The sequence below is a fragment of the Clostridium sp. Marseille-QA1073 genome (genome assembly GCF_054863625.1).
On the sequence record NZ_JBSVQM010000014.1, the window covers coordinates 1 to 54592 of the forward strand.

At 30.2% G+C, this 54592-nt stretch carries 76 protein-coding genes, 2 pseudogenes and 1 CRISPR repeat array; of the genes and pseudogenes, 69 read left to right on the forward strand and 9 right to left on the reverse strand.

Going from position 1 to position 54592, the window contains the following annotated elements; genetic code table 11:
- On the forward strand, window positions 1-1034 hold a 1034-nt coding region (locus ACY1IQ_RS12945), incomplete at its 5' end, for a hypothetical protein (RefSeq protein ID WP_461614327.1).
- 219 nt (window positions 1035-1253) lie between these two features.
- On the opposite strand, the gene ACY1IQ_RS12950 is transcribed toward ACY1IQ_RS12945, so the two are convergent.
- From ACY1IQ_RS12950 to ACY1IQ_RS12960, 3 genes are all read right to left on the reverse strand, one after another.
- A complete protein-coding gene (locus ACY1IQ_RS12950) occupies window positions 1254-1715 on the reverse strand; it encodes an NUDIX hydrolase (protein WP_461614328.1) in 462 nt (153 codons plus the stop codon).
- 569 nt (window positions 1716-2284) lie between these two features.
- Entirely contained in the window at window positions 2285-3391 is a 1107-nt protein-coding gene (locus ACY1IQ_RS12955) for a tyrosine-type recombinase/integrase (RefSeq protein WP_461614329.1), read from the reverse strand.
- Window positions 3392-3412: 21 nt separating this feature from the next.
- Window positions 3413-3904: a helix-turn-helix domain-containing protein gene (locus ACY1IQ_RS12960; RefSeq protein WP_461614330.1), complete on the reverse strand. Its 492-nt coding sequence runs from the start codon at window positions 3902-3904 to the stop codon at window positions 3413-3415.
- A gap of 215 nt (window positions 3905-4119) precedes the next feature.
- On the opposite strand from ACY1IQ_RS12960, the gene ACY1IQ_RS12965 reads away from it, so the two are divergent.
- The 5 genes from ACY1IQ_RS12965 (at window position 4120) to ACY1IQ_RS12985 (ending at window position 5718) form a co-directional block, all read left to right on the forward strand.
- Window positions 4120-4329 (forward strand): helix-turn-helix transcriptional regulator, encoded by a 210-nt coding sequence (locus ACY1IQ_RS12965; RefSeq protein ID WP_461614331.1) that lies wholly within the window; start codon window positions 4120-4122, stop codon window positions 4327-4329.
- 2 nt (window positions 4330-4331) lie between these two features.
- On the forward strand, window positions 4332-4628 hold the full coding sequence (locus tag ACY1IQ_RS12970) for a histidine kinase (RefSeq protein WP_461614332.1): 297 nt from the start codon (window positions 4332-4334) through the stop codon (window positions 4626-4628).
- Between the two features lie 258 nt (window positions 4629-4886).
- Entirely contained in the window at window positions 4887-5030 is a 144-nt protein-coding gene (locus tag ACY1IQ_RS12975) for a hypothetical protein (protein WP_461614333.1), read from the forward strand.
- A 25-nt stretch (window positions 5031-5055) separates the two neighbouring features.
- Complete coding sequence (locus tag ACY1IQ_RS12980; protein ID WP_461614334.1) at window positions 5056-5202, forward strand: hypothetical protein; 147 nt, start codon at window positions 5056-5058, stop codon at window positions 5200-5202.
- Window positions 5203-5223: 21 nt separating this feature from the next.
- Window positions 5224-5718: a hypothetical protein gene (locus tag ACY1IQ_RS12985; RefSeq protein WP_461614335.1), complete on the forward strand. Its 495-nt coding sequence runs from the start codon at window positions 5224-5226 to the stop codon at window positions 5716-5718.
- Here the strand turns inward: ACY1IQ_RS12985 and ACY1IQ_RS12990 are convergent.
- Window positions 5715-6095 (reverse strand): hypothetical protein, encoded by a 381-nt coding sequence (locus tag ACY1IQ_RS12990; protein ID WP_461614336.1) that lies wholly within the window; start codon window positions 6093-6095, stop codon window positions 5715-5717. The two genes, ACY1IQ_RS12985 and ACY1IQ_RS12990, sit on opposite strands and share 4 nt — an antisense overlap.
- Window positions 6096-6160: 65 nt before the next feature.
- Here ACY1IQ_RS12990 and ACY1IQ_RS12995 point away from each other — a divergent pair, with 65 nt between their 5' ends.
- The 21 genes from ACY1IQ_RS12995 (at window position 6161) to ACY1IQ_RS13095 (ending at window position 16959) form a co-directional block, all read left to right on the forward strand.
- The gene (locus ACY1IQ_RS12995) at window positions 6161-6943 is read left to right on the forward strand and encodes an ORF6N domain-containing protein (protein ID WP_461614337.1); all 783 of its coding nucleotides are present in this window, start codon (window positions 6161-6163) and stop codon (window positions 6941-6943) included.
- A 15-nt stretch (window positions 6944-6958) separates the two neighbouring features.
- Window positions 6959-7369 carry a hypothetical protein gene (locus tag ACY1IQ_RS13000; protein WP_461614338.1) on the forward strand — a complete coding sequence of 137 codons (411 nt, stop codon included), beginning with the start codon at window positions 6959-6961 and terminating at the stop codon, window positions 7367-7369.
- 1 nt (window position 7370) lies between these two features.
- Window positions 7371-7547 carry a hypothetical protein gene (locus ACY1IQ_RS13005; protein ID WP_461614339.1) on the forward strand — a complete coding sequence of 59 codons (177 nt, stop codon included), beginning with the start codon at window positions 7371-7373 and terminating at the stop codon, window positions 7545-7547.
- A gap of 103 nt (window positions 7548-7650) precedes the next feature.
- Entirely contained in the window at window positions 7651-7896 is a 246-nt protein-coding gene (locus tag ACY1IQ_RS13010) for a hypothetical protein (RefSeq protein WP_461614340.1), read from the forward strand.
- The gene (locus tag ACY1IQ_RS13015) at window positions 7890-8405 is read left to right on the forward strand and encodes a host-nuclease inhibitor Gam family protein (protein WP_461614341.1); all 516 of its coding nucleotides are present in this window, start codon (window positions 7890-7892) and stop codon (window positions 8403-8405) included. Before ACY1IQ_RS13010 ends, ACY1IQ_RS13015 begins: the two co-directional genes overlap by 7 nt.
- 13 nt (window positions 8406-8418) lie before the next feature.
- The gene (locus ACY1IQ_RS13020) at window positions 8419-8997 is read left to right on the forward strand and encodes an ERF family protein (RefSeq protein WP_461614342.1); all 579 of its coding nucleotides are present in this window, start codon (window positions 8419-8421) and stop codon (window positions 8995-8997) included.
- 133 nt (window positions 8998-9130) lie between these two features.
- On the forward strand, window positions 9131-9910 hold the full coding sequence (locus tag ACY1IQ_RS13025) for a DnaD domain-containing protein (RefSeq protein ID WP_461614343.1): 780 nt from the start codon (window positions 9131-9133) through the stop codon (window positions 9908-9910).
- Window positions 9849-10613, forward strand: a complete 765-nt coding sequence (locus ACY1IQ_RS13030) for an ATP-binding protein (protein ID WP_461614344.1) — start codon at window positions 9849-9851, stop codon at window positions 10611-10613. The genes ACY1IQ_RS13025 and ACY1IQ_RS13030 overlap by 62 nt, the downstream gene beginning before the upstream one ends.
- A gap of 16 nt (window positions 10614-10629) precedes the next feature.
- Window positions 10630-10830 (forward strand): hypothetical protein, encoded by a 201-nt coding sequence (locus tag ACY1IQ_RS13035; protein WP_461614345.1) that lies wholly within the window; start codon window positions 10630-10632, stop codon window positions 10828-10830.
- A 3-nt stretch (window positions 10831-10833) separates the two neighbouring features.
- The gene (locus ACY1IQ_RS13040; protein WP_461614346.1) at window positions 10834-11163 is read left to right on the forward strand and encodes a hypothetical protein; all 330 of its coding nucleotides are present in this window, start codon (window positions 10834-10836) and stop codon (window positions 11161-11163) included.
- Window positions 11138-11305, forward strand: a complete 168-nt coding sequence (locus tag ACY1IQ_RS13045) for a hypothetical protein (protein ID WP_461614347.1) — start codon at window positions 11138-11140, stop codon at window positions 11303-11305. Before ACY1IQ_RS13040 ends, ACY1IQ_RS13045 begins: the two co-directional genes overlap by 26 nt.
- Window positions 11306-11339: 34 nt before the next feature.
- Window positions 11340-11633 (forward strand): hypothetical protein, encoded by a 294-nt coding sequence (locus ACY1IQ_RS13050; RefSeq protein WP_461614348.1) that lies wholly within the window; start codon window positions 11340-11342, stop codon window positions 11631-11633.
- 2 nt (window positions 11634-11635) lie between these two features.
- Window positions 11636-11848 carry a hypothetical protein gene (locus ACY1IQ_RS13055; RefSeq protein WP_461614349.1) on the forward strand — a complete coding sequence of 71 codons (213 nt, stop codon included), beginning with the start codon at window positions 11636-11638 and terminating at the stop codon, window positions 11846-11848.
- A 38-nt stretch (window positions 11849-11886) separates the two neighbouring features.
- Window positions 11887-13122 carry a DNA cytosine methyltransferase gene (locus ACY1IQ_RS13060; protein ID WP_461614350.1) on the forward strand — a complete coding sequence of 412 codons (1236 nt, stop codon included), beginning with the start codon at window positions 11887-11889 and terminating at the stop codon, window positions 13120-13122.
- A 69-nt stretch (window positions 13123-13191) separates the two neighbouring features.
- Complete coding sequence (locus ACY1IQ_RS13065) at window positions 13192-13899, forward strand: DUF2786 domain-containing protein (protein ID WP_461614351.1); 708 nt, start codon at window positions 13192-13194, stop codon at window positions 13897-13899.
- Between the two features lie 43 nt (window positions 13900-13942).
- Window positions 13943-14965 carry a phosphoadenosine phosphosulfate reductase domain-containing protein gene (locus ACY1IQ_RS13070; RefSeq protein WP_461614352.1) on the forward strand — a complete coding sequence of 341 codons (1023 nt, stop codon included), beginning with the start codon at window positions 13943-13945 and terminating at the stop codon, window positions 14963-14965.
- An 11-nt stretch (window positions 14966-14976) separates the two neighbouring features.
- Window positions 14977-15438 (forward strand): hypothetical protein, encoded by a 462-nt coding sequence (locus ACY1IQ_RS13075; protein WP_461614353.1) that lies wholly within the window; start codon window positions 14977-14979, stop codon window positions 15436-15438.
- 40 nt (window positions 15439-15478) lie between these two features.
- The gene (locus ACY1IQ_RS13080) at window positions 15479-15673 is read left to right on the forward strand and encodes a hypothetical protein (RefSeq protein WP_461614354.1); all 195 of its coding nucleotides are present in this window, start codon (window positions 15479-15481) and stop codon (window positions 15671-15673) included.
- Entirely contained in the window at window positions 15670-16284 is a 615-nt protein-coding gene (locus ACY1IQ_RS13085) for a hypothetical protein (RefSeq protein WP_461614355.1), read from the forward strand. The genes ACY1IQ_RS13080 and ACY1IQ_RS13085 overlap by 4 nt, the downstream gene beginning before the upstream one ends.
- Window positions 16285-16295: 11 nt before the next feature.
- Window positions 16296-16463, forward strand: a complete 168-nt coding sequence (locus tag ACY1IQ_RS13090) for a hypothetical protein (protein WP_461614356.1) — start codon at window positions 16296-16298, stop codon at window positions 16461-16463.
- Window positions 16444-16959 (forward strand): hypothetical protein, encoded by a 516-nt coding sequence (locus ACY1IQ_RS13095; RefSeq protein WP_461614357.1) that lies wholly within the window; start codon window positions 16444-16446, stop codon window positions 16957-16959. The genes ACY1IQ_RS13090 and ACY1IQ_RS13095 overlap by 20 nt, the downstream gene beginning before the upstream one ends.
- A 223-nt stretch (window positions 16960-17182) precedes the next feature.
- Here ACY1IQ_RS13095 and ACY1IQ_RS13100 read toward each other — a convergent pair whose 3' ends face one another.
- Window positions 17183-17434 (reverse strand): hypothetical protein, encoded by a 252-nt coding sequence (locus ACY1IQ_RS13100; RefSeq protein WP_461614358.1) that lies wholly within the window; start codon window positions 17432-17434, stop codon window positions 17183-17185.
- 466 nt (window positions 17435-17900) lie between these two features.
- On the opposite strand from ACY1IQ_RS13100, the gene ACY1IQ_RS13105 reads away from it, so the two are divergent.
- The 32 genes from ACY1IQ_RS13105 (at window position 17901) to ACY1IQ_RS13260 (ending at window position 39579) form a co-directional block, all read left to right on the forward strand.
- Window positions 17901-18548 carry a hypothetical protein gene (locus ACY1IQ_RS13105; RefSeq protein WP_461614359.1) on the forward strand — a complete coding sequence of 216 codons (648 nt, stop codon included), beginning with the start codon at window positions 17901-17903 and terminating at the stop codon, window positions 18546-18548.
- Window positions 18549-18837: 289 nt separating this feature from the next.
- Window positions 18838-19014 (forward strand): hypothetical protein, encoded by a 177-nt coding sequence (locus tag ACY1IQ_RS13110; RefSeq protein WP_461614360.1) that lies wholly within the window; start codon window positions 18838-18840, stop codon window positions 19012-19014.
- Window positions 19007-19366 (forward strand): non-transporter ABC protein, encoded by a 360-nt coding sequence (locus tag ACY1IQ_RS13115; protein WP_461614361.1) that lies wholly within the window; start codon window positions 19007-19009, stop codon window positions 19364-19366. The genes ACY1IQ_RS13110 and ACY1IQ_RS13115 overlap by 8 nt, the downstream gene beginning before the upstream one ends.
- A gap of 28 nt (window positions 19367-19394) precedes the next feature.
- Complete coding sequence (locus tag ACY1IQ_RS13120) at window positions 19395-19712, forward strand: HNH endonuclease (RefSeq protein ID WP_461614362.1); 318 nt, start codon at window positions 19395-19397, stop codon at window positions 19710-19712.
- Between the two features lie 110 nt (window positions 19713-19822).
- Complete coding sequence (locus tag ACY1IQ_RS13125; RefSeq protein ID WP_461614363.1) at window positions 19823-20161, forward strand: P27 family phage terminase small subunit; 339 nt, start codon at window positions 19823-19825, stop codon at window positions 20159-20161.
- Window positions 20148-21779 carry a terminase TerL endonuclease subunit gene (locus ACY1IQ_RS13130; protein WP_461614364.1) on the forward strand — a complete coding sequence of 544 codons (1632 nt, stop codon included), beginning with the start codon at window positions 20148-20150 and terminating at the stop codon, window positions 21777-21779. The genes ACY1IQ_RS13125 and ACY1IQ_RS13130 overlap by 14 nt, the downstream gene beginning before the upstream one ends.
- A 17-nt stretch (window positions 21780-21796) precedes the next feature.
- Window positions 21797-22954: a phage portal protein gene (locus tag ACY1IQ_RS13135; protein WP_461614365.1), complete on the forward strand. Its 1158-nt coding sequence runs from the start codon at window positions 21797-21799 to the stop codon at window positions 22952-22954.
- 45 nt (window positions 22955-22999) lie between these two features.
- Entirely contained in the window at window positions 23000-23737 is a 738-nt protein-coding gene (locus ACY1IQ_RS13140; RefSeq protein WP_461614366.1) for a head maturation protease, ClpP-related, read from the forward strand.
- Window positions 23738-23766: 29 nt separating this feature from the next.
- Window positions 23767-24978 carry a phage major capsid protein gene (locus tag ACY1IQ_RS13145; RefSeq protein WP_461614367.1) on the forward strand — a complete coding sequence of 404 codons (1212 nt, stop codon included), beginning with the start codon at window positions 23767-23769 and terminating at the stop codon, window positions 24976-24978.
- A 52-nt stretch (window positions 24979-25030) separates the two neighbouring features.
- Window positions 25031-25306 carry a head-tail connector protein gene (locus ACY1IQ_RS13150; protein WP_461614368.1) on the forward strand — a complete coding sequence of 92 codons (276 nt, stop codon included), beginning with the start codon at window positions 25031-25033 and terminating at the stop codon, window positions 25304-25306.
- Entirely contained in the window at window positions 25296-25652 is a 357-nt protein-coding gene (locus ACY1IQ_RS13155) for a phage head closure protein (RefSeq protein ID WP_461614369.1), read from the forward strand. The genes ACY1IQ_RS13150 and ACY1IQ_RS13155 overlap by 11 nt, the downstream gene beginning before the upstream one ends.
- Complete coding sequence (locus ACY1IQ_RS13160; RefSeq protein ID WP_461614370.1) at window positions 25639-26025, forward strand: HK97-gp10 family putative phage morphogenesis protein; 387 nt, start codon at window positions 25639-25641, stop codon at window positions 26023-26025. The genes ACY1IQ_RS13155 and ACY1IQ_RS13160 overlap by 14 nt, the downstream gene beginning before the upstream one ends.
- The gene (locus ACY1IQ_RS13165; protein WP_461614371.1) at window positions 26022-26366 is read left to right on the forward strand and encodes a hypothetical protein; all 345 of its coding nucleotides are present in this window, start codon (window positions 26022-26024) and stop codon (window positions 26364-26366) included. The genes ACY1IQ_RS13160 and ACY1IQ_RS13165 overlap by 4 nt, the downstream gene beginning before the upstream one ends.
- Window positions 26366-26965 (forward strand): major tail protein, encoded by a 600-nt coding sequence (locus ACY1IQ_RS13170; RefSeq protein ID WP_461614372.1) that lies wholly within the window; start codon window positions 26366-26368, stop codon window positions 26963-26965. Before ACY1IQ_RS13165 ends, ACY1IQ_RS13170 begins: the two co-directional genes overlap by 1 nt.
- 63 nt (window positions 26966-27028) lie before the next feature.
- A complete protein-coding gene (locus ACY1IQ_RS13175; RefSeq protein ID WP_461614373.1) occupies window positions 27029-27463 on the forward strand; it encodes a hypothetical protein in 435 nt (144 codons plus the stop codon).
- Window positions 27464-27535: 72 nt separating this feature from the next.
- A complete protein-coding gene (locus tag ACY1IQ_RS13180; RefSeq protein WP_461614374.1) occupies window positions 27536-27904 on the forward strand; it encodes a hypothetical protein in 369 nt (122 codons plus the stop codon).
- Window positions 27905-27963: 59 nt separating this feature from the next.
- A complete protein-coding gene (locus ACY1IQ_RS13185) occupies window positions 27964-28089 on the forward strand; it encodes a hypothetical protein (RefSeq protein WP_461614375.1) in 126 nt (41 codons plus the stop codon).
- A gap of 12 nt (window positions 28090-28101) precedes the next feature.
- Window positions 28102-30099 carry a phage tail tape measure protein gene (locus ACY1IQ_RS13190; protein WP_461614376.1) on the forward strand — a complete coding sequence of 666 codons (1998 nt, stop codon included), beginning with the start codon at window positions 28102-28104 and terminating at the stop codon, window positions 30097-30099.
- A gap of 4 nt (window positions 30100-30103) precedes the next feature.
- Window positions 30104-31879, forward strand: a complete 1776-nt coding sequence (locus ACY1IQ_RS13195) for a hypothetical protein (RefSeq protein ID WP_461614377.1) — start codon at window positions 30104-30106, stop codon at window positions 31877-31879.
- Window positions 31880-32995, forward strand: a complete 1116-nt coding sequence (locus ACY1IQ_RS13200) for a hypothetical protein (protein ID WP_461614378.1) — start codon at window positions 31880-31882, stop codon at window positions 32993-32995.
- Entirely contained in the window at window positions 32992-33231 is a 240-nt protein-coding gene (locus ACY1IQ_RS13205; RefSeq protein ID WP_461614379.1) for a hypothetical protein, read from the forward strand. Before ACY1IQ_RS13200 ends, ACY1IQ_RS13205 begins: the two co-directional genes overlap by 4 nt.
- Before the next feature lie 147 nt (window positions 33232-33378).
- Window positions 33379-33765 (forward strand): hypothetical protein, encoded by a 387-nt coding sequence (locus ACY1IQ_RS13210; RefSeq protein ID WP_461614380.1) that lies wholly within the window; start codon window positions 33379-33381, stop codon window positions 33763-33765.
- A gap of 164 nt (window positions 33766-33929) precedes the next feature.
- A complete protein-coding gene (locus tag ACY1IQ_RS13215; protein ID WP_461614381.1) occupies window positions 33930-34349 on the forward strand; it encodes a phage holin family protein in 420 nt (139 codons plus the stop codon).
- A 2-nt stretch (window positions 34350-34351) separates the two neighbouring features.
- Complete coding sequence (locus tag ACY1IQ_RS13220) at window positions 34352-35098, forward strand: N-acetylmuramoyl-L-alanine amidase (RefSeq protein ID WP_461614382.1); 747 nt, start codon at window positions 34352-34354, stop codon at window positions 35096-35098.
- Window positions 35099-35237: 139 nt separating this feature from the next.
- Window positions 35238-35399 carry a hypothetical protein gene (locus tag ACY1IQ_RS13225; RefSeq protein ID WP_461614383.1) on the forward strand — a complete coding sequence of 54 codons (162 nt, stop codon included), beginning with the start codon at window positions 35238-35240 and terminating at the stop codon, window positions 35397-35399.
- A 20-nt stretch (window positions 35400-35419) separates the two neighbouring features.
- Window positions 35420-35920 carry a hypothetical protein gene (locus tag ACY1IQ_RS13230; protein ID WP_461614384.1) on the forward strand — a complete coding sequence of 167 codons (501 nt, stop codon included), beginning with the start codon at window positions 35420-35422 and terminating at the stop codon, window positions 35918-35920.
- Between the two features lie 425 nt (window positions 35921-36345).
- A complete protein-coding gene (locus ACY1IQ_RS13235; protein ID WP_461614385.1) occupies window positions 36346-36543 on the forward strand; it encodes a helix-turn-helix transcriptional regulator in 198 nt (65 codons plus the stop codon).
- A gap of 136 nt (window positions 36544-36679) precedes the next feature.
- On the forward strand, window positions 36680-36838 hold the full coding sequence (locus ACY1IQ_RS13240; RefSeq protein WP_461614386.1) for a hypothetical protein: 159 nt from the start codon (window positions 36680-36682) through the stop codon (window positions 36836-36838).
- Entirely contained in the window at window positions 36822-36986 is a 165-nt protein-coding gene (locus ACY1IQ_RS13245; RefSeq protein ID WP_461614387.1) for a hypothetical protein, read from the forward strand. Before ACY1IQ_RS13240 ends, ACY1IQ_RS13245 begins: the two co-directional genes overlap by 17 nt.
- The gene (locus ACY1IQ_RS13250; RefSeq protein WP_461614388.1) at window positions 36986-38287 is read left to right on the forward strand and encodes an FtsK/SpoIIIE domain-containing protein; all 1302 of its coding nucleotides are present in this window, start codon (window positions 36986-36988) and stop codon (window positions 38285-38287) included. Before ACY1IQ_RS13245 ends, ACY1IQ_RS13250 begins: the two co-directional genes overlap by 1 nt.
- Window positions 38280-38861, forward strand: coding sequence for a hypothetical protein (locus ACY1IQ_RS13255; RefSeq protein WP_461614389.1), 582 nt, complete (start codon window positions 38280-38282; stop codon window positions 38859-38861). Before ACY1IQ_RS13250 ends, ACY1IQ_RS13255 begins: the two co-directional genes overlap by 8 nt.
- Before the next feature lie 286 nt (window positions 38862-39147).
- Window positions 39148-39579, forward strand: coding sequence for a hypothetical protein (locus tag ACY1IQ_RS13260; RefSeq protein ID WP_461614390.1), 432 nt, complete (start codon window positions 39148-39150; stop codon window positions 39577-39579).
- 27 nt (window positions 39580-39606) lie between these two features.
- Here the strand turns inward: ACY1IQ_RS13260 and ACY1IQ_RS13265 are convergent, their stop codons facing one another.
- Together ACY1IQ_RS13265 and ACY1IQ_RS13270 are read right to left on the reverse strand one after the other, a co-directional pair.
- Window positions 39607-39786, reverse strand: coding sequence for a hypothetical protein (locus ACY1IQ_RS13265; protein ID WP_461614391.1), 180 nt, complete (start codon window positions 39784-39786; stop codon window positions 39607-39609).
- A 33-nt stretch (window positions 39787-39819) separates the two neighbouring features.
- Window positions 39820-40203, reverse strand: coding sequence for a helix-turn-helix domain-containing protein (locus tag ACY1IQ_RS13270; protein ID WP_461614392.1), 384 nt, complete (start codon window positions 40201-40203; stop codon window positions 39820-39822).
- Between the two features lie 190 nt (window positions 40204-40393).
- Here ACY1IQ_RS13270 and ACY1IQ_RS13275 point away from each other — a divergent pair, with 190 nt between their 5' ends.
- From ACY1IQ_RS13275 to ACY1IQ_RS13290, 4 genes are all read left to right on the forward strand, one after another.
- The gene (locus ACY1IQ_RS13275; RefSeq protein WP_461614393.1) at window positions 40394-40561 is read left to right on the forward strand and encodes a hypothetical protein; all 168 of its coding nucleotides are present in this window, start codon (window positions 40394-40396) and stop codon (window positions 40559-40561) included.
- A 190-nt stretch (window positions 40562-40751) separates the two neighbouring features.
- Window positions 40752-41432, forward strand: coding sequence for a DUF6033 family protein (locus ACY1IQ_RS13280; protein ID WP_461614394.1), 681 nt, complete (start codon window positions 40752-40754; stop codon window positions 41430-41432).
- 146 nt (window positions 41433-41578) lie between these two features.
- Window positions 41579-42010: a hypothetical protein gene (locus tag ACY1IQ_RS13285; RefSeq protein WP_461614395.1), complete on the forward strand. Its 432-nt coding sequence runs from the start codon at window positions 41579-41581 to the stop codon at window positions 42008-42010.
- 144 nt (window positions 42011-42154) lie between these two features.
- Complete coding sequence (locus ACY1IQ_RS13290; protein WP_461614396.1) at window positions 42155-42877, forward strand: hypothetical protein; 723 nt, start codon at window positions 42155-42157, stop codon at window positions 42875-42877.
- Between the two features lie 139 nt (window positions 42878-43016).
- Here ACY1IQ_RS13290 and ACY1IQ_RS13295 read toward each other — a convergent pair whose 3' ends face one another.
- Window positions 43017-43838 (reverse strand): YwqG family protein, encoded by an 822-nt coding sequence (locus tag ACY1IQ_RS13295; protein ID WP_461614397.1) that lies wholly within the window; start codon window positions 43836-43838, stop codon window positions 43017-43019.
- A gap of 362 nt (window positions 43839-44200) precedes the next feature.
- A CRISPR array of direct repeats spans window positions 44201-44948; the repeat unit is 30 nt; unit sequence GTTGAACCTTAACATAGGATGTATTTAAAT.
- 72 nt (window positions 44949-45020) lie between these two features.
- On the opposite strand from ACY1IQ_RS13295, the gene ACY1IQ_RS13300 reads away from it, so the two are divergent.
- The 6 genes and pseudogenes from ACY1IQ_RS13300 to ACY1IQ_RS13325 all read left to right on the forward strand — a co-directional run bounded on the left by ACY1IQ_RS13300 (window position 45021) and on the right by ACY1IQ_RS13325 (window position 53330).
- Window positions 45021-45659: a Type 1 glutamine amidotransferase-like domain-containing protein gene (locus ACY1IQ_RS13300; RefSeq protein WP_461614398.1), complete on the forward strand. Its 639-nt coding sequence runs from the start codon at window positions 45021-45023 to the stop codon at window positions 45657-45659.
- Window positions 45660-46002: 343 nt separating this feature from the next.
- A pseudogene (locus ACY1IQ_RS13305) lies at window positions 46003-46173 on the forward strand (Hsp20 family protein); the annotation flags it as partial.
- A 100-nt stretch (window positions 46174-46273) separates the two neighbouring features.
- Window positions 46274-47561: pseudogene (locus ACY1IQ_RS13310) on the forward strand (MerR family transcriptional regulator).
- A gap of 53 nt (window positions 47562-47614) precedes the next feature.
- On the forward strand, window positions 47615-48790 hold the full coding sequence (locus ACY1IQ_RS13315) for a DegT/DnrJ/EryC1/StrS family aminotransferase (protein WP_461614399.1): 1176 nt from the start codon (window positions 47615-47617) through the stop codon (window positions 48788-48790).
- Window positions 48791-48852: 62 nt separating this feature from the next.
- Window positions 48853-49974, forward strand: coding sequence for a DegT/DnrJ/EryC1/StrS family aminotransferase (locus ACY1IQ_RS13320; protein ID WP_461614400.1), 1122 nt, complete (start codon window positions 48853-48855; stop codon window positions 49972-49974).
- Between the two features lie 1403 nt (window positions 49975-51377).
- Window positions 51378-53330: an endonuclease MutS2 gene (locus tag ACY1IQ_RS13325; RefSeq protein ID WP_461614401.1), complete on the forward strand. Its 1953-nt coding sequence runs from the start codon at window positions 51378-51380 to the stop codon at window positions 53328-53330.
- 164 nt (window positions 53331-53494) lie between these two features.
- Here ACY1IQ_RS13325 and ACY1IQ_RS13330 read toward each other — a convergent pair whose 3' ends face one another.
- Window positions 53495-54262, reverse strand: a complete 768-nt coding sequence (locus tag ACY1IQ_RS13330; protein WP_461614402.1) for an SDR family NAD(P)-dependent oxidoreductase — start codon at window positions 54260-54262, stop codon at window positions 53495-53497.
- Window positions 54263-54592 lie beyond the last annotated feature (330 nt).

Consider the following 54592-nt stretch of genomic DNA (forward strand, 5'->3'; position numbering starts at 1 on the left):
TAATAGCAGCTACTATTACTGCTTTAGGAACAGCTATAACTATGAACTATACTTATAAAAGTCGTATAGAGAATAAGTATATATATACTTTTTCTTATGCTTCATTAAAAGATATAAATGAAAAATCTATAAAAAATATAATAGAAAAAAGCAATCACAAAATTACAAAAGAAGTGAATCTAAGTCTACTATATTCAGATAATATAGATGGTTATAACAAATATGGATTGATTTCCTTTGTTAAGTATTCAGACTTTATAAGAGTTTTAAAAGAGCTTGGAAATTATGAGCTAGTTAATAATATGAATTTGAATCTAACAGAAGAAAACCGCTGCATTTATGTACAAAAGGCAGGAACATTAATAACTTTAAGTTTAGGAGAAAAAACAGATGAATTTATAGTAAATGATAAAAGGTTTTCAGTAAGTGAAAAAATTAAGATTCCTTTTCTTGGTGGAATATACCCATCAGATTTATTGATAATAAATGATAGAACTTATAGTGAATTAGAAAGGGAATTAAAGAAAATAAATTTTTATGGAATAAAGGTAGATAATCAAGAAAATACGAAAGTATTAACAAAAGAATTAGAAAGTATGGCAGATAAAGATAGAAATAATTCAATACATTATTTTTATTTAGACCAAAAGGATAGTGATAATTGGGTTAAATTTGTATATGTTATAGGATGCTTTTTAGCTCTAGTATTTGCTGTAGCTACTGGTAGTATAGTGTACTTTAAAATCTTTGATGATGCAAACAATGATAAGGAAAAATACAAAATACTAATTAAGTTAGGAATAGATGATAGTGATATAGCTACTTCAGTAAATAAGCAGATTTCAATATTCTTTATATTAACTTTAACCTTAGGAATACTTCACAGTATATTTGCTATAAGAATTTTAAGTAAAATGCTTTTTGTAAATTTAATAAAACCTTTTATAATAACTGTTTTAATCTTTATAGTTATATACTTAATTTTCTTTGTCATAGCTAAAAGAAATTTTATTAGAGTTATAAGAGAAAAATAAATGTTTTGATTAGGCCTTCTTTAAATTTTCATAAAAATGATAAATAGGCTTACCTTTGGGTGAGCCTATTTATCTCCTATTATGTTGAAATAGAGGAGCCACTTCATATAAATAATAGTAATATATTGCTAGTAAAAAGTAGTTTAAAAAATTAATTCGTAAAGAATTAATTTTAAATATAATTATGAATTTTGTATTGTCAACTGTGAATTTAAATATTTAAGTATTGTATATTTGAAGAAATCTATCAATCATTTTTTTATGACTTTTTACAATGTTTTCCGGTAAATTATCAAGGCTTATAAAACTAAATCCAAGAGATTCACTTTTATCTATTTTAAGGTCACCACTCATTTCTTCAGTATAGTATGCAATGGTAACAGCATAAAACTCATCACCATTAGGAACCTTTACTAAACTGTCCGGACCTGAAAATACATCTATTAATTTTAACTTTCCAACAGTTAAACCTGTTTCTTCTAATACTTCTCTCCTCGCTGTATCTTCCGTAGATTCTCCAAGTTCCATTAATCCACCAGGTATTCCCCACATTCCATAGGAGGTTGTTTTTCGTTTTTGTAACAATATTTTATTTTTATCATCTACAATTATTACAACTGCACCTACTAAAATAAGAGGCCTATGACCAACTATACTTCTCAATTCTTCTACGTAATTCATTTTTTTCACCTCGTGTTTTTATATAATTAAATATATAGCAGTATCCTATTAGTTAGTATTATATTATAAATTAATTATATACAGTATATAATTATATGTCTTTAAAATAAGAAGTTTATTTAGTGTAGGGGCGAACATTGTTAGCACAAAAATCTAAAATCATTTCCATTGTTAAATGTTAGATAGATAGTTAATATTTTAGTAAGTGGTATTTAAAAAATATCCTAAAATTGATAAACATATTATTTATAGAAATCATATCCATGATAATTATAATGGCACTAGATATTAGTATAAGAACTGGCGAACAATGTTTGCTACTATGATACTGCGAATAATAAAGTACATGAGAAAATATTTTACAGAACAAATTGGTTTTTTAGTTCGATAAAAATGATATTTTTTATATAATGTGGCAGATTTTTTATAAAAGAGGTAAATTTTAAATTTAAAAGATATTAAGTGTATAGAGCTTTTTAACGATATATAAGATATATATTTCAGAAACCTCGATTTTCCCTATATAAATCAAGGTTTTATTTTAATTCGTCAAAAGAAACGTCAAAAATTTAAAAAATATTTTCTATTATGTTAGTTGCACGTTTTATCATATCATCATTCACGTGAGAATATGTTTTCATTGTTTCTTTCACATCATGTCCAAGAAGTTTAGCAGCAGTTTTAAAATCAACACCACTGCTTATCAACATAGTAGCGTATGTATGTCTTAATTCATGAATTGTGATATTAAATTTTTTTAGCATTTCATTTAAAGTGTCGCTACATGAAGATAGGTTTTTTAAATCAAAAAGTCTATTGTCCATATTGATTATTTTTTTGCTATCCTTCAACTGTTTTAAATATTCACATAGAATAGTTGGGATAGGAACTGTTCTATATGAATGTCTGCTTTTTAAAGAACCGAATCCATAGCTATATTTGCCGTCTTCTGTTTCTATCTTTTTCCATTGTTTTGTTACATTTATTAAGCGATTATTTAAATCTATTTCATCCCAAGTTAACCCTGCAATTTCCCCTAATCTCAAACCACAGTGAGACGCTAATAGCACTATTAGGTAATAATCATATTTTCTTTTGCGGTTGCGGTTACTAAAATAATTTAATATCATATTTAACTCTTGCCTAGTTAAGGCTCTTTTAGTTTCTTCCTTTTTTTTAGAGTTTAATTTTATTTTTTTAGCAGGGTTTGTAGCTAATATTTCAAATTCATTTATAGCACTATTAAAGATAGTGTTGATTTTTGCTACATAATCACTTATGGTAGAGAGTTTTAGTTCATTTTTAATCAACTTATCAATGCACCTTTGAATATCCATCTTAGATATTGCGTTAAGTTCTAGATCTTTTAAATCTAAAAAGTTGTTATATGCATTTTTAAAAGCTAATATTGTATTAGCTTCGCGATAGAGAGATATATGTTCTATGTACATATCGAAAAATTCGCCAAATGTAATTTTCTTTAATTCATTTGGTGTATTGTTTCTTATGTTTACATCTGCTTTTATCTCTTCTAGTAGTTTATCTGCATATTTTTTAGCGTCTCTTTTAAGTTTAAACCCTTGTTTGCTCCTTTGTTTCCACTCTTTTCCAACCTTATAGGAGATTATTACTTGTATCCCTTTATCTTTTTCTCTATAGGTAATGTTATAATCCATAATAAACCTCCAATAATCTACTTATCTTTTATATTTATAACTTAATATTTTTAATTGATTTAGTAATTCATTCGCAAACTCTATAATTTCTTCTTCAGTTAGTTTATCTGCATTAAACCCACCGAATCCCATTACAGATGGCTGCTTTAGCATAAATTGCATAGCTTCTTCTGCGGTATTAAATTCATTAGTATCATCTAATTCCTTATCAGCGGAATCATACTTACTTATACATTTTTCTTTAGGCTCAAGAGCTTCTCTAGCCATAGCATTTATTTTATTTAAAGAATCCATAGCCATATTTAATTTTTCCTCTGTACTCAATAAGTAATCAACTGAAACATTAAAGTAATCAGCAATTTTCTTAAGAGTAGTCGTCTTAGGATTTTTAGCCTTGCCCGTTTCTATATCAGATATGGTGCTTTGACCTACACCAGTAGCATCTGATAATTGCTTTAAAGTCATTTTTGCTTCTTCCCTAAGTTGTTTTATTTTATTACCTGTAATATTCATTCTTTTCTCTCCTTTATCCGGTTTACAGGACAATGATAACATATAAATCCGGTAAAGTAAATAGCAAAATTAAGGAAAAAAAAGAAAAATGAAGTAATAGGGAGCTATTTTGAACAAATGTTCGTTAAACCGGATTTAAAATATTTGCTTAACCGGATAAATGTAATATAATAGACTTAACGGTTAACCGGATACGGTGTACAGGAGGTGGAGAAATGAAGAACAATATTAGAGACATAATTGAGTCTAAAGGATTAAAAGTAACTTTTGTAATAGAAAAGACTGGACTTGCGAGATCGAGCTTTTACGAAATAATGAATGGCAATGCCGTTCCAACATTGATAAATGCTAGGAAGATAGCTGAAGTTTTAGAAACAGGCTTAGATGAAATATTTCCAGGTGAAAATTTTAATACAGAGGTGTAATTATGTGTAATGAAAAACTTTTATCTGTAAAAGCATTAGCAGAAAGATGGGATAAAGACGAAAGCTCTATAAGAAGATATGTTAAAGAAGGTGTTATAACCCCATGTAAAGGCGTACCTGGGATGATGTTTCATCCGCAGTACGTTGCAAAACTTGAAGGCGTAGAATTGGAAAGATTTTCACCTTTAGAGAAAAGAAGATTAGAAAAAGAAAAAGAAATACTTAAAAAAGAAAATGCACAATTAAAAGAAATTTTAAGCAAAGTTTTAGTAGAAAGCTCTAAAATTATTAATTTGTAGGACAAGCACTTATAAGTATAAAAATAAATTTGTAGGACAAGCCACCACTAAAACCTAACTCGGTGGAAACATGGCATAAAGAGAGGTATTGGAACGGTAATAAATTTAACTAACCCAAATAGTAAAACTAAATAAGCCAATAAATAGCGAGAGTGAGCGACGATATGAGCCACGCCAAAATACATTTAAAGGTCATTGCGAGGAAGTGTTGGTTTACTTAGTTTTACTATAAAGGGGAATACAAAAGGAGTTGATAAGTTGGACAAGCAGTCTATACAAGAGATTTTAAAAAAGATGGGAGAAGATATACCGAAAGAAATTCCTAAATCTTCTCCAAAAGAAATCACAATAACTATTGATTATGAATATATGGCGATTTCAATAAAAAGACAGTTGTCTTAAAAAACATAAACATAAGGAGGTAAGAATGGATAACAAACATGAAGACTTAGAAAGACTAGAAGAATTAAAAGAGCGACACAAGAGGAATAAAAAGAACTTTAAGCTATTAATAATTACATCAATTATTTCTCTTATATCGTTAGCGGTAAGCGTTATAACATTTTTTAGATAGTAAATTTAAGGAGGTAATAAAATGAATAAGAAATTAAAAGAAGCACAAGGAATATCAAAAGAAAAATTAGAGTGGATGAAAGAAGTGGGAATAAAAGAATTCGATAAACCTATGAAATATTACAGAGGGATGTCTTGGCTTTATTCAGAAGATCACATAAAAAATACTCCCCTTGAAGAACTTAAAAGAAAATATGATAAAAGACTAATAAAATCAGGGGAGCCAATTTTAAATGATAATGATATTAAATTAAAAACTATAAATCAAATGAGGAGTAATTATAATCTTGAACCAATAGAGGGAGGAGATGCAACTCTTGCTCATTCAGTTAAAAATAGATTGCTGGAAGAACATTTAGAAGAGATGGCAACATGGTTAGAAGAAGAAAATATAGATAAAAACTCAAATTTAGGGAAAGAATTATTGAAACAAACAAGAGAATTGATAATGCAACATTATGAAATAAGAAAATTAAAAGAAAAGACGACCCAAATATTAGGTCGCCTACAAGATTAGTCAATATGCACAAAGCCATCAACAGCAGTTTTAAAGTTATTAAATTCTGTGACAGTCCATTGATGTGCATGATTAGTTACAACACATTGAATAAATTCGCTTTTAAAGGTATCGAATGTAGAGAAAATGTCATCAAGTTCAGGCCTGTCTACTAGTTGGGAGCTAGATAGATATAAAGCCTGTGCAGAAGCCATATAAGTCATTGCTTCATTTAAATATAAAGTTGATAATTTTTCATTTTCTCGATTTTGAGTATCTTCAAAAAGTAAATCATATGCAGATTTACTAGAAAAATATCCTAATCTAATTAATTTGAAAAGTCTTTCTTTCTGATATTCAAAAAGCGTAGGATTAAATTCGCCGAATATATCTTTCATAGTATCACCTTCCTTTCAAGAAGATTTTACCACGGAAGGAAACATAAAACAAAGGAGAGGATAAATTGAACAAATTAATACCATTAGAATTTAAAAACCAAAGAATAATGACAACTAGAACCCTAGCTGAACAATATGGAACTAATGAGCAAAATATAAGCAAAAACTTTACTAGAAATTCAGAAAGATTTATTGAAGGCAAACATTATTTTAGGTTAGAAGGTGAAGAACTAAAGCAATTTAAAGGGTATGTACTAAATGACGAAAGCCTAAAATTTGTATCAGTTCTATATCTTTGGACAGAAAAAGGAGCAGCTAGACACGCAAAGATATTAGATACAGACGAAGCATGGGAAGTATACGAAGCATTGGAAGAAACTTATTTCAGAGTTAAGGATAACAACATTGCTATTAACCAACTAAGTCCAGAATTACAAATGTTTAAACAAATATTTGACAGTGTGGCACAGCAACAGTTGGAGCAACAACAAATTAAAAAGGAAATTACACAAACCAAAGAAGAGGTACAAGCCATAAGAGATGTTGTAGAGATAAGCCCAAAAAACAATTGGAGAGAAGAAACAAATAAAATTGTATCTAAGATATGTAGAAAATTTAATGATTATAAGAAACCTAAAGATGAAATATATGCAGCATTAGAACAAAGAGCACGTTGTAATCTTAAAACTAGGCTTAACAACCTAAGAGGAAGGGCATTTGACAATTGTTGGTCACAAAGCAAAATCAATGCTTTAAATAACCTTGATGTAATAGCAGATGATATTAAACTTATAGAAATTTATACAGCCATAGTAAAAGAAATGGCTATTAAATATAAAGTGGCGTAGGAGGGTTAAATTAATATGAAAACTTATAAAACATGGGAAGTTATAAAAATGATAACAGAGGACAAAAATAAGAAATTCGAGGCAACTTACGGAACAGATAAATTACTTATATATGCAAATAATGATGGATTTTTCAAAATCCAAACGAACAATGTTGCTTGCACGCACCAATTAGATGGCAACCTGCAAATAAGAGGAGAGTGGACTCTAATTAAACAACCAGTAAGCTTTATGGAAGCTATAAAAGCTTTTTCACAAGGTAAGACAATAAAAGCTCTTCGTAAGAACAGGGAGTATACAGTATATAAACCTGTTAAACATTCAGCTTTTACAATCTACGATTATGAAGGACTTATAGACACAAGGCGTATGCCAATTGTACCCTATGAGATCTTATATTGTGAATGGTATATAGAGGAGGATTAATATGTTAAAAGGCTTATTAGCAGATTTAAACCTAGACAGTGCAGAATTCGAGGTAGTAATGCAAATGACAACCGAAGATATAAAGTTCAATCGAACTAGTTTTGGAAAGAGGACAAGCATAAAAGATGTGCTTAGTATAGCCGAAAAGTCGGCTACAACTCTTAGGAGGTGCGTTTGACATAGATGATGGAGAAATATATAACACTATAACTGGACAAGCTGTTGGAGATTTAGGGGCTTTAAACTTAGAAGAAATTAATAAATTATTGGAGGATTTATAAATGAATAAAACGCTAAAAATTAACTCAAGCAATTGCTTTTTAAGTGTAAATTGTGGGAACAACATAAGAATAAACGGGGCCGATTTAAATAAGATAATCCATAATAACTTACCAGAGTTAGAGGATTATACTGACTACCCAATAAAGTTAAGTGTACAAATAGAACTCTTAGGCACTGATGAATTAAAAGTTAATGCAGAAGGTTATGAAATTATAGAAAAGAAAGAGGATGAAGAATTATGGTAAATGCATTATTACAAGGAGAATTATTAGAAATAGAAGGGAAAAGAGGTTTTGAAGTTAACGGCATAGACGGAGTTAACTGGTGTTTTAGGAAGATTAGAGCACTTAAGGAAAAGAAAGAAGAGATAGACAGAATAGCTAATGAAGAACTAAGCAGAATAACAACGTGGCGAGATAAAGAAAACGAAGGCATAGACAATAGTATCGAATACTTCGAAGGGCTTATAACAGAATATTATTTAAAAATAAAAAGAGAAGATCCAAAAGCTAAATTAAGTACACCATATGGAAAGGTAACAAGTAGAAAGAACTCAAAGTGGAACTATAACGAAGATGAAGTAAAACAATGGTGTAAGAGTAGTGGCCATACAGAGTTAATTAGACTCAAAGAAGAGTTGGACAAGTCTACATTAAAGAAAACTTTTAAAGATGGTGTAGATACAGAAACAGGAGAAGTTATTCCAGGTATAAGCATTGTAGAGGAAGAAAGCATTTCAATAAAAGTAGAATAGGGAGGTAATGGGGATGAAAAAATCAGAAAGCATAAAAGAATTAGCTTCAGCTTTAAAAAAATTTCAAGCAGAAGTTAAAAACCCAAAGAACGTAGCTAATAATCCATTCTTTAATAGTAAATATGCTCCATTAGATGAAGTTATAAATACAATTAAAGATCCACTAAGTAAACATGGATTATCTTATATACAAATGCCTAATAGTGAAGATGGGACTTTAGTATCAATAGTAACTATCTTGCTACATGAGAGTGGAGAATGGATAGAAAGTGATCCATTAAAATTAAAAAATGATAAGCCAACAGCACAAGGTTCTGGAAGTTCAATAACATATGCTAGAAGGTATCAACTATCAGCTATGTTAGGCATAGCAAGCGAAGATGACGACGACGGAAATGCTGCAACGCATGGTTCACCAGAGTCTAAAGAGTCTAAAAAAATTACAAAAGAGCAAGCAGAAGAAATAAGGAACTTATCAAAAGAGAAAAAGATGTCTGAAGAATATATTTGTAAATTTAGAAAGGTTAATAAATTTGAAGATTTACAAGAGAATGACTGGAAGGCAGCTATGGAATGGCTGAGAAAAAAATAGAAAACCCTTAACAATGGGTTCTCTAGACAGTAATTTAATATTATCGGTAAGAGTTACGGCAATAACTCTTACCCACATTATAGCAGATAAAAACTAATTTAGAAATAGGATTATAAGTTTATAGGAGGAATAGATGGCGGGAGAAGGATTTCAAAAAGGCTGGGTAGGCATTTATAGAAGTATTCAAGACCACTGGTTATGGCAAGAGAAACCTTTTAGCAAAGGACAAGCGTGGATGGACCTTCTTTTGTCAGCCAACCACAAAGATAATAAATTCTTACTAGGCAATGAAATTTTGCAAGTTAAGAGAGGTAGTTTTGTCACTTCTGAACTCAAATTGATGGAGAAATGGGGGTGGAGCAAGAGTAAAGTAAGGAGTTTTTTAGATTTGCTCCAACAAGACCACATGATAGTAAAAATTAGTGACAAAAAAAAGACCACGATAAACATAGTAAATTACGAGGATTACCAAGAATTAAGAACCACAAAAGAACCACAAAAAGACCATGCAAGAACCACAAAAGAACCATGCAGAGACACAAACAATAATGATAATAATGATAATAAGTATATTAATAATAATAAAGAAGAAATAAACCCAATAAAGGTATATCAAAATAATATATTTCCTATGCCAGGAGTAATAGAAATAGAAGGCATTAGAGAATGGTCAAATACACTAGGAAATGAATTAGTTGTACAAGCAATAGAAATAGCAACAGAGAACAACGTAAGGAATTGGAAGTATATAGAACGTATACTCATGGATTGGGATAGTAACGGTATTAAAACTTTAGACCAAGCAAAAGCATATTCGGAGAATAGAAAGCAGAAGGGAGGGCAGAAAGGACATGACAGAAATAGAAAAGATAATTCAGAGAATAAACAAGAATACGACTTCTCCTGTTTCTAAGCATAGTTACAGATGTGAAAAGTGCAAAGACACGCAGTGGACTTTAAAAGATGATAAATACTCTAGGTGTGAGTGCTACGAAATAGACTATGTAAAAAGACTATGGGAAAGTTTTGGAGTAAAAACAGAAGACGTAAAGAAGCTAAAAGAATACAAGCCTTACAATGAAGCTACTGTAAAAGCTCGTGACAAGGCTGTAGAATACATTAAAATCTTTGACTCAATTAAAGATACTAGAGAGAATGGTTTTGCTCTTATGGGACAACCTGGAGCGGGTAAAACACATATTGTAGTTGCTATAGGTAGTGCATTACTTGAAAGAAAAATTCCAGTGGTGTATACGCCTTACCTAGAAGCCATGCGAGAGCTTAAAGCTAACAGTATGGATGATGAATGCTATAACAAATTAGTTATAAGATACCAAAAGGCTAGAGTGCTTATAATAGATGATCTATTTAAGGATAAAGTTAAGAAAGGCAGATTGACAGGAGAACTAACAGAGGCGGACATGAAGCATATATATCCTATTCTTAACTACAGATACCTTAACTATTTACCAACTCTTATAAGTACAGAGTGTACACCTAATATGTTGCTAGATTTAGACGAAGCTTTGGGCGGAAGGATATTAGAGTGTTGTAGTAAATACGGGGTTGTATTCACTAAAGAGTGCAACTACAGAATGAGAAAATTTATTAAATGATTGGAGAGATAGAAAGATGAAAAAAGTAAAAATATTCTATAGAAGCGGACAAGTTGTAACTAAAAATTTTAAGGAGTTTAGCTTTGAGCAAAACAAATATTTCGACTATGAGGGAAATACAAAAATTAGACTGGATATTAACTATACACCTTTAGATGGAGAAGAAATCCACATAAATGCTTCTGGTATAGATTTTATAGAGGCTAAGGAGGTATAGAACATGATTATGGAAGTTAGCTTAATAGTTTTATCATTAACCGTAATAGTTGGGCTGTTAACCGCAGATGTGAGGTTTAAAAAGCTAGAGAATAGGATTAATTGCCTAGAAGATAATATGTTAGATAATTTCGGAGAGATTAAGAAAGGGTTAGAAACTTTAGAATTACAAGAGATTAATAATGGGGACATAATTATGGAGAAACTGAGCAGCAACAAAGAGAATGTAACTAAAGAGATTAATAATTTATATAGTAAATTGGTGTTCACACCTTTGGTATTTAAGTATGGAGAGAAAGGTGAAAGTAATGGAAGAATCAATAGTAATAAATGATGGAATCGGAGTTAAAGAACAGAGACATCTTATGGAGCTATCAACCTTGAATAAAGCATTAAACAATGAAGAATTTTTACAGATAGTTAGTGTTTATAATAAGGCACTAAATAGACTGTTGGAGCAGCAGGAAGAGTCGTAAATTGATTAAAATGTGAAGCAATGGGAGGAATTAAATGAATAAGAAATGTGGAAGCTGCGGTTGGAGAAGCGATAAGTGTAAAAATCCTAATAGTATTCATTATAACGAATTTAGAGATAAGGAAGATAAATGTAGTTTTAAAGTAAAAAATGAAGTAATACATTTATTTGATATAGAACATTGCTCTAAATTTCCCAAGGATAATAAAGATAGATTTAATGCTACTAAATGTGGTTATGTAAGAAAAAATGTTACTAATGATGTAAACAAAGTTACTTGTAAATTATGTTTAAGAGCATTAAATAAGAGTGAAATAAAAGGAGAATAAATATGATTTTTAAATATTTAATAGTATATCAATTACAAAAGGGTTCATGCAAAGAACTTAAGAATGTAGATATAAATTTAAGTAAAAAAATAGATTCAATACAAGATATTTGGAATATAGAGAGATTTTTGCGTAAAAGTGAAGAAGGATTAATAACTATATTAAATTATAAACTTTTAAGCAAGAGTAAAAAATATATTCTAACTAAAATGTGATCTACAATTCAAATAATACAAAGCTAGAAGGTGAAAATATGGGATTAATAGTGGATAATTTTGCAGGCGGTGGCGGGGCTAGTACAGGAATAGAAATGGCACTAAAAAGACCGATAGATATAGCAATTAACCATGATCCGGCAGCTATACTGATGCACAAGACTAACCACCCACAAACTAAACACTATCAAGAGAGTGTTTGGGATGTTGATATTAGAGAAATAACAAAGGGTAAAGAAGTAGATTTGGTTTGGTGTAGCCCGGACTGCAAAAATTTTTCAAAAGCCAAAGGAGGAAAGCCCGTAAATAAAAATATAAGAGGGTTAGCCTGGGTAGCTATTAAATGGGCAGGGACAGTAAGACCTAAAGTTATAATTTTAGAAAATGTAGAAGAATTTCAAACATGGGGGCCTATTAAAGATGGTAAGCCTATAGAAAAAGAAAAGGGAAGGACATTCAGGAGTTTCCTAAATGCTTTCAAGTATCTAGGATATGAAGTTGAATATAAGGAATTAGTAGCCGCAGATTACGGAGCACCAACTATTAGAAATAGATTCTTTCTTATAGCTAGGTGTGATGGGGAGCCTATAGTATGGCCAGAGCCTACACATGGCCCAGGTAAAAAACCTTATGTACCAGCAAGTTCAATAATAAACTGGAACTTAGAAGTACCCAGCATATTTGATAGGAAAAAGCCATTAGCAGAAAACACATTAATTAGAATAGCTAGAGGTATTAGAAGATATGTAGTTGAGGATGAACCTTTTATACTTGATAATACAGCATATTTTTTAAGTCATTACTATACACACCAGGGAAAAGAAACAAGATGCAGCAGCTTAAGAGAACCAATAGCAACTATACCAACTCAAAATAGATTTGGATTAGTAGCAGTTAAGTTACAAGATATTAGATTACCAATAAAAGATGGTGTAGCTGCTTTTCTAACTAAATATTATGGTTCAGATACAGGGCAAAGCTTAAATGGGCCAATACACACTATAACTATTAAAGATAGATTTGGATTAATTACTGTAAGGAGTAAAAACTATAGAATAGCAGATATAGGATTAAGGATGCTTACAGCTAGGGAGTTATTTAATGGGATGGGATTTCCTAAAAATTATATTATCGAAAGAGATTATATTGGTAAGAAATACCCAACAACTAAGCAAAAAGAAAAATGTGGAAATGCAGTTGTTCCCATATTGCCTAAAGCTTTAGTAGAAGCTAATCTTCCAGAGCTATGTAGAGGTTTAAAAGAAGTAATTTAAGCATTTATTTATCTATATATAACAATAAATAGATAAATACACAATTCAAATATATTATGCCATAAAGGAGTGAGAATTTTGGATGCAAAATTAATAGAGAAAATTAAAAAATTATTAGCTTTAAGTGAAAGTAGTAACGAAAATGAAGCAAAAGTAGCTATGCTAAAAGCTCAAGAGCTACTTGCTAAACATAAATTATCAATGAAAGAAGTTAAAGAATATAAGATAAATAATACTTCCATTAAAGAGAAGGTAAGTAATGTTTCTTTTAGGCAAGGTAAATGGAAAGCAGAATTAGGAGATATAATAGCTGAAAACTTTGGATGTTATCAATATTTTAAAAGAGGTACTTCTAGGACTATAGCCTTCTTTGGCAAGGAAGAAGATATACTGGTATGCAATATTGTATTAGAATATGCTGTTGATTGTATTCTTAGTGCTGTAAAAAAAATAAGGTATCAATATTATAAAGATGGATATAGTGCAAAAGGTTTAGAAAATGATTATGCACTAGGCTTTATAAGTGGTTTAGAAAAAATGTTTGAAGAACAAAAAAAGAAAAACCAGGAATGGGGGTTAGTACTTGTTAAAGATGTTGAAGTTGTAGAAGCTTATAACAACATCAAATTTAAAGGAAGTATTAATACAAGTACATCATTTCAAGGTCACAGTGAAGCTTATTATCAAGGAAAAGAAGACGGGGAAAAATTTAGTATTTCAAATAAAATTGCTGAAGGAGACACCGAGGAGCAATTAACTTTATCAGCAAGTAATTAAGGTATAATTCAAATAAAGTGTGAAGTAAAAAGAAGGTGAGTAAATGTATATCCAGGACATAGATCTAAAGCTAAAAGATTGGGCATTTAGTCAAAGAAAGAATTTGCCTTATGAGTTAAAATTGCAACTTACCAGAAAAAGAATAGTAGATTGGTATGAACACTGGCAAGGTGCTGTTTATATAAGCTTTAGTGGTGGACTTGATAGCACAGTACTTTTATATTTAGTAAGGCAAGAATTAGGAGACAATATACCTGCAGTATTTGCAGATACAGGGCTTGAATATCCAGAGTTAGTTGAATTTGTTAAAGGTACTCCAAATGTAGAGGTAATAAAACCTAAAATGAATTTTAGAAAAGTACTAAAAGAATATGGATATCCAATAGTAAGTAAAGAGACTGCTGCTAAAATTAGAAAGTTAAGGCATGGCAATTTATCTAATAAATATAGAAATTATCTTTTAAACGGTGATGAAAGAGGCAAAATGGGTAAATTAGCTGAGAAGTGGAAGTTTTTAATAGATGCACCATTTGATACATCTGAAAAGTGTTGCGATGTGATGAAAAAAGCACCTTTTAGAGAGTATCACAAGAGAACTGGTAGAGTACCATATATAGGTGTTACACAAGATGAAAGCTTTATGAGAGAGAGGCAGTACAGTAAAACAGGTTGTAATGTATATGATGCAGGAAAACCTAAAAGCCAACCGTTAGGCTTTTGGAAAAAACAAGATATATTAAGATTTGCATATGAAAAAAACATTGAAATAGCCAGTGTATATGGGGATATAGTTTATGAAAATGGAGTATATAGGACTACTAAAGAACAAAGGACTGGATGTGTATACTGTGCCTTTGGATGCCATCTTGAGGAAGAACCTAATAGATTCCAAAGATTAGAAAAAACACATCCTAAATTATGGAGCTATTGTATGAAAGATATAAACGAAGGTGGGTTGGGATTAGCTGAAGTATTAGATTATATCAATGTGCCATATATGTCTAATGTCACAGCGATGAAGGATGGAGCAGGCACAAATTATCAACAGTATAAATTGGATATTTAAGGAGGCAATTTATGCAGGTTATATATATAAAAGAACATAACAATTATGATTTAACTTTAGGCAAGAGCTATAAAGCAAGGTTTTACAAAGAAGGTTGGTTGCTAATAGAAAATGATGACGAAGGAAATAAAGTATTATACCGTGAAGAATGCTTTGAGAGAGAAGAATATTCTACTGATGAAGCAGCTATACACGCTTCAAGATTTTGCAAAAAACATCCAGGATGGGCAAGAATTTGTGATATAGAAGATACTAAATCTTTATATAAAACTTGGGAAGAATTAAGTGAAAAAGAAAAGAGACTTTGGATAAAAGATTATGGAACATTAGGAGCAAAGGATGCATGGAATGAATTTGGATCTGCACCTTGTAAAGTTCAATATGGATTTATTTCTGGGAAAGGGAAGTTTTATAAAAAGGCTTTAGATGTGCCACATTTACACAACTTAATGATGGTATTTAAGGTAAGCTAAGTCATAAATCAAATAAATTATGAAGTAAAGGAGAATAGTTATGATTAAACCTAAAAAGCTAGTAATCCCTTACAAAATAGGGGACAAGCTAAAAGTGGAATTAAGTGATAATAGAGGGACTAAACGAGGAACGGTAATAGAAAGAACAGAGCATTTTATAATGGTTCAATTTAGGAATTATAAGGAAAGTTTTAACATTGCTCAGCTTTTAAATACAAAGGTGGTAAGAGTATGAGTTATATACCAGCAGAAGAATTCTTAAAACAAAGTGAAAAAGTACAAAGAGAATTATTAGAATGGTGGCAACCTCAAATTGGTGATTTAACAACAAGTAAATATCCTATGGAAATATCATTTGTTAAATCACAGAGAGATATTGAAGCATTAAAATATTATAAAGGAAAACCATTTTTACCATTATTACAAATACACCAACTCATTAAATTTCTTGAAGATAAAATTAATTGTAAAGTGGAGTGCTATGTAGATTATATAGGATATACAATTCACTTAGAAATTATAGAAAAAATCAATATAGCAATGCTGGCCCTACAAAATGGAAACATACAACTTAAAACTCTAGCAATAGAGAAAGCAAAAACTAAAAAAGAATATTATATAGAACTTAATAAGAAAATATTAGAGCTTAAAGCGGACAAGTATCCTGCTACGCTGATACAGGACCTTGCCAAAGGAGACAGTAAAGTGGCGGAATTAAGACTAAATAAGGATATAGCAGAAAGCTCTTATTATGTGGCTATAGACGCACTTAATAATCTTAGGTTAGAGATAGAGACATTAAGAAGTATGCTTACATGGCTTCGGACAGAATTAAAGAATTCTTAGGAGGTACAATTATGCAAGTAGTACAAGCTATACCATATAAAACCTATAAGGCAACAGATAGATTAAAAGAAAGAACGGCTATACTAGAAGAATTTAGAGGTAAGAAAGTTGGAATACAGGATATAGGAAATGCAATTATGATTACAAAGGGGGAATTGAATGGACAAGAGTTTATTTAGAAGTACAGAAAGAAAGCTTTATAATTTTTATAGTAAAGATAAGAAAATAAATAGTCTTAAAAATAAAATAGAAATATTAGAAAAGCAAATAAGAGACATAGAAAATGATTTAAGGACCTGTAATGTAAATATAGAAGAAGAAAGTAAGAGCATAAGCTACGAAGAACGTGTACAAAGTTCTGGGGATGGGTGTTCTTATGCCGAGAGAGCTATTATTAGAGCTACAGAAAAACAACTACAGGATATAGAAAAAAAGAAATATGAGATAGAAATAACTAAAGGGTTAATTAGAGATATAGAGTTAGACAACAGCATAATTGAGTACAATATAAAGTTCTTAAATGATGAGTCCAAAATATTATTAAAATTGAAATATAAAGATAAGAAAAAAGAATGGCAGATAGGACAGAAACTTAACTCTTCTCAATCCAGGGTTAATAAAATGAAAAATGATTTAATAAAAGACATATCTAATTGGGATAGTTGGTTAAGCTAAAAGTAGGAATAAAATAGGAATAAAAAAGGAATAAATACACAAGAAATATGCTTTATAATAGTATTATAGAAAGTTTTAAATTTAGGCAGTAACACAACAGGGATTACAAATGTGGTTACAGCTAAAAGCACCTGCTTGTACAGGTGCTTTAAATTTGATTAATAAACTAAATAATATTCCCTACCTAGCGTGCGTTGGGTTGTAGGTAAGGAGTATATGTTAATTAATTCTTAAACATGTAGCAAAAGCCACACACAAGAATTAAAGCCAAAAGTAAAAATGTTAATGGCATGTTATTAGGCAACTTATCGAATTTATCAATTATATAGAAAGTTGTGCCCATAGATCCTACAGTTATGGGAGTTGCCTTTCCTTTTGAATTTCCCTTTTTATTATATTTTCTTTTGGGATTTGCTTTACTTTTGTTACGTTGATTTTTTTGTCTTTGGTTGTTTGCTGATTTTACATTTTTCATATTTTAAAACCCTCCATTTTATTTATATTTTTATAAATTGGGTAGTTGTAAATAATACGTAGCTACAACTACCCATGAATAAAATAGAAGTATGTGGTAATGTAAAATCAACAAAATTCTAAACAAAATTACCGAATGTAAGTAAAATTACCAATAATTAAGTAAAATTACTAAAAATAAATAAGATTATCTAAAAATAATTTGATAAAATGGATTTTATTAAAAATCCATGTTCCATTGAATAACAACTCCTTTCCTTAATAGTTCACTTTAAAAATTTAAATTATTTTTTAACCAACGCATTTTGATTATACCATACATTTTAGGAAAAATGAACCAATGAAAATAATGGATTAATTGGGGATATTTAAACATACCTTTTCATGGATAGTTGATAAAATGCTGATGCAAAAATAAAGGGAAACTCCTTTAAGTGTAGAATGAGAGAATTGAAGGAGTGAAGTTTATGAATAGTGGGGATATAGCAGAAGGTGTTAAAACAGTATTATCATATGGGACAGTTATAGCTGTTATTAAAACAATATTATCATCTGGAGCATTTGTAGCTGCTATAGTTGCAGGATTTAAGTATTACTATGAAAAGAATAGAGAGATGTATATTAGGAGACTTGATAAAGTATATGCTCCTTTATACAGTTATATTGTCAAACAAGAAACTACAAGATATCTCATAAAAGATAGTGTTGGTGATAAGGAAGCGGATTTTGAAAATAAACCAATATTAACATGGGAGAGAAAAATAAAAAAATACAATGAAAATTTATTTACAGGAGAAATAGCAAACAAACAAGAAGAAAGCTCATATATACTAGATAGAAAATATTTTATTAAGATTTGCAATGATGTAGATAAAGGGCTTATGTCACCGAAATTATTAAACTTAATTAATGCATATGAGATTTTAGTTTATTTAGAGGAAAATTTAGAGAGAGGGAACTCTATTCTTGAATTAGCTACAGTTGACAAGGTGGAGATAGAAAAAAAGATTGTTACTGAAGTCATAAAAGGATACAAGGATTTAGTTGATAAACTAAAGATTGATAAGTCTAGAGAGGCAATAGATATCAATTCATTTGATATAAGTAAATTATAATAAGTAAATATATTAAATTAGTTAGAGAGAGCTCTTAACAGGGCTCTTTTTCTATATAAAAAATTAAGTGAGGTGAGAGTGTGAAAAAGAAAATAGTATTGTACACGAAGTGGAACAAACACAACTTAGAATGTGCGTGTTCCTTTTTTAATCCTCTTTGTTCTAAATGGAAAGAGTGTGAAGAATTAGAGGTAGCACTTGATCCTTACCAGGACTTAGAGAGTTGCATGAGACAGAGAAGATATAAAAGGGATAATGGTAGATTGAAACAGATGGGAGGTTGATATATATGGAAGCTGATATAAAAATGATAATAGATACAATGGAGGAGTTAGGGTATAAAGAAGAGCTACTAAAAAAATTAAAAGAAATGCACAGAGAAGAACAAAATAAGGTAAATGAAAGACAATATAAAGTGAACCAACTTAAAGATGTAATAGAGAGCATGGAGGGAAGTAATGAGTAAAGTATTATATGAATGTAAGAGTTGTGGGAAAACATTTCTTTATAAGAAAGATAAAGATGGTCTAAACTGTAATGAGTGTAAGGGTATGTTAGTACCATTGGGCTATGTAAATGTAATAAGAAATCAAATAATAAAAATGCAAAGTAAAGTAGAAAGCGCCAAACTGTACGAGCCAACAAACAAAGAGGACAAGATAAAAAGGTTATCAGTAAAAATAAGCTTAGATACTACAGAGGTTGAAAAGAAATTAAATAGAATAGAAAAACAATTAGAAAGAATAAAGGACTTAGAAGATATGTTAATGTTTGATAAAGAACTCAATGAAGTTAAGAACATAATAAAAGGAGAGTGAGAGAGGTATACCCTATATACCATTATGAATGAGGAAAGAAATAATAGATGCACTTAAAAGAGGAGATACAAAACAATTTTATAGAAGTAAAGAATGGAGAAAGAAAAGGAAAGATATAATCAAAAGAGATAACAACGAATGTCAAGAGTGTAAGAAGAATGGTAGACTTAGCAACGCAGAATGTGTACACCATATAGAACATTTAAAAGATAGAATAGACTTAGCACTAACAGATAGTAATCTAATGTGCGTATGTTACAACTGCCATGAAACTGTCTTTCATCCGGAGAAGATGGAAGAGTATAAGAAGACGGAACGCTTCAAAAATAAAGAGAGGTGGGAATAAAAAATAGTCCCCCCTCTTTTTATTTTTGAATTTTTTAAGGGATATTGTAACCGTGTATAGCCCATAATTTCGGAAAGTTTTTTAAAAATCACGTGTGAGGGGGTGAGAGTATGAGTAAAAACAAAAAAGAGATAGATATTAAAAAACAGATTGAAAAAGATTTGATGGAGCAATTAAAAGAAAAAAACGCTACCCACGCACATTATAAGGAATTAGTACAGGATTATATTGATTTTTGGGAGATAGAAAATAAATTAAAAGAAGATATAGCAGAGAGAGGCGTTTCTATCTATTGGTGTAATGGTGGAGGGCAGGAAGGATATAAGAAAAATGACTCTATATCAGAAATGGTTAAAGTGTCTAAACAGATGTTGACAATTCTTAGTGATTTAGGATTGAAGGGTGCTGAGTATAAAGCTGTGAGAAATGAGGACGATGAAGAATTATAATTATCATCCATATATAGATGATTGGATAAATTTAGTTGAAACAGGACAAGTCCAATCATGTAAAGAACAAAAGGAGCTAATAAAGTTCACTAAGAAGGTACTTGATAGCAAAGATGTAGTAATAGAGGGAAGTATTATTGATGAAGCAGTAGACGTCATTGAGAAATACTTCCCTTTTAAACTAATACATTTCCAAAAATTCTTCATTGCTATGGTTGTTGGTGTGTATTATACAGATGGTAGCCTAGTATTTGATGAATTTTTCGCTTTAATGGGCCGTGGTAGCGGTAAAAATGGGCTTATAACTGCATTGGTCTTTTATTTCTTATCAGATAAGCATGGGATAAAAGACTATAATGTTGATATAATCGCTACGTCTGAAGACCAAGCTAAAACTAGCTTTGATGAATTATATAACATAATAGAAGATACGCCTAAATTACAAAAATTCTTTAAGAAAACAAAAGAAGAAATAAAATATAAAAAGACAAGATCAAAATTGAAGTTCCGTACTAGTAACGCTAAAACTAAAGATGGCGCTCGACCTGGATGTATTATATTTGACGAAGTTCATCAATATGAAAATTATGATAATATCAACGTTCATATAGGTGGATTAGGTAAAGTAGATAAGCCTAGAACATTTTATATAACTACTGATGGAGAAGTTAGAGAAAGTGTATTAGACGACCTTAAGGAAAAGTCAGATAGAATATTAAAGGGTGAAGACGAGCATAATGGTTTCTTCCCATTTATATTTAAGATGGATGACATTAAAGAAGTAGATAAGAAGGAACTTTGGGAGAAATCCATACCACGTATTAATCATTCTAAGGTGCTTAAAGATAGAGTTAACAAAGAATACACCAATATGCTAACTAATGTGGACTTAAAACAGGCTTTTTTAACTAAACGTATGAACCTACCATATATAGCAGAAAGTAGAGCAGTAGCTATATGGGAAGATATAAAAGCTACTAATCAACCTATACCAGATTTAACAGGATATTCTTGTATTGGTTCAGTGGATTATGCGGATTTAAGGGACTTTTGTTCAGTGGGATTGCTATTTAAGCATGGTGGCAAAAGATATTTTATACAACATACTTTTATACATGAAAAAAGCATACAGCTAACCAAATACAACATTAATATAGAAGAAGCTGAGGAATTGGGGTTACTAACTATTGTAAGAGGCACTCCACAAATACCAGCTAGAACTGTAGTTGAATGGTTTATAGAGCAGGCTGAGAAATATAACATAATTAAAGTAGTGGCTGATAGATATAGGTATTCTGCATTGAAAGAGGAGTTCGACAAAGAAGGATTAATACTTGAGGCAATTCCTAATGGTTTTATATCTCACAATAAGCTACATCCATTAATAACGCAAATATTCCTTGAACACACAATAGTATTTGGTGACGATAAGCTTATGCGTTGGTATGTTAACAATGTATTTGTACACACAGATAAGAAGGGAAATAAATCTTTCTTAAAAATAGATCCAATTAAACGTAAAACAGATGGTTTCTTTGCGTTATTGCATGCTATGAATGCTGACGAGGAACTAATCGAGGATAGTAGCACTACTATGTTAGATGTTTATACTTACTAGACAAAGGGGGTGAATGAATGGTATTAACGGATTGGTTTAGAAAGCTTTTTAATAAGCATGGTGGGGCCATTGAGTTAGATGCATATTGTCGTGACATAGCTACAGATATATTCTTTAGAGAATTAGCAGTTCAGTCATGTATAAATCTAATAGCAGCGGCAATTGCTCAGAGCGAATTTATAACATTTGACAAAGGAACTGAAACAAAAGGGTCTAACTATTATTTATTTAATATAGAACCTAACCAGAATTACAATTCAGCTGAATTTTGGGCGAAAGTAATTTCTAAGATGGTATATGAAAATGAGGCTCTAGTGGTACAAACAAATAATATGTTTTATGTCGCTGACTCATGGAATATTGAAAAGTACGCTTTAAAAGAGAATGTATATAAGAGTGTAGTAGTTGATGATTATGAATTATCTGATACATTTTACGAAAACCAGGTATTACGGTTCAAGCTGCATGACAGTAGAATTAATATGATCGTAAACGGCATATATGAAAGCTATGGAAGTTTAATAGCTTATTCGCGTGATAATTATAAACGTAGCAATGCTAAAAGAGGGGTATTAGATGTTCCGACTAGCTACCCACAAACACCAAAACATCAACAAGAATTACAAGACTTGTTAGGAAATAAGTTTAAAAAGTTTTTTGAAGCAGAGGGTGGAGCAGTAGTCCCATTGACTAACGGAATTAAGTATACTGACTTATCCAGTACAGGGTATAAAGGAAGTATAGACTCCAGGGACATAAGGCAATTAGTTGATGATATATTTGATTTTGTGGCTATGGGCTTTCAAATACCGCCACAACTATTAAAAGGTACTGTTGCTGATACGGATGGTGTAGTTAATACTTTCTTGACGTTTAGAGTTAATCCTATAGCTGACATAATAACTACAGAAATTAACAGGAAATATTATAAGAAAGAAGCTTACTTACAAAAGAGCTATGTTAAATTAGACACAACAAGAATTAAAGTATTAAGTATCAAGGAAATGGCTTCATCATTAGATATATTATTTAGATCAGCAGTAAACACAATAAATGATAACCTAAAAATGATTGGTAGAGAACCTATAAATGAAGAATGGGCGAATGAGAGATTTATAACTAAGAACTATCAATCAGTTGAGGAATTTAGAGGAGGGTTAGATAGTGCAAATTAAAAGACACTATTAAATTAATTGAATCCATAGAAGGTGGTGAGAAAATTGAAAAAATATTATTCTTTAGTACAAAAAAATAATGAAGCAGATATTTATATTTATGGTGACATTAGTTCTTGGCAGTGGTCAGAAAGTGATGTATCAAGCTATACCCTTTCAAAAGAATTGGATTCTTTGCAAGATGTCGATGTAATAAATGTGTACATTAATTCTTACGGCGGAGAAGTAGCCGAGGGGTTGGCGATTTACAGCGCATTAAAAAGACATAAAGCAAAAGTTAAAACTTATGCTGATGGATTCGCTTGTTCTATTGCAAGCGTTATTTTTATGGCAGGAGATGAAAGAATAATGTCCAATGCGTCCCTATTGATGATTCATAATGCTTGGACAACAGCTGCTGGAAATGCTAATGATTTTAGGAAACAGGCTGATGAACTTGAAAAAGTAACTAAAGCTTCAATTAATGCTTATATGAATATAGTAAACATATCAGAAGAAAAACTAAAAGATTTGTTAGATAATGAAGCATGGTTACTTCCTCAAGAAGCGTTAGATATGGGGTTTGCTACATCTATTATAGCTGATAGTGTAAGCAATAAAGCTAGTCAAAGTGTTAAAAAGGCGCTTATCAATATCATAAAACAAAGTGAAAAAGGAAAACCAAATCAAGTTGTACAAGAAACTGAAGAAGAACAACAACAAGTTGAAGAAACACAAGAAGAACCTAAGGAGCAAGAAAAAGAAAATAAAGTATTGAATTTGATAGCGGCATTGTACCGCTAATTTTTATTTTAAAAGGAGAGATTGATATTATGATAAATTTAGATGTACAAAATCAAAAGAAAGCAGAAATTATGCAAAAATTATCTAAAGCAGCAACAGAAGGAGACCAAGAAGAGTTTGCAAAAGCATTTACAGACTTTGCAGACAATATACAACAATCTGTACTTCAAGAAGCAAGAGGACTAGTTAACACAGTAGATACACAGGTACTAGCTAGTAGAGGGGTTAGGCAATTAACATCATTAGAAAGTCAATATTATCAGAAAGTAATCGAAGCAATGAAAACTACTAATCCTAAACAATCATTAGCGGATTTAGACACAGTGATGCCTAAAACTGTAATTGATGATGTCTTTACAGATTTAGAAACTAATCATCCTTTATTAAGCGCTATTGACTTCCAAAATGCAGGAGCAGTTACGGAGTGGTTATTGAATAGCAATCCTAAACAACTGGCTTCATGGTCACCACTTTGTGCTGAAATAATAAAAGAATTAACATCTGGCTTTAAGAAAATAGATTTAAAACAAAACAAACTTTCTGCATTTATACCAGTTTGCAAAGCTATGCTTGATTTAGGGCCAGTGTGGTTAGATAGATATGTTAGGACTATTTTAGCGGAGGCATTAGCTCTAGGATTAGAAGATGGAATATTAAACGGTAAAGGACAAACTCAAAACATTCATGAGCCAATAGGTATGAGGAAAAACCTAGCAGGAGCAATAGACCAAACAAATGGATACCCAGATAAAACTAAGGTTAAATTAAATTCATTGGATCCAGTTGCTTATGGTAGCTTATTAGCTCCACTTTCAAAGACGGAAAATGGAAACCCTAGAGTAGTTAATGATGTAATATTAATTGTAAATCCTACAGATTACTTAGTGAAAGTAATGCCAGCAACTACTCCAAGAGCTACAGATGGAACATATACAAGAGATGTATTCCCATTCCCTACAACTGTAGTGCAATCCACAGCAATGAAAGAGGGAGAAGCTATAATAGGTCTTGGAAAGAGATATTTAATGGCAGCAGGCACAGGAAAGTCTGGAAAGATAGAGTATTCTGATGAGTATAGATTCTTAGAAGATGAAAGAATCTACTTAACAAAATTCTATGGACATGGACAACCAAAAGATAATAACTCGTTTATATTATTAGATATAACTAATTTAAAACCAACCGTACAGCAAGTATATGTTACAAATGCAGACCAATTTCCAGGCGGTACTAAAGCATAATTAAAAGGGCTTAATGGCCCTTTATTTTTTTAAAATAAGTAGGTGATCTATTATGTTACAAGAAGTAAAGAGGTACCTCAAAATAACATGGAATTCAGAAGATGACGATATAACAGGATATATTAACAGAGGTAAGAATTACCTACAAAGGTTAACAGGTACAGAGTTAGACTTTTCAGAAGAAGACCTTCCAAAGAGCTTACTAATGGACTATTGTCGTTATGCTTACAATAACGGCTTAGAGTATTTTGAGGAAAATTTTCAAAGTGAAATCTTAAGACTTCAACTCATGGAAGGGGTTAAAGGGGTGAAAACGCTTGAAGGATAAACGTCAAGTTATGTGGGATTTAGAAAAACCATTGCATGACCACATAATTATAAAAACACGAAAAAAGGTTGATGGGCCTGTTCAACCACTTGAACCAGAGTATGATGTCTTCATGGAATTATGGTCAAAGAAAGAACATCTAAGAGGTAGGGAATTTTGGGCAGCCAAAGCAGTTAATGCCGAAAATTCAGTGAAATTTTATATTAGATATAGAACAGATATTAACACTGAAATGAAGTTGCTTAATGAAGAGGTTTTATATGATATTAATGCAGTTTATCCATTAGACAACTCTAAGATGTGGACTATAATATTGGCGAACGAGGTAAAAAATGTCGGGATTTAAAGTAAATGATGACCAATTCGACGTAACTATAGGGAAATTGCCAACCGAAAGCATAGAAGTACAAAAGAGAATTTTACGAAAAGGAGCTAATGCTTTAAGAAAGAATGTAAAAAAGAACTTAAAGAGAAGCAAAATAAGCAAAAGCGCTTATAAGCATATGGTGGATGATATACAAGTTAGTGTAAGTAAAGATAAAGACGGAGATTATGTAGCAAGAGTAAGAGGTGGTAAAAAGACTGGACGTAAGTGGCATCTAGTGAATGATGGAACTTACAAGACAGATGCCACACACTTCATGGATAGAAGCATTGCGGAAAGCGACGCAGAGATAGAAGCTATTATAGATGAAGAGTTAAGTAGGTGGTTAGGATGATTAATACAGTATACGAGATATTAAAACCTTTAGGAATACCAATAGAATGGCAAACACGCCCTAAAATAGGAGATTGCGGTCACGCAGTCTCTTTTCATTTTTTTGGAGAAGGCGGTCTTTTATACGGAGACGGAGAGGAGGAGTACGAGGGCGGAACGTGTCAAATAGACATTTTCTCCACAACAGATTATACCCAACTGGCAAAACAAATTAAGAAACTTATGAAAGAACGTGGCTTTGTATCCAGTGGTACACAACCAGACACCATTGAGGATTTAGGAGCCATGAAACTATACCACAAGATATTGTTATTTGATTATATAGAAAGTGAGGTAATGTAATGGCAGCAGAAGTTAAAAAAACAGCAAGAATAAATGTTAAAAATATGGTGTATGCAATTTTAACAAAAGACGATACACAAACTGTTGAATATGGAGAAGTTAAACCTTTTGCAAAAGCAATGCAAATACAAGTTACTCCAAGTGTTTCGAGTGGCACTTTGTATGGTGATGGCATGAAACAAGAAGTAATCGGAAAACTTACAGGTCTTACAGTAGTAGCAGACATAAACAAGTTGCCTATCGACGTAAGGACAGAAATACTAGGGATTACGTACGAAAATGGAGTCGCAACGGATAAAGCTGGAGACGAAGCAAAAGAAATTGCATTAGGGTATATGGTAGAACAAACTGGAAATACAAACGAATATATATGGTTGCTTAAAGGAAGACCACAACCGTATGCTTCGACCGTCCAACAACAGACGGATAACATTAATTTCTCCACAGACTCAGTGACAATTGAGTTTGTGCCGCGTGAGCACGATACTGAAATACGAAAATTTGCAGACAGTGCTGATTCTGCATTCACAAAAGAAATGCAGGATAAATGGTTTCTGAATGTTCCAGGGAGTACTGGAACTGTAGATTTAGGGAAATAAAATAAACTCTATCCTTTACTTAAGACTTATTGTAAAATTTAAGTAAGGGGGAGGGGATTTTTTATGAAGAAAATGAGCAATAAAAATAAAATAATATGGGCAATAATACTTTTAATTTCTATAAGCTTTACTTTATTTAGATCACTAGGGCTAAACGATTATACTATAGGACACGAAATACGTAATATATTCGGATACGAACAAGTAACGGACTTTAGGTATAGCAGAGGTGATTTTAAAGTAGCTTATGCAAAGGTGATAATTAACAATTACGATAAGTTAGACACTATATTAAAAACAAGAGATTTATATACTAATTTAAGCGGAAAATTTAATGTACTTAAGAGAGTTGATACTATAAGCATAGACTTTGTAGACTTCACTGGCGCACCTATAGCTAGAACGTCAGTGAAGACTGATGTGTTATATGGGACTGAATGGGAGAAAATAACGAAGACAGAGGAGCTTATTAAACAGGCATCAATTAAATTTAAATAAAAGTTCAAATAAAAGCACTTACCAGTTTTTAAAGGTAGGTGCTTTTATTATGTTCAAAAATAAGGAGGAAGTATGAAAGTTAAACCTATATATCCGCTAGTGATGGAGTTTGAGGATGGAACAAAGAAGAAAGCATCTTTTGGGGTAGAAACATTCTTATTATTACAAGAAGAGTTCGGAGACTTAACAGAACTATCTGAGAAGTATGAAGCTCAACCTTATACATTAGCATCAATGATATTATATTGCGGCATGAAAGTTATGGATTTAGAAAGTGAATACGAAGAAGCACAAGCTATTGTTGTTGGTGCTGGGATGGATATGGTTAACGCTATATTTGAAAAAGTAATAGAATCATTCCAAGTTGATGAAGAAGAATTAAAAAAAAAGATACAAAAGGAAGTACAACGTCTAATGTATGCAGAGAGCATACGAGGATAAATTGGGATGAACTATACTACCACTTTTGCATCAAACTTAATAGGAGTGAAGAGGAGTTTTTGCGTTCAAGTGTAGCAAAAGTCGTAGAAGTGATAAGTATGGATAATGCGATTAATAACGGTACTTATGTTAGTCAAACTGTAGAAGTTGTTTCAAGCATGAAGGATATACAAGGTTTTGTGTAAAGGAGGTGCGAAATGGCAGGTTTTAAAGGGTATCGACGTAGCATTGTGTTGGACTTCAACTATGATAGCGTAAAAACTGGAGTCAGTGGAACCAGTAAACAAATGGCTTTACTTAACTCAGAGTTCCGTAAACAGATGGAACAGGCAGGAAAGACAGGGAATGCATTAGATAAATTAGGCCTAAGGTATGACCATGCAGTTAATAAAATGAATATACAAAAAGAAAAGGTTGATGCGTTAAGAAAGCAACTGGAGCAACTTACTAATGCAGAAACAAAAAATGCTAAAGCCATTACTAATAAAACAATAGAACTTAACAATGCAGAAGCAGCATTAAGTAGAATGGAAGATGAAGTTAAAGACCTTACAGGAGAATTAGAAAGACAGAACACAACATTTGGACAAGCGCAAGCAAAGATGCAAGATTTTGTTGCTAGTGCAGAAGAGGTCGGGATTAACTTAGATGAAGTAGGGAGCAAATTTCAAAAAGTCGGTGCGATAATGATGAGCATTGGGCTTATCGGTGGCAAGCTTGCTAATGATTTTGATAAAAGCATGGCAAAGGCACGTACGATAATGGATGAAAGTCAAATGAGCTTCAAAGACGCAAATAAAGCAGTATTGCAGCTTTCTAGCGATATGAACATGCTAAATACAGATGTAGCAGAAGGATTTTATCAGACATTATCAAGTGGAGTTCAAACCAAGGATGCGTTTGTGGTGTTAACCGAAGCAACAAGACTTGCAAAGGCAGGGTTTACAGACACAGCAACATCTGTAGATTTATTAACAACTATATTAAATTCTTATGGACTTAGTATGAAACAAGCGAAAGTGCTTACAGATCAATTAGTTAAAACACAAGAAGTAGGGAAAATAGAAATAGGAGAACTAGGTGAACAATTTGGTAGAGTTGCTGGATTAGCAGCTACAGCAGAAATTCCTATAGAACAGCTATTGGGAGCCATAGCTACACTAACGCAGTCTGGTATAGATAGTTCACAAGCTATAACAGGGCTAAGAGGAGTATTAAGCGCAGTAATAAGTCCAACAGCAGAGGCAACGGAAGAAGCTAAGAAACTAGGATTAAACTTTAGTTTATCAGCATTAAGAGCTAAAGGTTTTAGTGGCTTTTTGGAGGATGTTGAAAAGAAAACACGCGGAAACTCAGAATCCATAGGTAAATTATTTGGTAATATTAACGCCTTAAATGGTATGTTTGTACTTACTGGTAAAGGCGCAGATATGTACGTCGACGCTACAAATAAAATAGCTAATTCAACAGGCTTTGCTCAAAGTGCTTTAGAAAAATTAGAAACCCCAGGGGAAAAAGTAGAAAAGGCATTTAATAAGCTTGTAAATACATTAACCGAAGTAGGAAAGTTCTTATCACCTTTGCTGTATATATTAGCTGGGTTCATTGAATTATTATCAGCTATACCTGCTCCAATTTTAGCAGTAGTTGCAATAGCAGGCGCATTATCAATAGTAGTAGGAACAATTGCTAAAGCTATTACCAGTGTAAGTAAAGTTACAAATTTAATGAATACTGCGTTTGGCGGGGTTAATATAACACTTGCTAAAACTGCTTTAATTATAATGGGTGTAGCTGCTGCTATTGCAGTGGTACTTGCACTAATTAATTCACTATTAGGGAAAGCTCCAGATGTTGAACGTTCCATGAATAGCATGATGGGAGTCCTAGGCAATAAGCAACAACAGATGCAACAAGGGGTACAAAGACAATCACAAAATGCTTATAGTGGTGTCCAAGGTTCATATGCTACTGGTATAAAACGTGTTCCAAGAGATAGGATGAAGGTAGAAGTACACAAAGATGAAGCAATCATCCCTGCAAGCCAAAACCCTTATATAAATGGTAATGGCAGCTTTGGCGGAGGGGACGTTATAAATATAACCATAGACGCCAAAAACGTGGCAGAATTTAATTCTGTTGTTCGCATGGCTAAGGAATATAAACAAACTGCAAGGAGCTATGGAAGGGGGTAAATAAATGGCACAACATACGGTAAAACTTTATGCAACACAAGATGTGACGGTGGATTGTCGTGTTCACAATGGTTATACTTCTAGTTCAAATGATAATAATTATAGTGGTGCTAGTGAGTTATATATATCAGTTAGAGAGGGCAGCATACCTCGTAACACAATTGTGAAATACGATTTTTCTTCTGTTAAATACAAAAAGATACAAAAAGGTGCTTATTGTTATTTCAATGTTAAAAATTATGGTTCGGAAAGTTTATTATCGGTATACGCTGGTTCAATTACTGTACCATGGGACGAAAGCACTGCAACAGGGAGATGGTTAGTTAATAAGGGACATGATCGCTTTTGGGGCACACCTAGTTTGACAAAGCCCAATTCAAGCGGGTGGTCTAGTTTTGAGTTAAATAACGTAATTAATAGAGCTCAGGAAAGTGACTGGAAGGACGGAACCAATTTACTTGATAATGGTCTATACTTTACTAATCGAGGTGACTCAAATAATACTTCGGTGTTTTATTCTACTGAAGGAGGGTTTAGACCTTATATAGAGATTACGTATGAAGATTCACCGCCATTGCAACCTACTCCTTTAGAACCAGTCAATGTTTTTGTTAAAAATCAAGAGAATGTAACTTTTGCATGGAAATATAACACAGAAGTTTACGATAAAAATCAAGGCATTGAAATAAAGATTAAACACGAGCTTGGTAGCTGGTATACTGCTTATTCAAGTACAACATATAGTCAAGAACAAATATCACTTACGCCAGCACAACACAAATTAAAAACAGGCAAAAATGAATGGCAATTAAGGACGAGAAACGTATATGGTGAGTGGTCACCTTGGTCGGAGGTTGTAACATTCAATGTAATAGGAGCACCAGATACTCCTAAAATAACATCTATTGAACAGGATAAATTGTCTCCAATTATTACTTGGTCGGCTAATGACCAACAAGTTTATCAATTGCAAATTTTAAAGGCTAACGAAGTTGTTTACGATACTGGATATATTGCGTCAACAACTGAGAGAAGCCATAAAGTTAATATGGCTTTAGACGAAGGGGAATACAAAGCAAGAGTACGTATTAAGAATGAGTATGATCTAGCTTCTGAGTGGGGAGAATTAGATTTTACCATTAAATCAATAAAACCACCGAAACCTATTTTAAATATATTTGAAATTCCATACGGATTGCTAATAGAAATTAATACAATGGAAATTGACTACGCTTTAGTTTATAGGCGCAAACTAGGTGAAAATAAGTTTATATGTATTGGTGAATTAGAAAACTTTCAATACAAGGATTATTCCATTAGTAAAAAGTACGAATACTTTGTGAGGGTGTTTAAAGAAGAAGCCTTTGAGGATAGTGATATATCAATTGCACAATGCAACCTAAAATATTCCACTTTAGCACCAGTAACTAATTTAGAAGATTTACTTGTTTTAAAAAGCAATTTAAATAGTGTGCCACAAAGGGATATTAATTTAAGCATACAGAGCAGTGAGCAACACTACACAGGTAGAGAATTACCAGTAGTAGATTACACCACATTTAAAGATAACACATACACATTTACTTTCTATTTAAAAGAGGAAGAAGTAGAAAAATTTATAGATATATACCACTTAAAACAAATTGTACTATATAGAGATAAGTGGCTTAAAGTATACGGGAAGGTAGATGGGGTAAATATAGTTAACACAGATTTAGAAGGTTACACTGTAAAATTTAGTGTAACTGAAACGGATTATATTGAAGAAGTGGAGGTTTAAATGTTAGATTTAACTGTTGATGGATACACAAAAGAGGAGGTAATAAGGCAACTACATTATGCGAATGGAGCTAGAGAAACAAAATATACCATAGAGCTTCTGAATAAGCACGATATTAAAATCGGGGAATTAGAAGCAGAGCCGACAGGTAGTATACGTTTTGACTCTTTAGCAGAAATAAAAAGAATGGCTAATATTACAGTTAAAGAAAGCCAGTTTCGGGACATAGACTGGTTGAATGATAGAATAAGACCAGTTTTTAATTTGCGAATGAAAGATGGCGGTTACGCTAGTTGGAATATGGGAGTATTTCTTATATCATCACCTACACGCAAAGAAAGCGGGGCAAATATATTAAGAGATTTAGAATTATACGATAAGTCCCTTATTCTAAAAGAGGATAAATTTGAGAGTAGATACTTAGTATCTAAAGGCACAAACTATGTTGAGGCAATAATAAACATTATAAATAAAGCAGGAATAAGTAAAGTGGATATTAAGTCTTCAAGCTCAACTGCAACCATAGACAAAGAATATGAGATAGGTACAAACAAATTAGAAGTTATTAATTCTCTACTGAAAGAAATAAATTACACCAGCTTATGGGTAGATGAAGCTGGTGTTTTTCGAGCGGATAAATACTTAATCCCAAGCGAAAGAGAAGCGGATTATAGCTACAAGGACAACCAGTTAAGTGTTATCGAAACTGGTAGTATTGAGGAATTGGACTTATTTTCTGTTCCTAACAAATGGGTTGTAGTTGCAAGTAATCCAGAAAAAGAAGCTATAATTTCCAAATATGAAAATGTATCTGCTACCTCACCAATCTCTATACCAAACAGAGGGAGAGTTATAACAGATTATAGAACTGTTGATGATATTGCAGATCAAGTTACATTGGATGCATATACGAAGCGTGTAGCATATGAAGCTAGTCAAATTTATGGAGAATTTCGCTTTAATACTGCTATAATGCCACACCATAGTTACATGGATTTGCTATTTATAGACCACAAAAACATGGGGATAAATTCAAAGTTTACAGAAATGAATTGGAGAATAAATATTGGAAGTGGTAATATGGAGCATACGTGCAGAAAGGTAGTATATATATGAGTGAAGTAATTAGAATAGAGGAATTAATGGGACACAAAGATAAAACAAATTATTATAAACTAGGAAAAATAGATAGTAATTATACAAGTGGTAGACCTAAAATAATTTTTGATGGTGAAGATGTAGCAAGCTTAAAAGGATATAATTATATATCTAGCTATACACCAAAGGCTGGAGATAGGGTATTACTACAGAAAGTTGCAGGTACTTATATTATATTGGGAAAGATTATGTAAGAATTGGGTTATAGAGAAGAGAAAGACTGTAATAAGTCTTTTTATTTTTGCTTTTTTATTAGATGTTTATTCAATAAAAGGATTAAAAAGAAATATTTTACAACTGCATGTCGAATGTAGTATCCTATATGCAGGAGGTGACATGAAATGTCAATAAAATATAGTGAAGATAATGGAGCAGCAGCAATAAATCGTTCTAGGGAGTTATCCTTAAAAAGTTTTGATTATCCATTTTTTATAGTGGATTTATGTGAAGCTATAAAAAATAAAACTATATTAGTTATTAGGAATACTAGCAATGAAAATGTAGTTAATGGGACAATAGATACAAGGTATCTGGTTAAAGATTTTGAGATTATTCCTAATGAAGAGCTAGGGGATAGTTTTCAATTTAAACTTCAACAAGAAGATAAAAAAGAAATAGAGATTTTTAATTTAAAAAATGTAAAGAAAATTGAGCAAAATATTGGTAGAAAATACTATATAACTTCAGATAATTTAAAAGATGACGTATTGGGATTTATCTTTAAGTAAAAAGCGTTTTATTAAGGTAGAGTAATATACCTCTACCTTAATATTTAAGTGTTGATTAAGAAATTGATAATTAAGGTTTCACAACAAAATAATTCAAAAGGCAATAAGTTAAGACTGAGAAGGTCTTTTTTTATTGCCTATTTTTATTAAAAGAGAGGTGTAACATGGAAAAAGAAAACTTAATAAAAACAATAGTGGCAAGTATAGGAACAGGGCTTACATGGTTCTTTGGAACTTGGGATTTAGCATTACAGATATTAATTACTTTAATGGCTTTGGATTATGCTACTGGTTGGGTAAGGGCATATTTAAATAAAGAACTATCTAGCGATGTTGGGCTAAAAGGAATTGCGAGAAAAGGCGTTATATTTGTAGTATTAATAGTTGCAGTAAGCTTAGATAGATTATTAAATGTTGATAAATGGATATTTAGAACCCTTGTTTGTTATTTTTATATAGCGAATGAGGGTTTGTCTATTTTAGAGAATTGTGGCTCATTAGGATTACCAATTCCGGAGAAAATAAAAGAAGCACTATTACAACTTAAAGAAGGAAATAAAAAAGAAATCAGAAAGGAGGAATGAAATTGAAAATAGGTATAGATTATGGACACACTTTAAAGGGTTATGATACTGGAGCAATAGGCAATGGACTTAAAGAACAGGATATCACAAGGGAAGTGGGGAAAATAGTTACTTCCAAATTAAGAGCTTTAGGGCATACAGTTATAGAATGTGCAATAGATAGTGCTAATAGTGTAAATGAAAGCTTATCATATAGAGTAAATAAGGCTAATTCTAACAATGTAGATTTATTTATATCCATACACGTAAATGCTGGAGGAGGACAAGGAACAGAAATATATACCTATAACAATGACATTTTTACAGAAGCGCAGAAAACTTTAAATAACATAACAGCCTTGGGATTTAATAATAGAGGAATTAAGGACGGTAGTAATTTATATGTAATAAGAAATACAAAGGCTAAAGCAATGTTAATAGAGTTATTCTTTATAGATAGTGCAGATGTAGAGTTATACAAAAAAGTAGGTGCAGAAAGATTAGCTAATGCAATTATAGAAGGAATTGCAGGTAAGTCTACATCTAATAATAGTAATGATAATTGGTACTCTTTAGATGGTAAAACTGGGGTTGTAACCGCCAAAGATGGCTTAAATGTAAGAGAAGGTAAAAGTACAAATTCCAAAATACTAGGTGTTTTACGACATGGAGAAAAAGTAAGATTGTATAGAAAAGAGGATACCTGGATACACATTTACTATTCTAAACATGGTGGTTATGTATATGGTGATTATATAGATATATTTTAGTGGAAGGTAGTTTCTAGGGTAAAACTTAGGAACTACCTTCTTTTTTATTTGTCGAAAAATTCTTTTTACTTTGTATTGACTTACCGTAATATGTACGGTACTATATAGTCAAGAAGTTAATAAACTAGGAAGTGAAAATATGGCTAGAGTATATACAGAAATAAGAATATCTCATAAAACAGAGGAAGAGAAAACAGAGTATGAAAGAAACTTAGATGAAGCACTTAAAGAAAAAGGCTATAGAAGCCGAACGGAATGGCTGAATGAAAAATACAGAGAATTAGTGAAAGAGAGTAAATAATTAAGAAAGAAGGTAACGATATGAAATTTGATGGATATAGAGAAGTACTATTCGGATATGAGTGGAAAGCCGAAGAACTCGTAATCAATGAAAAGAATGCAAGCATTGTAAGATGGCTTTATAAAATGGCGTTAGAATATATGGATAACCCACCAGATTTCTTGATAAAGGAAATCATGGATAACAGCGAGGAAAAACTCTCTTATGATGAAGCAAAGGAACGGGTTACGCTTACTATAGTTGAGAGATACATCACTGCGGAACTGAATCTAAGAATGGAGCAATATGAAAATAATAGGCAGGAAGATATACAAGAATTTCTGAGAAAACCGTTGGATAAGGAACTTCTTACTGCAGTAGAAGGGAAGTATAAATCCAACTCTTTAGTTGAATATAGTGTAGAAAGAATAAGTAGATATGTTGAAAAGGTTAGAACATCATCTAATCAAGAAGAAAAACCAATTATTACAAAAGAGATGTATAAACGTGCAGTTGAGAAAATAGAAAAATGCAAAGAGTAGTTTAAATAATGCTAAAAAGGTAACTTAGGAAACTAGGCTATCTTTTTTATTTTATAAAAGGAAAACTTAAATAGTTGTAGAATAAGTAATATAGAGTATTAACCTTAACATGGGATGTATTTAAATAAAGAAGAGTTTAAACCCAAAAGAGAAAAATTGAACCATAACATATTGATGTAAACAAAAAGATTATTAGTATAATTCCTAATAATCTTTTTTAGTTTAATCTACTATTAAGTACAAAAACAACATAAACAAAATATATAAAAACAAAAATATTGATGTAAAGAATAATATAACTAGTGCGATAGAAACAATCTCTAATAACTCCATAAAATCACCTCGACTTTTTTAAATTATTAACGATAAAAGGAAATAATATACAATCGTAGAATAATATAATAATGTGGAGGGGATTACATGGGGTGAAGAATAGACTACTAGAAATTAGGTTGAGTTTAGGATATAAAAAGCAAAAGGACTTCGCGGATTTCTTAGAAATTTCTAGACCGCAATATAATAAATACGAAAATAATAGAGAACAACCATCTATAGAAATTTTTTATAAGATATCGAGTAAAATTGGAGTACCTATAGATGATTTAATTTATAACGAGCCTTAGGCTCTTTTTTTTATGCCCAAAATATCTTTTTAAATAAGTTTATTAATTAATTAGATAAAATAATTATTTAATAGGAAACTTTTTATAAAACCTTGCATAGGATATAGTAAAGAACTACCAAAAGGAGTTGTAATAAATGCCAACGATTACGGTAAGTTTTAAACAAACAACTAAAGATATTAAATTATTTACTACCGTAAACAGCTTAGAGGAAAAGAGCGTTTTTATAAAAGATGCTATAGAGTTTTATATTAAGCATTTAGAAAAGGAGAGGGAAAATGTTTTGGTTAGATAAAGTAGTTTTAGATTGCTTTAATAATTTATTTAGCAACACTAATGTTTTTGGTTATGAAGTAGGCAAATTTGCCTTTATATCTATATTGGGAATGGTAGCAGCAGAACTTTATAATATTAAAAATAAGCATAAAAGGGGCGTTAGATAATGTTTGTAGAATTCGGAATAGCTGGATCAATAACTTATTTTGCACACAAGTATAGAACTAGGGATATAGAAAGTATAAAAAATAAATGGTACAGAATAATGGAAGGTGCAAACTTATATAGCAAGAATAATGAAACTTATAAAATAGAAAAAGTCGATAAGTATAACTTTGGATATAGATTAAAAATAAGGCTAAATGACGGATTAACGTTTAAAAAGCTAGAAGGAATTCAAGACACACTAATGGATAATTACGGCTGTATAGTGGAGATTAAGAAGCTTAAAAACACTAATTTAGCTAGTGTTGATATAGTTACCAATCCTTTAAATAACCTAGATTTTGCACCTATTAAGACAAAGCCATACGAAGTATTTCTGGGATATGATTTCAAAGGATATCCAGTATTATTAAATCTTACTAGGTTTCCGCATTTGCTTATAGCTGGAGTTACTGGCAGCGGTAAATCAAGGGTTGTTTTTTCAGTTCTAACTAACCTTATACACAATTTTGATGAAAGAGCAATTAATATTTACTTAGCCCAAGTAAAAAAGGCTGACTTAAGGCATTTCAAGCATTGCGAACAGGTAAAAATGTATGCCAGGACACTTGAAGATACTTTGCTAATGTTTTCTAAGATAAATACCATAATAGATAGACGAATTAAGCTTTTGGAAGAAGCGGACGTTGAAAATATAGGCGATTATAATAGGAAATCTAAGAATAAGTTTATGAAATATATTTATGTATCAGCCGATGAGTTTAGCTATTATATGCCTGACTCAAGTGATGCTGAAGATATAAAAACAGTAAAAGAAAAGGCACTAAAAGAACTTAAAGACATAATATTGGCAGGAAGAAGCGTTGGGGTGTTTGTTATTTGTTCTCTTCAAAGGACCACTGTAGATAATATGCCAAGCACAATCAAAAGCCAAATGACACGACTAAGCTTTAGACAAATAAGTTCATTAAATTCAAACAATATATTGGAAAGTGATGCAGCTGTTGGGTTAGATATTCAAGAAGCCGTATTGCTTACAAATGAATATATCTTCCTAAGAACTGCAACTATCGACGATAATATAATGCGTAAATATCTCCCTCAGCTGGCTGTAAAAGAAGTTAAAGTTGAGCCTAAACAAAACCTTTGGTCGCAACAAATAGTTAACGTAGATCATGTGATAACTGGAGAGAAAAAAGAAGATAAGATTATTCCAATAAACCCAAATATGAATAAACAGTTTATAAAAAAGAAGAAAAGAAGTAGAGGAGTAATAGTAGCGGATGGTGTTAGAAATGCTTAGAGAACGTGATAGAGAGATTTTAAATTATATAAATGAATACAAAGGCATTACCATAAAGCAAGCTTCACGATTGTTTTATAAAGATGTTAAATGCAAATATGATAGAGCTAGAAAGCGATTAAAACAATTAGAGGAACAGAATATTTTGCAAAGCTACATTAGTAAATTCAACAATGAAAAGGTCTATTATTTAGATAAAAAACTCTCAGCTCATGATCTATATGTATTAGAGTTATATAGTTTATTGATAGAAAACAATTGTGAAATATTAGAATTCAAAACTCAACCTTTATACCTTAAGAAACAGATACGTCCTGATGCTTTTATAAAGTTTAGGCATGATAATTTAATTTACCTAATATTCGTCGAAGTCGATTTGACACATTTCACAAGTTTAAACAAATATCAAACTTATGAAATGTTATATCGAACTGAAGAGTTACAAAGTAAATACGGAACTTTTCCAATTATAGTTGTAGTAGGAGATAATCCTATAGAATACGAAAGTTGTAATTTTGATATTGTTTACTTGAAATTTAAGGACATAAACATTCATAAAATTCTCTATGAGTAATTGCATATAACTAATATAAATTGCTGACGCTCTTTATATTAGTTATTGCACTTAAAGAATGGCTTAATATAAGCCTTTACAAGGCTTAAAGTTGACTAGGTAGAAAACATGACAGTCAACTCAATAGGCATGTACATAGTCAAGTTAATAGTCATGTCCATAGTCAACTTATACATATTTTTTATAAATATTTAAAACAAAAGCAAGTAGTTAACCTTTAAGCAAATCTTTAATAAGATTTTATAAACCTTTAAGCAAAGTTTAATAAAAACAAAGGAGAGATAACATGGAAAAGTTAGTGTTAATATTAGTAGCTTTTATATTATTTATTGGAGTCCTAAAAGTATTAGGTTATTATTTGTTATTAAAGGTGTCTACACCTAAGCAATCCCAAAATAATAATAAAGCTATAAAACCAAACAAAAGGAAATTAACTATACAGGACGACGAAATAGTTGCGTCACGCAACAATGTGAACAACGAATATTATATTCTAGCTAAAAAACTATTTAAGGAGCTATTAGAAAATAAGAAAATAAATAGACAACAGATAATACATTTAAAGTGTATATTAAGTGATCTAGTACCAAGAACAGAAGATAATTACAAAAACGATATGCATGAAATCTATTCAAAGCTAAAATCCCCATTTTTGACAAATGAGGATTACAAAAGAATAGTAAAATATCTGAATATTATTATTGATTTAAATTATTAGAGCTATAGATAATTCTATAGCGTTCTTTTATTGATCTTTATCTCTATTGTAAAAATATAAGAAAACATCCAAAATATCCACATTTAATTCTAAAGATAGTTTTTCAATTAAATTTATGGTTATTTTCTTGTAATGGGTTGATACTTTTTCTAAATATTCGATATGCTCTTGTGATAATTTTGAACTATGTAAATCCTTTTTTAGCATGAACTTCACCATCCTTATAAAATGTACTATGTATTATAAATCAATTTTCTTTTTAGTGGAGTCTAAACTTAAAATATATTTAATAATTGCATATGGACTTATATTTAATTTTTTACTCATTTCTATAATTTCATCAATTTTTAAATTAAGTAATTCATTTGCTGCTATTTTATTTAAATAAGCTTTTATCGTACATAGTTTTTCATTCGGAATATATTCGTTATTACAAAAATAGAAAAAAATATCTACAATGTCTGCTTCTAATTTTTCAGCTATTTGCTCAATTAAATCAACTGTTACCTTCATATTGTATTTCTCTTTATTTTCAAGTCTGCTTACATATGATTGTGTTTTACCCAATAACTCTCCTAAACTTTTTTGCGACATTCCTTTGGCTTTTCTAACAGTTTTCAACATTGCATCACCTTCTAAAGTATTCCAAAAATAATTTTTACATAAAATACGACAAAATAATACAAGAAAAATATACCAATGTTGAAACGTGGCGGAATATTCCTGTCATGAATGCATTTAGGTGATATAATTTAGTCAAAGAGAATTTGTATACAATTTCACAAAAATATGACATCATTATGGAGGGGAATTTATGGGTAGGTTTAAACACAAAAATAAAAGATACATTATAAAAACGTTTAATTATGATTTAGAATATTATGTTGCAAGGTACAGGGGATATACAATAATTTACTTTAATAAGGATTTAGATAATAAACAAAAATCTAAGTTACTTCATAAGATAATAAAAAAATCCTAGGATAATTCCTAGGATATCCGTCAAAAAAACGGCAAAATAAATTATAAACTTTTATTAGATTTTACATAGTTAAAAATCTAAGCTATAAGGTTGAAAGTGGCTTTAACACAGGTTTTGCTTGAATAAATTAAATCCTTGTTGTAATATTAGGAATATAAGATATATATTATGGAGATTTGGAGGGAGTATATTGAGTTTATCTGCACTTAATAACTGGAATTATAAGTTATTTAATGCGCTACAAAATCAGTCTTTACAACAAAATATTTCTATGAGAGAAAATAATAATTATAGCAATTTTGATGACATAATGTTAAGAACTGAATCATCTAGTACTGACCAGGCACTTATGAAGAAATATGGTTTGTCTGTGGCTATTCAGAATGTGCCTAAAAATGAAGAGGAAATGGAAAGACTGATTCGAAATGGAAGCTTAAGTGATATAACAATAGCGGCTAATATTATTAAAAAAATGAAAACTGATTCAAAAGTGAAGACAAATGTGGAAAAAAGTATTGAATTATATCTAAATCGAGAAATACCAAGTTTAAAGTCACTTGAATCTCTAGGAGTTACGGTTGTAGCATCTGGAGTTATTATTCATGAGGATGGAACAACAACAGTTTGGAGTGCATCCGAAACTTCACAGGAGGAAAAGGAAAAAGGGAAAAAAATTCAGGAGGAGAAACAAAAGGAGAGAGAAGCAGAAAGGTTAAGACTTGAGGAAGTTCATAAAGGAAAATATTCAACAAATATTTTGTTACAAAGTATGGTATCTATAGATACACCTATAAACTTCTCTTTAGATGATTCTTTTGTTAATTCTTTGGCTGCATTAGAATTGAAAGTAAGAAAATCTATTTTAGAATAATTTATAAGAAAATAATTTTAAATATAATATCAAACCTCTTTACATAAAGTTATGATAAAATAACTCTGTAGGGAGGTTTTTATAAAATAAGCCTTAAATAATAATTGTTTTATTATCTACATTAATTAATTTTAAGGAGAGATTATATGAATTTTAAAGAGATTATTGATAATTATGCCTATGATGAAATAGATAATATATTTGATATATCTGTTGACGATATTAGTTCTCTTTGTAATGAAAGTTCATTTTATAAAAACAATGTATTTTATTTATTGCAACATAAGTTTTTTCAATTTGAAAAAATGAATAAGAAAAAAGAACTTGCATATGTTAGTCATCTAATATCATTTCATCTTTTTATAATTTTAACTCCAGTATTAGCAGATGAGCTTGCATTTTCTTATGCAAAGAAATCATTAGAGTTTGATTCTGAAAATGTTAATTATAAAGAATGGATATTATTTTTTAATGATAAATTAGAAGAGAAATTATTATATAAATATGCTGAGGATGTACTTGAAGTTGATAAAGGTAGCGTACTAGCTAAAAGAGTGTTAGGGATTTTAGTTGACTAAAAGTGGTGCTTAAATAATATAGAATCGTAAATTTTACTTTTAAAAATAACTAAAATTAGAAAAGAAAAAATAAAAATTCATTACTATAAATAAAAAGTATGACAACAATTTAAGAATGCATATTCTTTTAATAGGGGTGATAGGGTGGAAGCTTACAGAGCTAAGGACAGAGATCGTAGATATCTTAAATATGAAAAAAGTTTTTTACATTCTACAGCAATTATAGTAGTTGAAGAGGACAAGATTAAAGCAGTTTTAGAGTATGAAATAAAAAGTTTAAAATATGCAGAATTAGTAAATTTTCAAATTATAGAAAACTGTGATGAAAGCTTAGCCTTTAAAAAGCTAATAGAGGAGATTATCTACTGGAGTCCTTATTTAAGCAAGATTATATATAATGATGAGAAATGTAAAATAAGAGAAGAAATTTTAAAAGATTGTGGTTTTATTAAGAATAAAAACTGGGAAAAAATTATAGATAATGGTATAGAAGTTTTTAAAGTTAATATAAAAGATATAAAGCCAGAGCAGTTAACAGTTGATAAGGTAAAGTTAGAACGGGTAAATTCATGGATAAGCTGTCCAGAGGATGTTGTGGTCACTTGCGTTAACATAGATAATAAAGTAGTTTCAATAGATGGACATTCAAGATTGGTTTCAGCATTTTTAAAAGGATTTTCTTATGTATATGGATATTACGAAATAGATAATGTAGACTTAAAATTTTTTAAAACCTGTATTAATTGGTGTGAAGAAAAGGGGATTTTTTCTGTTGAAGATTTAACTAAAAGAGTAGTGACTCCTAAAGAACATGAAGAAATTTGGATTAGACGTTGTCGTGAATACTTTAAAGATAAGGAAAAGTAAAGTTATATTTAGAGGAATTTTTATTATAGAAATTCGCAATAAATTAGTTGTACATAAATAATAAATGGAGGGAGATATTAAATTATCCCTTCATTTATTACACTATAACTTAATTAAATAATATGTTTAATTAAGTTGATTAGCAGCAATCCCAAGTATACATTACTTTTGAGAAATCTAGATTTTTTAAATCTTCTTCTCTTATAAAGAAATTAGCAATACCACTGTCTCCAAACATTAATTCTGAGTTTCCATCGCTTTCCATATCTAATTGAAGTAATAAAGTATCAAAATCTTCATATTCTTTATAATTTGCTCTTGGATCCCATTGAGTAAAATTTGGATATCCACCTATTCTAGAATAGGATTCATCAAGTTCTTCGTAATATCTTTCTAATAAAGACTCATATTTATCGTCTTCTATGTTATCAAAATCACAGTTTTTATATACTTCCTCGAATTTATAGTCATTGGCAGTTATAAACATTTTTTCTAAGCTAAAACTCATTTTCATTTCTCCTGTTAAAGGAAGATATTCATCTTCTTTCAATTCTTCTAAGAAGGAAAAATCTTTAACTAATCTTGTTTCATCCTTAATAACATCAGCTATGTATATAATTTTAAAATTATCTTGTTCAAGAAGTCCAGGATATTCCATATTATCAAAATTCGCACCATAAAAATCATCGGAAAATATAAAGAATTGTAATATCCCTTTCTTTGGATAAGGTTCTATATGAGGAACTTCCTCAAAATTAATTTGAGATAATAACCTTAAATACTCTCCTTTATAATTTTTAGGATATTCTGATCCTATTTCTAAATAAGGATGTCCACCTATCTTACTTTCCCAGGGTTTAGTTGATTGCTCTTTTACATCTATAGTTATAGTTGATTTTAATGTACTTTGTATAACATCTTTAAATTCATTAAATTCTTTTGATAACTGTATATTTTTCATATAAAATTCCCACCTTATTTTATTATTTATAAGATATACTATAATTTAAAATAATATCATATTTTTGAAATAATAAAAGTAATTCTATCATGTTTAAAACTAGTTCTCCTAGAACTCAGTAATTTAATTAAAATAGCTTTTTAAATTCCTATTTTTTACCTATGCTACATATAAATTATAAAAAATTTTCCCAATCTCTTTATAAAAAATAATATTGCTAACCTACTGAAAACTCAAGGTTTATTATAGATTTTTATCAATTTTTCTAAAAACACAAAGTGGTTGGTAAAATTTCAAGAAAATCCTTTAACTTCAATGGTTTTAATGATATCATAAAAATAAAGAATGGCTTGAGTTCAGTGGTTGAACCTTAACATAGGATGTATTTAAATTCTTTTATAGGTAAGAAACCTAATCTCATAGTTGCCGTTGAACCTTAACATAGGATGTATTTAAATTGATTAGTCCAACCTCTGAAGCTCTCAACGCACAAGTTGAACCTTAACATAGGATGTATTTAAATCTTTATTAGTGAGGGAAATTTTATAAGGAGGAAGTAGTTGAACCTTAACATAGGATGTATTTAAATGTAAAGAAATACTAAGGCTTCAACTTATAGAGGGGGGTTGAACCTTAACATAGGATGTATTTAAATGACATATCAATTCCGAACCTCTTGCCTAACTCCTTGTTGAACCTTAACATAGGATGTATTTAAATGTATAATCTTCACCTATACCACGCAAATACACTTCTGTTGAACCTTAACATAGGATGTATTTAAATCTGGAATAACTTTGATACACTCTGAAATTTCTTTAGTTGAACCTTAACATAGGATGTATTTAAATTTAAAATAACTCTCTTTCCAGCTGACAATACTGCAGTTGAACCTTAACATAGGATGTATTTAAATTTGAGAAGGAGGTGCAAAAAGAAATAGAGATTGAGGTTGAACCTTAACATAGGATGTATTTAAATCTGGATAATATTATGAAATGGTTCGCAACATGGGGTTGAACCTTAACATAGGATGTATTTAAATGTTCCATCAAATTCATATACGTTTTGCTCTTGAAAGTTGAACCTTAATATAGGATGTGCTTAATAGTTACTTTAATGGATAATTGTAATTTAAAGTGAAATAAAGATTATTTATGACGTAAAAATGAGGTGTAAAAAATGAAAGTATCACTTTTAACGAGCGGATTTACTGATGAATTTACGGATGATTTTATTAATTGCGTAAAAGAATATTACCATAATAATAGTTCATTTGTACTTGTTGCATCTGATTTTACAGAACATTCAAAAACAGATAGATATTTGGATGTGTTTTTGAGCATGTTTGGAAATAGCGGAATTGTATTTAATAAAGTGCATATAATTGATGATAGAATTACAAGAGAAAAAGCATTGCAATATATAGGGAAAGCAGATATCGTATGGATTGCAGGAGGAGATACACTTAAGCAGATTGCATACTTGAAAGAGTATAATCTAATTCCAGCTTTGCAGAACAGGGAAGGAATTACTATTGGCATGAGTGCAGGTTCAATAAATATGGCTAAAAGAGTTGTACTGGCAAAAGATATAGATGATAATGTTCCAAAGTTATCTATTTATGATGGGATTGGACTTGTAGACATCAATATTGAGCCACATTTAGATTCAGCAAGTGAAGATCATATGAAAGATATTTATGAAGCATCACAGTATAGTGCCATTTATGGAATTTGTGATAACACATTTATCAAGATAACCAATGATACGATGGATATTTACGGTACTTACTTCAAATATGAAAACATTAGTGAATGAGTATAAATTTAGTAAACAATATTTTTATTTAACGTAACAAGTGAAAAAATGAACAGTTTATAAAAATACTATATTATTCAAACGTGAATATATAGTATTTTTTGTTTGTAATTCAGATAAAGTACGACTCAATTATTCAAAGTTAAAATGTAAATGGTATTTTTGATAAATCAACTTGCAAATGATAATGGAATAACCATTCTAGAAATGGAAACAGACAAAGATTGAGAATATATTAAAAATCAACAGAAAAAATAAAGGAGGAATTTCTCTAGTGGCAAACTACGTTTTGATACTTACATTGAAAACGGAAAAGTGGTAAAAATCATTAGAAAATAAAGAAGAAAACTGCGTTAGACGTGAAAGACATTATGATGAATTTAAGAGAAGCTTTTATATAGATAATGCTGATGAAAATAAAATAGATGATTCATTTAATAATGGGATTTTAAAGATTACTATTGCTAAAACAAACCAAGATAGCAACAAAAGAAAAAAGATTGAGATACATTAAAAATGTAGATTTTAAAAATAACTATTGCTCATTACCTTACGTCATGTGTTAATATAATAATAATTCCTACACATGATATATTATTGCAGAGGTGATTAATATGAAAGATACCTCAAAAAAACTATTTACTACAGGAGAATTTGCTAAAAAAGCTGGAGTAACCATAAGGACTTTAAGATATTATGACAAAATAGGGTTATTAGTTCCCAGTAGCCATAATGAATTAGGTCATAGATTGTATAGCAAAGAGGATTTTGGTAAACTACAAAAGATATTAACTCTTAAATTTATAGGGCTTTCTCTAGAGGATATAGCTAACATAATGAAGTATGATTTGAATCATAAAGATTTTAAAAAGTCTTTAGAAATTCAAAAGGAAATAATGAAGAAAAAAATAAAGCATATACAATCTATTATAAAAGCTATAGACGAAGCGGCGGATACCATAGATTTTAATAAAGAAATGGATTGGGATAAGTTTATAAATATAATAAGTGCCATAAATTCTAATAAAAATTGGACTCAGCAATATGAAAATGCATCAAACTTAAGGGCAAGAATAGCTATTCATGAGCTTTTTAGTACAAATAAAGAAGGTTGGATGCCATGGTTTTTCAAAGAACTAAAGCAGGAATTGAGTATGATGAGTTCAAACTATAAAAATTATAATAAAAAAATAAGTAATGAGAATATATCAGAATTAAGTAACTTAGACTTAAAGCAGCCTAATATAAAAATATTAGAGCTAGGCTGTGGTGATGCTAGTCTTTGGAATAAAAATTTTAATCATATCCCCTCAAATTGGGAAATAACATTAACAGATTTTTCAGATGGTATGCTAAAAGACGCTAAAAAAAATTTAGGAGAAAAAAGAAGTAGATTTAATTTTAAAATTGTAAATGCAGAAAATATTCTTTTTGAAGAGGAAAGTTTCAATGTAGTTATAGCAAATCATATGCTTTATCATGTGCCTAATATAAATAAAGCTTTAAAAGAAATAAATAAAGTATTAAAAAGTGAGGGTATTTTATTTGCCTCCACTGTTGGTAAAAATCACATGAAAGAAATAAGAGAAATAATTTCTACATTTGATATATATAGTTTAACCAGTGAAAGCTGGGAGATTACAGATAGTTTTCAATTAGAAAATGGATTAAAAATTGTATCAGAATATTTTAATATGGTAGAACTGAAAAGATATAAAGATAATTTAAAGGTGACAGATCCTATATATATTAGACTATATATTTTCTATGCCGGGAAATAATGAAGTGAATTTATCTTCAAAGGATTTAAAAAAGATTTATGATTATTTAGAAGATAATATAAATGAGAAAGAAAATATTTATATAACTAAGGATACAGGATATTTTAAAGGTAATAAATAAATAAAATTATTTTAAAATAAAAAATCAATTGTTAAATGAAGGGAAGGATTATAATGAAAAAGATACCATTTTCACCACCAGATATTACAGAAAGAGAAATAGAAGCAGTAGTAGAGGTGTTAAAATCTGGTTGGATAACTTCAGGTCCTAAAACACAACAATTTGAAAATAATTTAGCAGAGTATTGTCATACAAATAAAGCTGTAGCAGTATCTAGTGCCTCAGCAGGATTAGAGCTTGTATTAAAAGAGTTTGATATAAAAGAAGGAGATGAAGTAATAACTACTCCTTATACGTATACAGCTACAGCAAGTGTATGTGTGCATAGAGGTATAAAACCAAAATTTGTAGATGTAGCAAAAGATAGTTTTTTAATAGATATAGAAAAATTAAAAGATGCAATAACACCAAAAACTAAAGCTATATATACAGTAGATTTTGCAGGAGTGCCTGTAGATTATGATGCAATTAAGGAAGTTTTAAAGGCTAAAGGTCGTGAAGATATAATCTTAGTATCAGATTCAGCCCATTCTTTAGGTGCTATTTATAAGGGTAAAAAAATTGGAGGTCAAATGGATTTCCATGTATTCTCATTTCATGCAGTAAAAAACCTTACAACAGCAGAAGGTGGAGCAATAACTTTTGGAGATAATAATTTTAAAGGAAAAGAAGATTTACACAAAGATTTTAAATTACAATCTTTACATGGTCAATCAAAGGATGCTCTATCAAAGACGAAAGCCGGAGCTTGGGAATATGATATATTAACAGATGGACATAAATGCAATATGACAGATATAGGATCAGCTATAGGTTTAGTTCAGCTTACAAGATATGAAGAAATGTTAAGAAAAAGAGAAGCTATATTTGATACTTATACAAAAGTGTTAGCTGAAAAAGAGTGGGCTATAATACCATTTAAAAAAGATGAAACTAAAGAAACTTCATATCATTTATATCCATTAAGAATAAAAGGATTTGGAGAAGCTGAAAGAAATGAAGTAATAAAAATACTAGCTGAAAAAGATATAGCAACAAATGTACACTTTAAACCATTACCAATGTTTACATTATATAAAAATTTAGGATACAATATAGAAGATTATCCTAATGCATATAACCAATATAAAAACGAAATTTCTTTACCAGTATATTCTACATTAGCTTTAGAAGATGCAGAATATGTAGCTAAAGAACTTGTAGCAGCAGTAGAAAAAGTTATGAAATAAGCAAAGTTGAAATAGAAAAATTTTGACTATTAAATAAAAATAAAAAAGAAAGAGTGATATAAGTGAAAGTTAACTTTTATACATCTAAAAGAGAATATTTAGAAAAAAAAGCTGAATTTGATAAAGCTATATTTGATGTAGTAGAAAGTGGAAGTTTTATACTTGGACCACAAGTTAAAAACTTTGAAGAAGCTATAAAAGAATATACAGGAGCAAAACATGCTATAGGTGTAGCATCAGGTACAGATGCTTTAGTAATTGCCTCTCATATTTTAGGTTTTGAAAATGGAGCTGAAGTTATAACTTCACCATTCACATTCTTAGCATCTACATCTTGTATAGCTAAACATAGAGCTACACCTGTATTTGTAGATATAGACGAAGAAACTTTTGAAATGGATTTAAATCAAATAGAATCAAAAATAAATTCTAAAACAAAGGGAATACTTCCAATTCATTTATTCTCACAAATGAATAACATGGATAAAATAATGGAAATAGCAAATAAAAATGATTTAAAAGTTTTAGAAGATGCAGCAGAAGCCTTTGGAATGAGATGGAAAGGTAATGGAGACAGCTATAGACATTCAGGAACTATAGGAGATATGGGTATTTTTTCATTCTTCCCAACTAAAACATTAGGTGGATATGGTGACGGAGGTATGATAGTTACTAATAGTGATGAATTAGCAGAAAGAACTAAAATGTTTAGAGTACATGGAGCATCTAAAAAATATCACTATGATTATATAGGATATAATTCAAGATTAGATAGTATGCAAGCTGCAGTACTTTCAGTAAAATTAAAATATATAAATGATGCTATTAAAAAGAGAGAAGAAATAGCTAATATGTACATGGAAAAATTACAAGATTGTGAATACATAAGATTCCCTAAAATAAAAGGAGAGCAAAAACCAGTATACTATGTATTCAATATACGTGCAGAAAGAAGAGATGAACTAGTAGCTTACTTAAAAGAAAATGAAATAGGAAATAGTATTTACTATCCAATACCATTACACATGCAAAAATGTTTCAGTTATTTAGGACATAAAGAAGGAGACTTCCCAGTAGTAGAAAAAGTATCAAAAGAAATATTAGCATTACCAATATATCCAGAATTAAAAGAAGAAGAAGTAGATTTTGTTTGTGAAACAATAAAGAAATTCTACAAAAAATAAGAAAATTACGACTTAAAAGGTAGTTTACCTTCAGTATATTAAAAAGGGATATGTGTTTAGAAAGGCAACTCAATTCGCTAAGATATTCTAAATTTGTTTTTCGTAAAATATATAGAAAAAAATGATAACTCGCTACTCGCTCAAACAATCAGTTTATCTATATATATAAACTAATTTTAAAATTAATGTATAACCGAATATAACTACACTCTTAAGTATTTCAATTCACGATTCACAATGCAAAATTCACAATTAAGGTAGAAATTATTTTTAATCAAAATAATTTCTTTAATAGATTTTTTAACTAGCAATATAATTGCTAGTGTTTTATTGCAGGGGCAAATAGTGCTCACCAGTTCTTTTTAATATGACTTTAGTTTAATATTTATTCAATAATATATGGCGAACACTGCTTACCATTACGGTTAATCAATTTTAAATTTCTCAGCTTTTGCTGAGAAATATCCACAATTGTGAATTGTGAACTGTGAATTTTGAATTCAATAGTTTCAACTATAATACCAAAAAATATAAATTATTTTCAGAGATAAATTAAATTTGGAACTGGTATATCTATAGTCAATTTTACTATATCAAAAAAATACTTATTGAATAATATAAAAATAAATGATAAAATGGTTTCATAATAAAAAGAAGAGGAGATTTTTATGAGTGCGATAGTTCTAAACTAAGTAATTGAATAGTGAGTCTTTAAAAATTTTAAAATTGACCTATTTTAGTAGGTTTATTTGTTGTGAAATTTTTTAGGCTTATACTTAGTAGAACGGGGTTCACATTCTCCTTAATATAGGACATCAGTAAATAAGTAGTCAATATGCTAGTGTATTTTATTTCATTGTTAATTGTATGACGTAAGGTATTCTGTCTGTATTTTGATTAATTATTTTTTAAGGTGTCTAGAGAAGTAATAATCCGGGCTATTGCTCGGTTTTTTTACGCCGTTTTAGAATTAGATTTCATAAAGAAATTCTATTTATGTAAATAATACACTATTATGAAAAACTACGTCTTGCTATTATCATATAATTCATTAATATTTAATTATGTATTTAGGTAAGGTTTTTCAGTTATTGTAGTTATATTTATGGATGATTTTCTTTGTTAAAGATAATTCTAAATATAAAGAGGACGAAATTTTAGGCTATAAGTGAACGTTTGTTTACTTATAGCCTTTTTGTTATAACATTATAAGTTTTAAAGGAAAATTTTTAAATAATTATATAGAGCATTTAAAAGAATCACATTTACTAAGTTAATAGGTATTATAAATATTTTATAACACAGTAAGATTACAAATAGGTTGATAGGACTTATTATTCACAATATAAAAAAGCAAAAAGTTTTAAATAATTAAGAGAAATGAGTAAATGGAGGAATTAAAAGTGAATAATAAAGCAATTGAATTATTAGAATATAACAAAATAAAGGAATTATTAAAAGGATATGCACTATCAGATATGGCTAAGGAAAGAATTGAAAAGCTAGAACCTTATGTGGATATAAATATAATTAGAAAAAATATGAGGGAAACCACGGAAGCTAGAGCTATAGTTGATATAAACTCAAGTGTGCCAATTCATAGCTTAACTGGTATTAAAGCAGTAAGAGATAAGATTGAAAAAGGAATGATTCTTTCACCAGAGGATTTGGATATGATTTCTGAACTTCTTAGGGAAATAAAAAGATTGAAAAGATTTATGTTAGATAAAGAATTGGTTGCACCAACTATAAGTTTATATGTATTATCAACCTCTGAACTAGGTGGATTAAGAGAGGAAATAGAAAAATCTATTGTAAAGGGAAGAGTAGATGATAGAGCAACCTCTAAACTATATAAAATAAGAAAGAGAATTATAATTTTAGAAGACAAAATTAAAAGTAAATTGGATAGTGTATTGAGAAATGAAAAATATAAAGGATATCTTCAAGATTCTTTAATAAGTCAAAGAAATGGAAGATATGTAATCCCTATAAAAAGTGAATATAAAAAGGATATGGATGGAAATATCCATGATAGATCTCAAAGTGGTTCTACAGTTTTCGTTGAGCCAGCAGAGGTTAAAAAAATACAAGATGAATTAGACTTTGAAAAGTTTGAGGAAGAAAAAGAAGTATATAAAATTTTATCCAATTTGACTAACCTTGTCTGTGATAATATAAAGGCAATAAAAATAAATATAGAAGTCATGAGTAACTATGACTATATTTTCGCAAAAGGAAAATACAGTAAAGCTATAGAAGGACGAGAAGTGGGCTTTAATAGTAGAAACTATATAAATATTAAAGATGCTAAGCATCCAATATTAGGTAAGGATGCTGTTCCATTAAATTTTGTAGTAGGAGAGGATTATAAGGGAGTAATAATTACAGGACCTAATACAGGAGGAAAGACAGTGGCTTTAAAAACAGTAGGGTTACTGACTTTAATGGCTCAGACAGGACTTCATATACCAGTAGCTAAAGGAAGCGAAGTTGGAGTATTTGCAGAAGTGCTAGTTGATATTGGCGATGGTCAAAGTATAGAACAAAATCTTAGTACCTTTTCATCTCATATCAAAAATATAATAAGTATATTAAATTGCGCAGATGAATATAGCTTAGTAATTTTAGATGAGGTTGGATCAGGAACAGATCCTAGTGAGGGTATGGGCATAGCTGTAGCTATACTTGAAGAACTCTACAAAAAGGGAGCAGTAATTTGTGCCACAACTCATTATAGTGAAATAAAGGATTTTGCACAAAACCATATAGGATTTATAAATGGTTCAATGGAATTTGATGTTAATACTCTTAAGCCACTATATAAACTTAATATTGGCAAAGCTGGAGAAAGTAATGCATTTTTAATTGCACTAAGACTTGGCATGGATAAAGATATAATTGAAAGAGCTCATGCTGTAACTTATAAGGAAGAGAAGATTTACTTAGAATATAAGGATCAGAGTGAGAATGTCATTAAGAAAGAAGAGGTAACAATTCATCAAGAAAAAGTTGAAAAACTAAAGTCAGCTGAAAAAAGAGAAAAGCTTAATGAAATTAAAGATACAAAATTAAGTTTTAATATTGGTGATTGTGTATATATCAGTTTTATGAATAGAACTGGAATAATCTGTGAAGGAGAAAATTCTAAAGGTGAATATGGCGTTATGGTGATGAAAAAGAAAGTTAAAATTAATAAAAAGAGATTATCTATTTATATAGATAAAGAAGAACTTTATCCTGAAGAATATGATTTAGACATTGTTTTTAAAAGTAAAGATTACAGAAAGAAAGATAAACTAATGAATAAAAAACATGTAAAAGGACTTTCGATAGATGCTACTGAGGAAATTTAAGGGTTAAAACTTTATTAATTACCTAATGTAAGTCAAAGGTTCAATATCAAAATTAATATACTAAATTATTAAGAGTTTAAAGATTTAAGGCAATTATTATACCTTAAGAATATCTTTAAACTCTTATTTTTGTATCTATTATTTAAACATATTGGCGAATAATATTAAATTGATGTCCATCCGCCATCGACAAATAATGTTTGACCAGTAGTATAACTAGATGCATCTGATGCAAAGTAGATAACAGCACCATCTAATTCATCGGTATTTCCTGGTCTACCTGCTGGACAAAATGTATTATACATTTTTAAAAAATCTTCTTTATATAGGGAATTCGCCGTCATTTCAGTTTTGAAAAGACTAGGTCCAATTCCATTTACAGTTATTCCGTATTGAATTAAGGAAGTTCCCATACCTCTTGTTAAACTGACCACTGCACCTTTTGAGGCATTGTATACATGAAGAGGTGCAACTTTGCTACCTACAATTCCGCATATAGAAGCAATGTTAACTATTTTTCCATATTTTCTTTCTTTCATATGTTTTACAACATGTTTAGACATTAAAAATGCGCCTTTAACATTGGCATCCATAACTCTATCCCATTCAGCTTCTTCTATATTTTCCACAGAGCCTATAGATGCTACTCCAGCATTATTAATCAATATATCAATTTTACCAAACTTATCTAGAATAGCATTTACTGCCTTAATTACATCTTCCTCTTTTGTAACATCACATTTTACTGGTAGTACTTTTCCACCTATAGCTTCAATTTCTTTAGATAAATTCTCTAATTTTTCATATCTTCTTGCAAGTATTGCCACATTAGCACCTTGATCTACGAAAGTTTTGGCAAGTTGTGCTCCTATTCCACTGGAAGCACCGGTTATAATTGCTACTTTGTCTTTTAAATCAAATAAATTTTTCATTGGAAATCTCCTCCTTATATAGTTTCTAGAGTTAATATAAAATTATTATACAGTATTATTGCCAAAAGTCTACTTGATTTGTGAATAAGGTAAAAATCTCATTGAATCTACTTCTGCTAAAATGGTTCATTTTTGAAGTATATTGGTACTTACTGTGTAAATTGCGCAAGATTATTTACAAGTTCCTATTCTGACCAAGGGACACGAAAAGAATTCTTAAATTCTATTTTAGTTTCTCTAATCTTATGATAACTAATCTCTATAGCATTTATTATTTATTAAATATTTTTATAAGTGGTATCTATAAAATTATGTTTAATACAAAGTTAT

What these genes read in the sequence shown, in the direction of transcription:
- ACY1IQ_RS12950 (WP_461614328.1), bottom strand. Translation starts at nt 1,715, where the DNA reads ATGAATTACGTAGAAGAATTGAGAAGTATAGTTGGTCATAGGCCTCTT.
- ACY1IQ_RS12955 (WP_461614329.1), bottom strand. Translation starts at nt 3,391, where the DNA reads ATGGATTATAACATTACCTATAGAGAAAAAGATAAAGGGATACAAGTA.
- ACY1IQ_RS12960 (WP_461614330.1), bottom strand. Translation starts at nt 3,904, where the DNA reads ATGAATATTACAGGTAATAAAATAAAACAACTTAGGGAAGAAGCAAAA.
- ACY1IQ_RS12965 (WP_461614331.1), top strand. Translation starts at nt 4,120, where the DNA reads ATGAAGAACAATATTAGAGACATAATTGAGTCTAAAGGATTAAAAGTA.
- ACY1IQ_RS12970 (WP_461614332.1), top strand. Translation starts at nt 4,332, where the DNA reads ATGTGTAATGAAAAACTTTTATCTGTAAAAGCATTAGCAGAAAGATGG.
- ACY1IQ_RS12980 (WP_461614334.1), top strand. Translation starts at nt 5,056, where the DNA reads ATGGATAACAAACATGAAGACTTAGAAAGACTAGAAGAATTAAAAGAG.
- ACY1IQ_RS12985 (WP_461614335.1), top strand. Translation starts at nt 5,224, where the DNA reads ATGAATAAGAAATTAAAAGAAGCACAAGGAATATCAAAAGAAAAATTA.
- ACY1IQ_RS12990 (WP_461614336.1), bottom strand. Translation starts at nt 6,095, where the DNA reads ATGAAAGATATATTCGGCGAATTTAATCCTACGCTTTTTGAATATCAG.
- ACY1IQ_RS13000 (WP_461614338.1), top strand. Translation starts at nt 6,959, where the DNA reads ATGAAAACTTATAAAACATGGGAAGTTATAAAAATGATAACAGAGGAC.
- ACY1IQ_RS13005 (WP_461614339.1), top strand. Translation starts at nt 7,371, where the DNA reads ATGTTAAAAGGCTTATTAGCAGATTTAAACCTAGACAGTGCAGAATTC.
- ACY1IQ_RS13010 (WP_461614340.1), top strand. Translation starts at nt 7,651, where the DNA reads ATGAATAAAACGCTAAAAATTAACTCAAGCAATTGCTTTTTAAGTGTA.
- ACY1IQ_RS13015 (WP_461614341.1), top strand. Translation starts at nt 7,890, where the DNA reads ATGGTAAATGCATTATTACAAGGAGAATTATTAGAAATAGAAGGGAAA.
- ACY1IQ_RS13020 (WP_461614342.1), top strand. Translation starts at nt 8,419, where the DNA reads ATGAAAAAATCAGAAAGCATAAAAGAATTAGCTTCAGCTTTAAAAAAA.
- ACY1IQ_RS13025 (WP_461614343.1), top strand. Translation starts at nt 9,131, where the DNA reads ATGGCGGGAGAAGGATTTCAAAAAGGCTGGGTAGGCATTTATAGAAGT.
- ACY1IQ_RS13030 (WP_461614344.1), top strand. Translation starts at nt 9,849, where the DNA reads ATGACAGAAATAGAAAAGATAATTCAGAGAATAAACAAGAATACGACT.
- ACY1IQ_RS13035 (WP_461614345.1), top strand. Translation starts at nt 10,630, where the DNA reads ATGAAAAAAGTAAAAATATTCTATAGAAGCGGACAAGTTGTAACTAAA.
- ACY1IQ_RS13040 (WP_461614346.1), top strand. Translation starts at nt 10,834, where the DNA reads ATGATTATGGAAGTTAGCTTAATAGTTTTATCATTAACCGTAATAGTT.
- ACY1IQ_RS13045 (WP_461614347.1), top strand. Translation starts at nt 11,138, where the DNA reads ATGGAAGAATCAATAGTAATAAATGATGGAATCGGAGTTAAAGAACAG.
- ACY1IQ_RS13050 (WP_461614348.1), top strand. Translation starts at nt 11,340, where the DNA reads ATGAATAAGAAATGTGGAAGCTGCGGTTGGAGAAGCGATAAGTGTAAA.
- ACY1IQ_RS13055 (WP_461614349.1), top strand. Translation starts at nt 11,636, where the DNA reads ATGATTTTTAAATATTTAATAGTATATCAATTACAAAAGGGTTCATGC.
- ACY1IQ_RS13060 (WP_461614350.1), top strand. Translation starts at nt 11,887, where the DNA reads ATGGGATTAATAGTGGATAATTTTGCAGGCGGTGGCGGGGCTAGTACA.
- ACY1IQ_RS13070 (WP_461614352.1), top strand. Translation starts at nt 13,943, where the DNA reads ATGTATATCCAGGACATAGATCTAAAGCTAAAAGATTGGGCATTTAGT.
- ACY1IQ_RS13075 (WP_461614353.1), top strand. Translation starts at nt 14,977, where the DNA reads ATGCAGGTTATATATATAAAAGAACATAACAATTATGATTTAACTTTA.
- ACY1IQ_RS13080 (WP_461614354.1), top strand. Translation starts at nt 15,479, where the DNA reads ATGATTAAACCTAAAAAGCTAGTAATCCCTTACAAAATAGGGGACAAG.
- ACY1IQ_RS13085 (WP_461614355.1), top strand. Translation starts at nt 15,670, where the DNA reads ATGAGTTATATACCAGCAGAAGAATTCTTAAAACAAAGTGAAAAAGTA.
- ACY1IQ_RS13090 (WP_461614356.1), top strand. Translation starts at nt 16,296, where the DNA reads ATGCAAGTAGTACAAGCTATACCATATAAAACCTATAAGGCAACAGAT.
- ACY1IQ_RS13095 (WP_461614357.1), top strand. Translation starts at nt 16,444, where the DNA reads ATGGACAAGAGTTTATTTAGAAGTACAGAAAGAAAGCTTTATAATTTT.
- ACY1IQ_RS13100 (WP_461614358.1), bottom strand. Translation starts at nt 17,434, where the DNA reads ATGAAAAATGTAAAATCAGCAAACAACCAAAGACAAAAAAATCAACGT.
- ACY1IQ_RS13105 (WP_461614359.1), top strand. Translation starts at nt 17,901, where the DNA reads ATGAATAGTGGGGATATAGCAGAAGGTGTTAAAACAGTATTATCATAT.
- ACY1IQ_RS13110 (WP_461614360.1), top strand. Translation starts at nt 18,838, where the DNA reads ATGGAAGCTGATATAAAAATGATAATAGATACAATGGAGGAGTTAGGG.
- ACY1IQ_RS13115 (WP_461614361.1), top strand. Translation starts at nt 19,007, where the DNA reads ATGAGTAAAGTATTATATGAATGTAAGAGTTGTGGGAAAACATTTCTT.
- ACY1IQ_RS13120 (WP_461614362.1), top strand. Translation starts at nt 19,395, where the DNA reads ATGAGGAAAGAAATAATAGATGCACTTAAAAGAGGAGATACAAAACAA.
- ACY1IQ_RS13125 (WP_461614363.1), top strand. Translation starts at nt 19,823, where the DNA reads ATGAGTAAAAACAAAAAAGAGATAGATATTAAAAAACAGATTGAAAAA.
- ACY1IQ_RS13130 (WP_461614364.1), top strand. Translation starts at nt 20,148, where the DNA reads ATGAAGAATTATAATTATCATCCATATATAGATGATTGGATAAATTTA.
- ACY1IQ_RS13135 (WP_461614365.1), top strand. Translation starts at nt 21,797, where the DNA reads ATGGTATTAACGGATTGGTTTAGAAAGCTTTTTAATAAGCATGGTGGG.
- ACY1IQ_RS13145 (WP_461614367.1), top strand. Translation starts at nt 23,767, where the DNA reads ATGATAAATTTAGATGTACAAAATCAAAAGAAAGCAGAAATTATGCAA.
- ACY1IQ_RS13150 (WP_461614368.1), top strand. Translation starts at nt 25,031, where the DNA reads ATGTTACAAGAAGTAAAGAGGTACCTCAAAATAACATGGAATTCAGAA.
- ACY1IQ_RS13160 (WP_461614370.1), top strand. Translation starts at nt 25,639, where the DNA reads ATGTCGGGATTTAAAGTAAATGATGACCAATTCGACGTAACTATAGGG.
- ACY1IQ_RS13165 (WP_461614371.1), top strand. Translation starts at nt 26,022, where the DNA reads ATGATTAATACAGTATACGAGATATTAAAACCTTTAGGAATACCAATA.
- ACY1IQ_RS13170 (WP_461614372.1), top strand. Translation starts at nt 26,366, where the DNA reads ATGGCAGCAGAAGTTAAAAAAACAGCAAGAATAAATGTTAAAAATATG.
- ACY1IQ_RS13175 (WP_461614373.1), top strand. Translation starts at nt 27,029, where the DNA reads ATGAAGAAAATGAGCAATAAAAATAAAATAATATGGGCAATAATACTT.
- ACY1IQ_RS13180 (WP_461614374.1), top strand. Translation starts at nt 27,536, where the DNA reads ATGAAAGTTAAACCTATATATCCGCTAGTGATGGAGTTTGAGGATGGA.
- ACY1IQ_RS13190 (WP_461614376.1), top strand. Translation starts at nt 28,102, where the DNA reads ATGGCAGGTTTTAAAGGGTATCGACGTAGCATTGTGTTGGACTTCAAC.
- ACY1IQ_RS13195 (WP_461614377.1), top strand. Translation starts at nt 30,104, where the DNA reads ATGGCACAACATACGGTAAAACTTTATGCAACACAAGATGTGACGGTG.
- ACY1IQ_RS13200 (WP_461614378.1), top strand. Translation starts at nt 31,880, where the DNA reads ATGTTAGATTTAACTGTTGATGGATACACAAAAGAGGAGGTAATAAGG.
- ACY1IQ_RS13205 (WP_461614379.1), top strand. Translation starts at nt 32,992, where the DNA reads ATGAGTGAAGTAATTAGAATAGAGGAATTAATGGGACACAAAGATAAA.
- ACY1IQ_RS13210 (WP_461614380.1), top strand. Translation starts at nt 33,379, where the DNA reads ATGTCAATAAAATATAGTGAAGATAATGGAGCAGCAGCAATAAATCGT.
- ACY1IQ_RS13215 (WP_461614381.1), top strand. Translation starts at nt 33,930, where the DNA reads ATGGAAAAAGAAAACTTAATAAAAACAATAGTGGCAAGTATAGGAACA.
- ACY1IQ_RS13225 (WP_461614383.1), top strand. Translation starts at nt 35,238, where the DNA reads ATGGCTAGAGTATATACAGAAATAAGAATATCTCATAAAACAGAGGAA.
- ACY1IQ_RS13230 (WP_461614384.1), top strand. Translation starts at nt 35,420, where the DNA reads ATGAAATTTGATGGATATAGAGAAGTACTATTCGGATATGAGTGGAAA.
- ACY1IQ_RS13240 (WP_461614386.1), top strand. Translation starts at nt 36,680, where the DNA reads ATGCCAACGATTACGGTAAGTTTTAAACAAACAACTAAAGATATTAAA.
- ACY1IQ_RS13245 (WP_461614387.1), top strand. Translation starts at nt 36,822, where the DNA reads ATGTTTTGGTTAGATAAAGTAGTTTTAGATTGCTTTAATAATTTATTT.
- ACY1IQ_RS13250 (WP_461614388.1), top strand. Translation starts at nt 36,986, where the DNA reads ATGTTTGTAGAATTCGGAATAGCTGGATCAATAACTTATTTTGCACAC.
- ACY1IQ_RS13255 (WP_461614389.1), top strand. Translation starts at nt 38,280, where the DNA reads ATGCTTAGAGAACGTGATAGAGAGATTTTAAATTATATAAATGAATAC.
- ACY1IQ_RS13260 (WP_461614390.1), top strand. Translation starts at nt 39,148, where the DNA reads ATGGAAAAGTTAGTGTTAATATTAGTAGCTTTTATATTATTTATTGGA.
- ACY1IQ_RS13265 (WP_461614391.1), bottom strand. Translation starts at nt 39,786, where the DNA reads ATGCTAAAAAAGGATTTACATAGTTCAAAATTATCACAAGAGCATATC.
- ACY1IQ_RS13270 (WP_461614392.1), bottom strand. Translation starts at nt 40,203, where the DNA reads ATGTTGAAAACTGTTAGAAAAGCCAAAGGAATGTCGCAAAAAAGTTTA.
- ACY1IQ_RS13275 (WP_461614393.1), top strand. Translation starts at nt 40,394, where the DNA reads ATGGGTAGGTTTAAACACAAAAATAAAAGATACATTATAAAAACGTTT.
- ACY1IQ_RS13285 (WP_461614395.1), top strand. Translation starts at nt 41,579, where the DNA reads ATGAATTTTAAAGAGATTATTGATAATTATGCCTATGATGAAATAGAT.
- ACY1IQ_RS13295 (WP_461614397.1), bottom strand. Translation starts at nt 43,838, where the DNA reads ATGAAAAATATACAGTTATCAAAAGAATTTAATGAATTTAAAGATGTT.
- ACY1IQ_RS13300 (WP_461614398.1), top strand. Translation starts at nt 45,021, where the DNA reads ATGAAAGTATCACTTTTAACGAGCGGATTTACTGATGAATTTACGGAT.
- ACY1IQ_RS13315 (WP_461614399.1), top strand. Translation starts at nt 47,615, where the DNA reads ATGAAAAAGATACCATTTTCACCACCAGATATTACAGAAAGAGAAATA.
- ACY1IQ_RS13330 (WP_461614402.1), bottom strand. Translation starts at nt 54,262, where the DNA reads ATGAAAAATTTATTTGATTTAAAAGACAAAGTAGCAATTATAACCGGT.